Here is a 57,671-nt window from a genome sequence, read left to right as displayed (position 1 = left end):
CGTACGCGAGGCAAGGTTGAGGTTGCCGCTGGCAATTTCCGCAGCGCCTTGTCGCACGGAATCACTGGCGTCTTTGATCTGTCCGACCACCTGACGCAACTGTGATTGCATCGTATTCAGCGCGAAGAACAGGCTGCTGCGATCGTTGTCTTTCACGTCAATCACATTACTCAGCCGCCCTTCGGCAACAGACAGCGCGATGGTTGCAGCTTCAAGCGGCTCGCCGCCAATAGGTTTAAGCACTTTACGGCTGAACACCCAGCCCAGCAGCGCGCTCACCAACAGAATGCTGATCACCATCATGATGACGGCATTGATCAACTGACGCTCAGATGCGGCCATCACTTGACTCACTGGCGCCACAATCCCGAGATACCATTTTTCCGTGCTGTTGCCGATGGTGACCGGCTGCCAGGTAACCAGCGCTTGTTCGCCCAGAATCGCATCGTCGTGCTGTACCACGGAAGACGTGAAATTGTCTGTCGGGCCTTGCCAGGCTTTGCTCGTCTGAGATTTCTCAGGATAAGAGATGACTTTACCGGCGCTGGATAACAGCATTGCGTAACCACCGCCTTCCCAAGGTTTAATCTGGTTAACTTTTTGTTGCAATGATGCAAGAGAAATGTCTGACGTGACGACGCCCCACAACTTCCCCTGACTGACAATCGGTGCGGCAACTGACGTCAGCAGCGTTGGAACGCCGTTGTAAGCATAGGTGTAGGGTTCGATAAGCGTATCTTTCTGGCTCTTTTGCGGCAGCAGGTAGTAATCGCCTTGGCCGGGTGTCAGATAAGAAAGCAGAGGATGCATGGTGTAATTGCCAGCCTGATCGCGGTCAACAAACCAGGCGTAGCGGCCTTTCGGTGCCTGACCTGGTTGATCGGCAAATTCGGCATCACGTCCGTCAAACACATTCTCTTCAAAAATGACTGAAATCGAGAGGTATTCTGGGTTGTCCCGCAGAGCATATTCCATCATTTTATCGACCACTGCGCGGTCTTTAATGCCTGCGGATGGCAAAGCAGCCAGCCCTTGCCCAAGGTTATGCGCCACATCACGGGCGTAGTTAAGTTCCTGCTGAATTCTCAGGGCTTCGCTTTGGGCGATTTGCTGTAAATAGCGCTCGGCCAAAGACTTTTGTTCACTACTGGACTGCCAACTGAGTACGCCGATGGTGACAGCGAAACCGAGTGCGATGGTGAATGCGCCAGTTAACAATACCTGGGCGCGGGTGCTCATTGTCTTTTTTTGTATTAATTGTTTGGCCATTATGGCTCTCCTGGTGTTGACCCTTATCGTAATCAACATTCCCTTGCAATGAGTTCCCTGCTACTTGTCTATCGGCGTTTTTTTTTTGAACTTTAGCGTAGCAGGAATGAACAAGAGATAAGGGCTGGAGGCCAATGGTCGTCGGAGATCGTTTTTTTACGTCATAGACTTAGCCGCAGTCTGATGATGAGCCCGATTCCAGACTTTTGTGCATGTTAAAACCAGTAATCTGGAATCCCTGTTTTTCATATAACGCCTTGGCGACTGAGTTACCCGTAGCCACTCTCAGTCCGACTTCGTTGATGCCTAACGCGGCAACCACCACGTCCATCGCTGCCAGTGACGCTTTACCGAAGCCGCGGCCACGCCAGGCTGGCAGAAGGCAAAAATCAGATATCCAAGCAGAGTTTCCGTTCAGAATCACCCACAAATAGCCGATGATTATGCCTTCGCCGTCTAAAGAATGAATACACCATAATTTATTGGCTGGCGTATGGATGCCTTGCGGCAGCGCAATATCGATGGATTGCGTGGCGATCGCCCTCGCCTTTTCCGCGCCATACCCTCGGGACTCTTGTAAATCCTGAGCATATTCAAGAATAAAGAACTGACGATAGTCGGGATAATCCGACTCGGTCATATCCGTTAAATTTACCATTGTATTCACTTTACCCAACCCGAGTGACGGCCAGCCTCACGGCTGTTATTCAGCAGTTTCAGCCATCACGTAATTTATTTTCAACATAATCAATATAATGACACAATCAGCGCGGTTCCGATAATACGAAACGAAACCGCGCAGAAACGTCAGGATGCGGTTTCAGATGCCGTTCTGGCCGCCCGGTCGCGAGCGGAAGAAGAACAAATAAAGGCCAGAATCACCATGACAAGCACCGGCAGCATGGCGATGCGTAACCCCGCCACCTCGCCAAGAAAGCCCAATGCAGGCGGACCCACGAGAAACGCAAAGTAGCCCAACGTTGCGGCAATAGTGACGCGAACAGCGCTGTTCTCTCCACTTCCTGCGGCAGAAATCGTGAGCGGAAACCCCAAAGATGCGCCAATCCCCCAGAAGATAACCGCAGCGGCGGCCAGCAGTGGCGTGTCGGAGAAGATGACCAGCGTCAGCCCCAGTGCGGCGGAAGCGGCACTGAATCGGAGAACATTGACCTTACCGAAGCGATCGACAAAATATCCTCCAGCAAAACGGCCCAGCGTCATACCCGCCGTAAACCCGACATACACTAGCGTCCCCGTCGTGTGGCCGAAGTTATGACCATCAATCATCAGTAACGGCAGCCAGTCGTTGGCAGAGCCTTCCGCAAGCGCCATCGCAAGAATAACCACACCCAGAATCAACAGCCGACTGTCTTTAAGTTCGTTGAAAACCTGAGTCTTGTAGTTCCCTTTTTCCTCTTGCCCGGAACTGGCCAAATCACTCAACCACGGCATTTGGCGCATCAGCAAAATAGCGGCGAGTATCGACAGCGCAACCACGACAACAAAATGCAGTGTCGTATTGATGCCAAAAGCCGTCATTGCCATCCCTGCCAGTGCACCAACCAGTGTTCCCAGGCTGAAGAATCCATGCAGTGTTGTCATCAGACTTTTATTCAGGTGTTGTTCAAACGCCGCACCTTCAATGTTGATGGCGATATCAACCAAGCCGACACCCGCACCGAAAATCAATAGCCCCATAAAGGCACTGGGCGTGCTCCGAATCGAAAGTGAAACGGCAAGCACAAGTAACCCAAGCAGAAGCAGCAGAAATCCACTGGCCATGGTTTTACGAATGCCGAGGACGTTAATGACTTTACCCGCAGCCAGTACCCCTAGCATGGAACCACATGAAAAACCGAACAGGATCATGCCCATTGTTTCCGTTGAAGCGTTTAGAACATCGCGCATCACAGGGGTTCGAGTCACCCAGGTTGCCCACGTAAAACCGGGGATGAACATCAGCCCGAACAGGGCGAATTTATTGATAGCGGGTTTTGTGGTCATAGCTCTCATCGTCTTTATTTAAAAGCATTCGTACATACGTACGAATAACTATCGCACGAATATGCACCGCTTTGCACCTGTTTCATTACGTTCTTTTCCACGGGAAGACGCCCGGCAAGATCGCGCCAGACGATATCAGGATGTCAGTTTTATCACCGTATTGAGAATGTCTTCACGGCTAACTGCGTCATCATTGAGATAGTTATGGATCGTATATCCTTCAATCATCGCATCCAGTGAGCACGCGGTTGCAATGTTGAAATGAAGGTGAAGTGACTTTCTGCTGCGTGTCATCCACTCCTGCAATATCAGCCGATATTCTTCTTTACGTGATGCCAGCGCATACAGCTCAAAGCTTAATGTCAGATGACGTGGCGTCGCCCAGATATCGCCACAGATCAGATCAACCACCGCTTCACGCGCGCTGTCGATATCCTTTGCCTGTTTGAGACGGACACGGAATGCCTGTGAGATACCATCAACCATATAGACGAACGCGTTGTTGAGCAGCAATTCAATGCTGCTATAGCGATAGGTCAGCGTCCCCGGAGAAAGCCCGGCCTGTTGCGCAATTTTTCGGTAGGTTGCCCCTCGCACGCCATGATCCAGTATGACTTCCAGCGCGGCCTCAAGAATTCTGTGTTGTGTATCTTTGCCATCATGCGCTGCATCGTGTGATGGTGACATCATTCTGTTCCCCCTTAACTGGCAATCCTGACTATCGTAACCTTTATAACAAAAAAAGCCGCCAGTGGTTCGATTCCCACTGGCGGCTTATGGTAAACGAAAAGCGGTTTAGCCTCTCAATTTACTGTGGTATTCACCTTTCAACGTATTGATTTCTGCTAATGCGGCTTTGGCTTCGCTCACTTTACCGGCATCCACCAGAGCCTGCGCGCTGTCGACTTTTTGCAAAATCTTATCCAAACCTTCCACATAGGCTTTTCTATCTGGGCCATCTGCAGGTTGCTTGGCGAAATCAGGCGGCACTTGCGTTTTAGCATGCTCGACGTGTTCGCGGAATGTGCTCAGCGCAGTTTTCAACGTTGCAGCATCATCCGCTTTCGTCGCCGCGGTATAACTTTTTTGCATACCGCGCATGTCTTCCGACACGGTTGCATTCGCTAAAACCGGTGTCAGTAAACTCCCGGCCAGCAGTACAGAAAAACAGATCTTGGTCATTCTATTCATCTTGAATTCTCGCTTGTGTTCCATAGCACGACATACTCGGAGAATCTGACCATCACACGCCGGCCAGCCCAATATTGATCTTGTTATATTGCGTCCTACGCCATTGCCCACATCACGGAGCGATGACTATGCTAAGTTTATGGTTATTACGGTAAAGATGTTAAATTATTTTTAATCGTTTCGTTATTTTTAATTATATAAATGTAAAAAAGCTCACCAGAGCCACTCTGGTGAGCTTTTTATCAGCACTAATTTTATTGGTAAAATAGATGAACAGTGTTAGTTCAACTGATAATCCAGCGTAATTTCAGCCTTCAGCACTTTTGACACTGGGCAGCCTGCCTTCGCTTTTTGGATAATCTTATCGAACGTAGCTTCATCAATCCCCGGAAGTTTCACCGTGCTATGAAGGGCGATCTTGGTGATCGCGAATCCACCATCGACTTTATCCAGTGAGACATCCGCAGTCGTATCAATTGACTCGGGTTTATGGCCTTCCTCGCCTAACATCAGTGAAAGCGCCATAGAGAAACAGGCCGCATGCGCCGCACCAATCAACTCTTCTGGATTCGTACCGGGTTTGCCCTCAAAACGGGTATTAAAGCCGTAAGGTTGCTGCTGCAATGCCCCGCTTTCCGTTGAGACGGTGCCCTTTCCCTGCTTGATATCACCTTCCCAATGCGCTTGCCCTTTTTTATGGATGGTCATGTAATCTCCTCATTATAGATTAGCCATTGGCAGCTATTCGCGTTGGCGCGAAATTATGCTGTCGTCATACCCTTTAAACCGTAGAACACATTCGGCATAAATCCAAATCGATTACTTCATATCTATAATAATTTCATGCTATAGAAATAAACTCAGTGATATATTTAGTGCTTTATTATTTTAAGATAAAACCGATTTACCTATTTATACAAAACTCGGATTATCGATGGGCCAAAGCAATAGGTTTTCAGAAAATGGAATTCTGTTTTGGCATATTTATTTTTACAACTCACCTATGTTATTAATCTTGAATCATATTGGATGTGAAACATGAATAAAATAACCTCATTAGCGTTATCCGCATTATGCGTCATTCCCTTAATTAATACCGCCCACGCCCAGTGGGAACTAGACGATATCTGTTACGGCTACGCTACCGCAACCGGCTCTGGGTATCAGGGTGGCGCGCTCTTATTGGACCCTATTCCACCGAACATGGAGATCACCGCGTTAAACCGTAGCCAACTGGATTATCGCGGCGTAAAGGCATCTCTGGCTGGGGCTTACCTGAAAGTGAATGGCCCAAAAGGCAGCACGGTGGTTTATGTCACGGATCTTTATCCTGAAGGTGGAGATTGCGCGTTAGATTTATCGTTTAACGCTTTCGAGAAAATAGGCGATCTGCGGGATGGGAAAATTAATATAGACTGGACGCTCATCGAAGCGCCGGTAAATGGCAACGTTATTTATCGTATAAAGGAAGGTTCAAACCCTTATTGGGCTGCGGTACAATTTAGGAATGTAAAATATCCGGTTATTGAGATGAAATATATGCGCGATAACCAGTGGGTTGCTGCACAAAAAACCGATTATAACCACTTTATTGTTGAGCACGTCGGAATGAACGATATTCCTATTGAATTTACCGATGTAAAAGGTAACGTTCTCAGCGACACGCTACCGCCAATGTCACAAAGTACCTCATCCGCTTACCTGATCACGGGCAAGGTCCAACTGTAGTCGCCCACAGCTTGAGGGACGCTGACACCGTGCTGCGTCCCTCGTTTCTGCCAAATTACGATTAATCAAAGCCCACGCCATTTTTACCTAATAAGCATCGAGATACACGGGGGTGAGGCGTCCCTGCGGGAACCTCCCCCTGTGTTTCCCCTAATAACGGACTTAAATGAATGGCACTACGCCACTTTCCCCAGCGTTTTCATCATATTACCTGGACATCGTCTTTAACTCGGGCGTACACGTTCCGTTTCCCACTTTTTCTATTGCCCAAATATTTGTTAGTTTTATCACTTCTTTAAGCGTTTGATTCGCCATCATTCGCACTACAGTATACCCTGTCGCAGATTACATTTTATTTTCTGCTTTAGGCATCATTACAAAAGGTCTCTTTTGCGTGGCAAAATTATTTTTACGTAGTGGAAGTTTGGATGATTTTCTGGCGCTGGGTGAAAACGGGCAGCCAGTTTATGCATCGGCACTTCAATTGCGGGAAACGTTACGTCTCAGAAAACAGCAGCAGATTGCCGATTGTCTGGCGATCCCCCAACCCAACGAGCATGGCGACCGCATTGACTGGTATTCGCCGGTTGACGGTAAAGTCACCTCTTGGATTGCCGCTAGTGAAGAAGAACGAGAAACGGCGCTGTCGTTACTGGAAACCTATCAAACCGCAGTTGCCGACATTAGCCAGCGTGCGCAAAATGCAGAAAAAGCGGGGCAGAAGCTTTTCGGTGTCCTGCTGGCAAAAGCGATACAGTTCCCAGGGGCGAACCACGTCTATCTGGTTGATGGTAAGCCCGTCTTAACATTCTGGGGCTTCGTCAATCTTGATAAGAAATCCCGCCTTGATGCATTGGACTGCCTGCGACCTATCATCAAGGAAGCAGAGCCGCTTTTTGTTGCCCCCGTCCCTGCCGCAAGCGCACCAACGCCGCCGTTGGTCGACCCTGTACCGGAGCCAGAACCACAGCCTGTCGTTCAACCCGAAGCCATCGAACCAACGCCTGCGCCTGCCGCTACAGCAGTAGCTTTGCCTACTCGTCCGCCGTTCTTCCGCCTGTGGTGGCTGTTACCTGCCGCCGCGCTGTTAGCGATTTTGTCATTGCAGATACGCGGCTGCGTGTCAGAACAAGAAAAACCGACATCCGAACAGGCCGCGACGGTCAAGCCAGAAAAACGCGCGTTGTCTTCTTCCACGCCAACTGAACCAACGCCGCCACCAGTTCCGCCGGTCGCAGAGAAAGAGATCGTGAAAGCGGCTGAGCCCCCTATTCCAGCTCCACCTGTTGTTTCTGCTGCGCCGACCGTAGAAGCGGCCAAACCAGAAGCGCCTGCTGCCGTTGAACCAAAAGAGCCGGTTGAACCCGTTGTCGAGCAAGTGCCAGCACTTCCTGCGGGCAAAGATGATTTAGTTATGCCAGCCGATGCTGTGAAAATTGGCTCCATCAAGTTCCTGAACGGCAACTGGCGCGTCATTGTTGATAGTAAAGCGCCGATTACCGGCAGACCACCTAGCCTGCGTTACCAGATTCAAAATGGCAAAGGAACGGCACGTATCACTCATGGTGACGGTGTCACGTGTCGCGCCAACGTTGAGGCTGGCTTAATGGGTTCTGGCAATCTGATCATCAACAGCCGTTCTGGTGCGCGCTGTTCCGATAATTCCCGTTTCCAGATGCCGGAACTGGTTTGTAAACAAGGTGCGTCTGGCACCGCTGCGGAGTGTATCGGTCGTTATGACGCAGACACCGTTTTCCCGATGACGATAAAGCGCGAGAGTAAATAATCATGCTGGCGACGATTACCGATTATAAACAACGCATTACGTTGATTCAGGACAGCGGGATTCAGTTTTTGGATTTTGCGTTAAAGCCACAGTTTTCGGCGGAACAGCCTAACCGCTATGTGCGTAAAAGTGCCAACGGCCCCTTATTGCACCTGCTTTACGATGAACATACGGACAAATACCTGCTGCCTTCTGCAACGGGTATGCCGCCGGAAGTGGTCAAGCCTGAGTTAAGTGCTTCACTTGATCAATCATTGAAGCTGCTGGAGAACATCTGGCTGCCGTTGCCCTTCTTCCGCTTCAATCCGCCGCGTACCTTTATGGGCGGGCCGGATAACTGGGCGCGGATGCGGATCCTGGCTTTGGATACGCCCGATCAGGACGGCAATACGCACCGCATTTGTCTGGCATTCGATACCAAAACCTACCCTGAAGGTCACGAGTTCGAGTCGCTGGCGCCTAATGCTAATGACATCAAAACTGGCGGGAGTTTCGCGCTGGCTTATCACAGCGACGAGCTAGGTGAATTCCTCGATGCAACCTGGGTCGACGGCTGGCTGCGGGAAGTCTTTAGTCAGCAGGTTAAGACGCAGGAAAAACGTGACAGCCATGATGTGAAAGTGGCGCTCAGGGGATTCGAATATCAGGCGCATTACCTGAATGTGTTGGATATGCTGGGCAACCAGCTTGAGATACCGGAAATTCGTATCAACACCAGCACGTTGCAGGAGCCTGCCGTCAACGTTGATCTGATTCTGGACGTCGGTAATTCGCACACCTGCGGCATTCTGGTAGAAGACCATGCAGATGAAAGCAACGGCCTGAAGCAGACCTATGAACTGCAACTGCGCGATCTGAATGAGCCACATTATCTGTATAACGAACTGTTTGAGAGCCGCGTTGAGTTTTCACAGGCGAAGTTCGGCAAGGAAAACTTCTCCGTAGAAAGCGGTCGTGATGACGCCTTCATCTGGCCGTCAATCACTCGCGTCGGACGTGAAGCTAGCCACATGGCGTTGCTGCGTCAGGGAACGGAAGGATCGAGCGGTATTTCCAGCCCGCGCCGTTACCTGTGGGATGAAGAAAGCTATGCACCCGGCTGGCGTTTTAGCCAGACGGACGCACATTCACAAGCCGAACCATTAGCCACTGCCATGCCGCTGACCATCATGCTGAATGATGAGGGGCAACCGCTCTACAACCAGCCGCTGGATGAGCGTTTACCGGTATTTTCGCCGCATTACAGCCGTAGTTCGATCATGACCTTCATGCTTTCAGAACTGCTGGCACAGGCGCTCATGCAGATGAACAGCGCCGCCCAACGCTTGAAGATGATCCACAGCAGCGCACCGCGCCAATTGCGTAACATCATTCTGACGTTGCCTTCCGCGATGCCGAAACCTGAGCGTGAGATTTTCCGCCGCCGCATGCATGAAGCCATTGCGCTGGTCTGGAAAGCGATGGACTGGCACCCGATGGACGAAGACTTCACCACGCTGGCCGACAAGCAGCAGAGCCGGGTTCCAGTGCCTGAAGTACAAATCGAATGGGATGAAGCAACATGCGGGCAGATGGTTTATCTGTATAACGAAGCACAGGTGAACTTTGGTGGCCGTGCTGAAGACTTCTTCGCCAGCATGGCTCGCCCAGATAAAGAACTCGACGAGGGCGAACCCGCAGGCAAAACGTTGCGCATTGCCTCAATCGACATCGGCGGTGGTACCACGGACCTCGCCATTACGCAATATCTGCTTGATGACGGCGTCGGTAACAACGTTAAAATTATTCCACGCCTGCTGTTCCGCGAAGGCTTTAAGGTTGCAGGTGACGATATCCTGCTGGATGTAATTCAGCTTTATATCCTCCCCGCACTACAGGCTGCGCTGAAAACCGCAGGAATGGCTAGCCCAGATGCGCTGATGGCGAAGCTGTTTGGCAATGAAGGCCGTATGGATGCACAGCTTACGCTGCGTCAACAGGTAACGTTGCAGGTCTTCATTCCAATCGGTCGCGCGATTCTGGAAGCTTACGAGCGCTTTGATCCGCTGGACACCAGCGCCGAGATTGAATCCACCTTCGGTGAATTGCTGGAACAGGCACCGACGGAAAAAGTGTTGGAATACATCAATACAGAAGTGCAGCGTGAGTTACCAGTTAGCGATATCGTATTCGATATTTTACAGGTGCCGCTCATCCTCAAACTGAACAAGCTGCATGGCGAATTCCTATCGAACAAAATGAACATCACGCAGAATCTGCGCCTGATGTCTGAAGTCGTGTCGCTGTATTCATGCGATGTGCTGCTGCTTACCGGACGCCCTTCGCGCTTCCCGGGGATTCAGGCGCTGTTCCGCCACCTGCAACCGCTGCCGATCAACCGGATGCTGTCGCTGGATGGCTATCACACCAATGACTGGTATCCGTTTAACAAGCGTGGACGCATCGATAACCCGAAATCCACCGCTGCCGTCGGCGCGATGCTGTGCCTGTTAGCTCTAGACCTGCGTCTGCCGGGCTTTTACTTTAAGGTCGGTGATTTCCAGCCTTATTCCACGGTGCGTTACCTCGGCATGATGGACAGCAACAATGCGCTGACGCTGGATAATGTGTATTACAGCGATATCGATCTGGATGAACCTGATTTTGTGCTGGATCCTAAACACAGCTTCCAGGTGCGTGGTTCGCTCTGCCTCGGATTCCGTCAGTTGGACAACGAGCGCTGGCCCGCCTCCTCACTCTATATGTTATCGATTGTCGATCAGGATTTAGCCCGTAAGGTCGTTGGCGACAGCAAGCTGCGCGTCCGACTGGCTGTAACGAAAGGCGACGATCAAGACAGCCCCGAGCGCTTTGAGATTGCCGACGCGGTATTAGAAGACGGTACCCGCGTTCCACCTCATCATTTACGACTTAAGTTGAACACATTATCCGCTAACGGCTCAGGAGCGACCCATTATTGGATCGATAGTGGGAGTGTATTTAAAAAATGAAACGATTAACGCCTAAACAGCTTTCCACCCGACTTCACGGCCAGCTACAGGCCGTCGCACAAGGTGTTGAACAGGCCATCGACTGGGTTGAAACCACTCGTCAGAACGCCCCACGTCTGGATATTGAAGCCGACCGTCTGATCGTCAAACTGCGTCGTAACCACAATAAAGCGCAGCATCTATCCGATGTGGCGCAGAAAGAGATTGCCATCGGCTTTTTTGGCCTGTCTCAGGCTGGGAAAAGCTATCTTATCTCGTCGCTGGCTGGGGGAGAAAACGGCAAACTGGAAACCTCATTTGAGGGGCAGCAGCTGGATTTTGTCGATCACATTAACCCATCTGATCGAGCCACCGCGCTTGTTACGCGCTTTAGCCGGCAGTCCGGTGTGAAGAACAAATCGTTTCCCGTTCAGTTGCAGCTCCTCAGCGAACTGGATATTGGCAAGATCATGGCCAACGCGTTTTTGAACGATCTCAACCAAGAGACAACGTTTGAGGAGCTGGATGAGCGCCATATCGCCGAGCACATTAAAACGCTGTTGATGCACCGCCAGCCAGAACCCGTCGAAGGGATGAGCCGCGATGAAGTCGTCGAACTCTGGGACTATCTCGTGCGCCACGACGTTAAACGGCAAAAACAGCTGGAAGCGCACTTCTGGCCCGTTGCGGTTGAATTAGCACCTTATCTTACCGTTGATGACCGTGCTCAGCTCTTCTCCGTACTCTGGGGAGAGTTGAATTCGCTGACTTCCGCGTATCGTCATTTCAACCATACGCTGCAACATCTGTCTGGTGCGAGTAAGTTATTAGCACCGTTACGGACACTGGTGGATGATGAGTTAAATCCCGCAGACGGCCTGATCGACGGTTCCGCGCTGGAGCGACTGCACAGTACCGACGATCCCAGCGTGCTGGTACGCCCAGTTCAAAACGGCCGCGCGGGGAAAACGGCAGAACTCTCGCTGGCAGAGTTAACAATGCTGACGGCAGAGTTACTTATCCCGTTACAGTCGCCCCCTAAAGAAGCGCTGTTCGAGCAGGTCGATGTACTGGATTTCCCCGGCTTTGGTGAAATTCGCGAGACGCGCACCGCGCCACCAGCAAAAGGTCAAAACACGCTGTATCCGCTGGCGCACACGTTATTGCGTGCGAAACGCGCCTATCTGCTGGAGCGCTATACCGACAATCAGGAAATGAACGTACTGATGGTATGCAGCGCCGCAGGCGATCGTGCCGACGTTAAAGTGGTTGGTAAAGCGCTGGAGCATTGGGTCAAACAGACTCAAGGTGAAAATGCGCAGGTTCGTAGCAACCGTAAACCGGGGCTGATTTGGGCGGTTACCCGTCACGACCGTCGTATTACGCACGGGCAAAACTACGATGCCGCGGTACAGCGCTATGTCGGTAATCCCGGCGACGCCTGGGGAACGATGCTGGCTATGGATAAACGTGGTGTAACACGGATGGCAACCTGGCTGGGGACCGAAGTTAACCGAGAAGTGAAGCTGGGGCGCATCAGCGAACAGCTTAACGAAATCCAACGTGAACTCAGTGATAACCTGTTAGGTAATTGGTATCTGCCCGTTGATGTTGACGATCCAGCAGAAAAACAGCGCATCGCCGAAACCTTGCTTAAATCGCTCCAGACCCGCACCGGCGTGCACGGCGAACTGCTGGAACGGCTTCTGCCTTCGCGTGATGAGCTGCGCCGTCTGTATCTGCAACAGAAAGGGGCAAACTACGGCGGTTTCCACTCAGATGCCGAAGATCTCTCCACTCCCTTAGCCAATAGCGATCCGTTTGGCGTCGGGATCGAAATCGATCTGTTTGCCGATGAGCCGATCGCTATCGATCAACCTGTCATGCCAGTTCTGACGATCGATCATGGTTATGAGGCGGACTATGCGCACGGTGTGTATCGTTATTGGATTAACTATCTACGCGGCCTGCCGGAAAATGCCCCGCTCCTCGATCTGCTGAACGTGCCGAAATCAACGATCGAAATGCTGGTCGAAGAATTGATTACCGGCAGCATCCGTTTACGGATCGAGGAAGCGCTGGTCGATATGTTGGTCGATGGTGAACAGTTGGGCATCAATCGTGAGAATAAAGCCGACCGTCAGGTTTCACGCGTGCTAACCATTCTCGGCGACTTTGTCGCCTGGCTTGGCTTCCAGCAGCTTGATGAATCCCTGCGCCCTGTCAGCCGTATTAATCGCGGCCATAAAATTTTCGCTAAGCCGGAAAAACAAGCTGTCAGCTTTGGGGCCTCACAGCGTTTAACCAAGCTGTCGCTCACGCCTACCAACAATACGGCGTTTTATATTTATGATTGGCTGGTTGGTCTAAACGAGATGATTATCCAGAATGCGGGCTACTCCGCTGCGCGAGAAGTCAGCGCTGAACAGCGCGAGCAACTCGGCACAATTTTGGCGCTGATTAAACCCGCTGAGAAATAACGTTCAGCTTACCGTTTTTGATATAGGAAACGTGGCGTGACATTGTCACTAATATTCACGTCATGTTTCCTTTTTTCTGCCACATCCTCCTCCCTAATGTGTTTATCGTCTCTCCTCGCTCCTCAAAATCTTATTTGACGAACCGTGGATTCAATCTATACCTAAGTTGATGACTTTCAATTAATAAGCGTTGAGTTCCTCTATCTGTTAGCCATTTTCACCGAGTGGAAATGGGTGACCTTAACAGGAGTGGTTATGACGATAGAAAAAGCGCGCGAGGAAAACGATATCTCGCTAGAAAACGGCGAGTACGAACCTATTTTGCTAAAAATAAGGGCATTCTATCGAGAGCTGACAGCTGAGGGGTTAGCGGAACTGGATGAGATTTATCATCGAGATATTCATTTTATCGATCCCGTTTCTAGCCATCATGGGCTGAGTGCTTTACACCGTTACTTTTCCCATTCACTCGACAATCTGAGCTATTGCCGGTTCGATATCTCTGATATTCATACTTTTCGCGGCGGTGCGACGATGTTCTGGACGATGCACTATGCGCATCCGTCCTTAAAGCGTAATGCGCCGCTGACGCTCGCGGGCTGTAGCCACCTGCTCTTTGCCGACAATAAAGTTATCTACCACCGTGATTATTACGACATGGGTGCGATGCTTTATCAGCATATTCCCCTGCTTGGTCCGTTAATCAACTATCTGAAGTCGAGACTTCAGTCATGAAGCGCGTGTTGATTACCGGCGCCAGTTCTGGAATCGGTCAACAGTTGGCGCTGGATTATGCCAGAGAAGGCTGGGACGTCCTCGCCTGCGGGCGCGATGAGCAACGGCTTCACGCATTGACTCTCGCCTTCCCAACCCTTCGTACAGCGGCATTTGACATGACGGATTTAGACGACACGCGTCAGGCGTTGGAAGGCGTGACGGCCGATCTAGTCATTCTCTGTGCGGGAACCTGTGAATATCTGGACAACGGCGTCGTTGAGGCAGAAAAAATCAGCCGGGTACTGACAACCAACGTAATTGGCCCAGTAAATTGTCTGTCGGTGCTATTGCCACAGCTTGCCAGCCATAGCCATCTGGCGTTGGTGGGTTCGACCGCCAGCCTCGTTCCCCTGCCGCGTGCGGAAGCCTATGGTGCCTCAAAGGCGGCGCTGGCCTATTTCGCCCGCAGCCTGTCGCTGGATTTGCAGGCACGCAATATCACCGTGTCGCTGATTCTGCCCGGCTTTGTGGAGACCCCACTGACAGCACGTAATGATTTCCCCATGCCGATGTTGATTTCCGTGTCCCACGCTTCTGAGGCTATTCGGCGTGGGCTAGCAAAGAAGAAACGTGAAATCGCCTTCCCTCTACGCTTTGCGCTATTACTCAAATTAATTTCTGTGCTCCCACAGTCATGGCAACGTCTGCTGGCAAGCCGCTTAGTAAGGTAAAAAGTATGAAGATTGCCATTATTGGTAGCGGTATTTCTGGCTTAACCTGTGCACTCAGGTTATCCGATCGCTTTCAGGTCTCAGTATTTGAAGCGAACGATTATCTGGGCGGGCATACGGCAACGGTCGATGTGGTTCAGGATGGCACGTCCTACGCCATTGATACGGGTTTTATTGTCTATAACGAGCGGACCTATCCCAACTTTATTGCTCTGCTGGATGAGCTGGGATTAACCGGTCAGCCCACCGAAATGAGTTTCTCGGTCAGTAATCCGGTTTCCGGGCTGGAATATAACGGGCATACCTTAAACACGCTGTTTGCCCAACGCAGCAACCTGTTCCGCCCCACCTTCTATCGCTTCGTTGCGGAAATCGTGCGTTTTAACCGCGTGTGTAAGCGGTATCTGACTGACGATAATTATCAGGGGCTGACGCTAAGCCATTTATTGCAGCAGGAAAAATTCTCTCCGTTCTTTGCTCAGCACTATCTTTTGCCTATGGGCGCGGCAATCTGGTCGTCGTCACTTGAAGATATGCGGCTTTTCCCTCTGTCGCTTTTCCTGACTTTCTTCAACCATCATGGACTGTTAGATTTGGTCAATCGCCCGCAGTGGATGGTGGTGCCCGGAGGTTCGCGGGAATATGTGCGACGCATTGCCGAGCGTGTCCGCGATCGGGCGACGATCCACCTCCAAACGCCTGTCAGCCAGGTAGTACGTGATGACACAGGCGTTACGGTGCATACCGCCGAACAGACACATCGGTTCGATCAGGTTATTTTTGCCTGTCATTCCGATCAAGCGCTGGCGCTGCTGGAAACGCGTACACCCGATGAGCAGCATATTCTCGGTGGCATACGTTATCAGCCTAACCATGTGATTTTGCATACCGACACCCGACTTTTACCGCATAGCCGACGGGCATGGGCGAGTTGGAATTACCGTTTACCGGTCGATCAGGCGCTTAGCCGTTCGCGCGCGTCCGTCACCTATAACATGAATATCCTGCAAGGTATTCGTTCCTCCACCACCTTCTGTGTTTCGTTGAACCCTCAGCAAGATATCGACCCGAGTAAAATATTACATCGCGCGGTTTATCATCACCCCGTCTTTACGCAACAGACGACGGAATATCAACAACAGCGCGAACGCATTAATGGACACAACTGCAGCTGGTTTTGTGGGGCTTATTGGTACAACGGCTTTCACGAGGACGGTGTAAAAAGCGCGCTGGATGTCGTCAGCCAACTCCACCAGAGTGTGCAACATGAATAGCGCATTGTATGTGGGTAACGTTCGTCATCGACGTTTCACACCCGTCACGCATCGTTTTGACTATGCATTATTCATGGCGTTAATCGATTTAGATGAAATCCCCGCCTTGCCGCACGTCGGTATTGCGTTGGAACGTTTTGCTCCTGCATCATTCTATCGCGGTGATTACCTCGGTGGCGGCGATATCAAAACCAAAGCTCAGGATCGAATTGCGGAACTGACTGGGGAACGCCTTACGGGGAAGGTATTGCTGCTTTGTCAGCTACGCTATCTGGGCTGCTCTTTCAACCCAGTCAATTTCTATTATTTGTACGATGAGCATAACCAGCTACGCTGGTTATTGGCAGAGGTGCGTAATACGCCCTGGAACGAACGCCATACTTATGCCGTCGTCCCCGATGGTTCTACGCCCGTTACCAAGGCGTTTCACGTATCGCCTTTTAACCCGATGGATATGGTCTATCGCTGGCGACTCACGCCGCCCGTCGAGCGTTTGCGGATCCACATCGAGAATCACAGGCAAGGACGCGAATTTGATGCGACGCTGTTGCTGCATCGTCAGCCGCTCACTCGCGCCGCCCTGCGTAACCAGCTTTGGTCACTGCCGTTAATGACGATGAAGATCGCCTGCACCATATATTGGCAGGCTTTGAAACTGTGGATTAAACGCTCACCCGTTTATCCCCATCCGCAGTCTGGAAAGAAGGATAACTCATGAGTTCAACGGAAACACAGCTGGTGCGTCACCCAAACGATACCGCTCGCTATACCCGAGCCAGAAAAGTGGTATTTGCCCTGCTTGGACGGATAGAAAATGGAAGTGTGCGCCTTCGCGAACCAGGAGGTAATGAAACGTTCTTCGGGGATCAACACGCAACGCTGCAAGGCGAAATCACGATACATCATCCTCGCGTTTATCGCCGAGTCTTGTTGGGGGGAAGTATCGCCGCCGGAGAAAGCTATATTGATGGCGACTGGAGTTCAACAAACCTCACGCTCGTTCTTCAGCTATTGGCGCAGAATCAGGCACTAATCGATACGCTTGAAACGCGTTTTGGCTGGTTCACGGGGCTATTTCATCGGTTTATCCACTGGTGCCGTCGCAATCGCCCACAACAGGCGCAGAAAAACATCGCCGCCCACTACGATCTGGGCAACCATTTTTACCGCAGCTTTCTCGATAGCGAGATGCTCTATTCCAGCGCCTGGTATCAGCAACCCGACATGACGTTGGAAGAGGCTCAGCGCGCCAAGCTGCACCGTCTCTGTGAACAGTTAGCACTATGTGAAACCGATCATTTGCTGGAAATTGGCACTGGCTGGGGAGGCCTCGCCGAACTGGCCGCCCGTGAATATGGCTGTCACGTCACCACGACCACGCTGTCACAGCAGCAATATGACTACGCGGTTGAACGTATTCAGCAAGCCGGACTGAGTCATAAAGTGACGGTACTGCTACAGGATTACCGCGCATTGACCGGGCAGTATGACAAGCTGGTATCGGTCGAAATGATCGAAGCCGTCGGAAAAGCTTATCTGCCCACTTTCTTCAAACGCTGTCAGCAACTGCTGCGACCACAAGGGCGCATGGTGCTTCAGGCGATTACCATTGCTGACCAGCGCTATAGTCATTACAGCCGTAATGTGGACTTTATCCAACGCTACATTTTCCCTGGCGGTTTTCTACCCTCAATTACCGCGATGACGACTACCATGACGCGGCATACCGACTTTATCACCCGCGATCTGTTTGATATCGGTCAGGACTATGCCCGTACTCTCAGCGAGTGGCGTCAACGTTTTTATCAGCAGTGGCATATGCTGAATGCGCAAGGCTTTGATGAGTCTTTTCAACGCCTGTGGGTATTTTACCTTTGCTACTGCGAAGCGGGTTTTCGCGCACGCACCATCAGCACCGTACAGCTCACGGCGGAAAGGCCATAAGCCAGAAACATAGCGATTGATTTTTTTCACTCAAACCAGAAGGGGCAAAAGACAATGAAACTGAAGGCATTTATCCTGACAGGCGTGCTCTTTTCCTGTTCCACCTTCGCCGCAAGTACCACCGTTACGCTGAATGAAGCGCTGCCAACGGGCGCAGGTAGCAGTATCGGTGAAGTCGCCATTACGGAAACACCGTACGGCCTGCTTTTCACGCCGAACCTGAAGGGATTGGAAGCGGGTATTCACGGGTTTCACGTACATGAAAATGCCAGTTGTGAACCGGCCGAGCAAGACGGTAAATCGGTTCCTGCGCTGGCAGCAGGCAGCCACCTCGATCCGAAAAAAACCGGTAAACACCTTGGACCCTATAACGACCAAGGGCATTTGGGTGATTTACCTGGATTGGTGGCTAATGCCGATGGTACGGCAACCTATCCGATTCTAGCTCCCCGGATAAAATCACTGTCTGAGGTAAAAAATCACGCGTTGATGGTACATGTCGGCGGAGATAACTATGCGGATATGCCAGCAAAACTGGGTGGCGGTGGTGCTCGCATGGCGTGTGGCGTGATTAAGTAAACAAGAAGGAAAAACAACGATGCCATATCGCGAAGGATATGGCATCGCACGTTAACAATCGTTGGTTATCGAATGGCGCGTTTTAATATACGGTTAGCGCCACTGAGGAAATCATCAGCAACCTTATTCACTTCACCATTGCCGTAGTCCAGTTTTTGCAGGCTCGTCGTCCACAATTGCACCAGTTCCTGGTTTTCCATAAACGGTGACACAGGAACCTTCGATTCAGGCTGTGCCGCGGCTGCCCGATAGGCATTGGCTAATAGGTTACCAGGGTTGATCACGCCGATATCTTCCAGCAATTTTTGCGCTTTCGGATTAGCTGGCATCCCGTTTTGCAGTCCAAGTGCCTTCACGCCTTCTGGGTTACTCAGCATGAAATTCATCAACATCGCCGCTTCTTTTGGGTGCTTACTGTTCTTGCTGATTGCAAACAGTGAGGAAGGTTTGCTTGTGAGCCCCGAGTCTTTAGCGTCCAGCATCGTGATAAACGGCCCAGTTTCTAATACGGCATCTTTCGGCATATTGCTCGAATAGGTATAGATGGCAGAATCCCACAGATACATGCCCGCTAATTCGCCGTTAATCCACGGACGAATCTCATAGACGTTGGTGCGCCCGAATGAGGAGAAATAACGCTGATCGGGTATCACATGGGAATCAACCAATTTTTTATAAAAACCGAAGAGTTCCCGTACCTGATCGCGGCTATAGGCAATGCTTTGTTTCTTCTCATCGATCATATCGATGCCGTATTTCTGCGCCATATAGCTACGACCGAGCGTGAGAATATCCAACACATCGCTTGCTCCTTGGGCGACACCGAGCGGATAGTAACCGTCACCCAGCTTTTGTTTAAACACAGGGCCTGCGGCAAACAGCTCATCCCAGGTTTTCGGGTAAGCCACGCCCGCATTGTCCCAAGTGGTTTTATTGTAAATAATACTACGGGACGTCATCGAAATCGGGAGACCTTGCAGTTTCCCTTTTACATCCGCCGTTTTCAGAGCGTTAGGCGGAAAATCTCCTAGCCCCAAAATGTCTTTTTGTTTATTCAAATCATAAAAACCGTCGCCATTGCGGGAAAACTGCGGCAGCCAGTTCCAGTCAATACGAATAACATCAGGCTCTTCCCCCCCTGCCATCTGGGTTGACAGACGGGAAAGATAACCGTCCCAGCCAGCATATTCAGCTTTGACCGTGATCGTAGGGTTGGCTTTTTGAAACGCGTTAATCGCAGCCAGTGTGGCCTCATGTCGCTGATTGCCGCCCCACCAAGAGATGCGGATCTCGGCAGCGTCAGCAGAGTGAGAAAATGCCGCTCCCAAGGGAAGCGCAGCACAGAGCAGGAGTAGGTGAGATAATGTGTTCCGTGTTTTCGCCATAATAGAACCCTTATAATTGTATTCGGAGGTTTCCACCCGCTGCCCTTTTAGGGTCAGACAGGTACTACGGATGCGGAAGCTTTTTCTGCCGAAATGGCAGAGACTCAGATTAATTTCCTCTTTTCAGATTAACGGCCAGATCGCTTATTTTCACTGGCAGTTCGGTGCGTAATGACCGATTGGCGGCAATACCGGTTAAAATAGACATTGCCCCATCTCGGTAATCCGCTGCACGATGTAATGGATCGGGTTCCGGTGTACCAAACAGATCGTTTAACATGACCTGATCGCCGCCGCCGTGTCCGCCCGATTTAAATTCAACCGGTACGACATAAGGCTCGTCAAACATCGGATAGATCTTTATTTCACATTCATTCAGCGCACCTTCATCTTCTTTTTGTCCGCCTCCGTTTACGTAAGATTTTTCTACCAGTTTCATTTCTAACCGACCCTTGCTGCCATTAAACACCACATTCAGCCCTTCCCAAGGCAAATACGCGTTTAATGAATATGTCATGATGGCTTTGCTCTTATAGCGCACCATCACGCCCAGCACGTCTTCAATATTAATACCGTCATCGAAGACACTTTTATCGCGGTAATAACCATCTTCGTGTTCAGCATCTAAATATAAAGCCGTCAGCTGTTCGCTTTGATTCATATGCAACGCAAACGGATCGCTTTCCGCCGCCGCGCTATTATGTGAACGTGAATAGAATTCTGTGACACCACGCGCTTCAGCATTCGCTTTGCCATAAAAACGCAGATCGCCTTGCGCATAGACCGTTTCAGGTTCGCTGTTTAGCCAGAAATTGACCAGGTCGAAATGGTGCGTGGATTTGTGCACCAACAGCCCGCCGCTATTGCGCTTGTCACGGTGCCAGCGGCGGAAATAATCTGCCCCGTGCTCGGTATTCAACAGCCACTCAAAATGAACGGAATAGACTTCACCAATCACCCCTGCCGCAATTAATTCACGAACTTTACTGTGATGCGGTGCGTAGCGGTAATTAAAGGTCACCCGTAATTTACGTCCGGTACGATTAATCGCATCAATAATGGCCTGACATTTTTCTTCATCAATCGTCATCGGTTTTTCACTGATGACATCACAGCCTAATTCCATTGCCCGGATAATGTAATGATGATGCGTTCGGTCTATAGATGTCACAATAACAATATCGGGCTTGGTTTCCGTGATCATCTGCTCAAACCGATCGGCGTGATACGTTGCCACATTATCGTGTCCAAATTTATGGACAATACGGTTGGCGTAATCCATTCGCGTCTGATTTGTATCGCAAAAAGCAACAAATTGTCCCTGATCCTGATAATCTCTGGCGATCGACTCCAGATAAAGGCCCGCGCGGCCCCCCGTTCCCACTACGGCATATTTCTTTTTCATTCTGTGTATTTCCTCCAAATAACGTAGGGCACATAGCTACACTCTTATACCTTTGCCATAAAAAATAGAGCATACCGACATACTTCACCTTCACATTATTGCCATGTGATGATGTTATCTGGCAGTAGGATAAAGATTGGCATGATCCATCTCGCATAAATATAAATTAGAGCATTTCCATTTTAGTGATTGATTTTATTGAAAATATAAAGCGATATATCTCTCTGCATCCCTAGTATTGAATGTGCGCTGGCTTGCGTAAGTGTCACCCGTCAACGGGATTCGCTCTAACACGCGCAGCTTGTTACATAAAAACCAACCAGCTATGTTTTCTACCCAAATCTCAGCCCTTCTCTCTTGTCAGGGTGAAAGCCACCCTTAGCTATAATCGCGATAGTTTTCTCTTTTTCCACTTTACCGCATGACATATCTCGCATTTTATTTTCAATCCTACGGCTGATGCCGGATAATCAATACGTAACTAATGAGAGATGCAGGAAAGCGACAAGCGCGTAAGGAATCACTATGCAGATTTTTTTCCAGGACACTATGGCAACTCCGCTTGGGGAGTTATTGATTATTGCTGATGAAAATAATCATTTACGTGCCGTCGAATGGCGCGAGTATGAAGACGATTTATTTCGCTCACTCAATCGCAGTTATCGAAATGATCCTTTTTCGTTACAACCGCGTCATAATCCCGGTGGCCTGACAGACAGTCTGCAGCGCTATTTTGATGGCGAATTAGCGATTATTGATACCCTGCCTGTCGCTTCCGTAGGAACGGAATTTCAACAGCAAGTTTGGCGGGAATTACGTCGAATCCCCTGCGGAGAAATTACTACGTACGGTGAGCTCGCCACACTGTTGGGACGCACTGGTGCAGCGCGTGCAGTCGGCATGGCAAACGGCTCAAACCCTGTCAGCATCGTGGTTCCGTGCCATCGCGTCATCGGTACTGGCGGTGCACTGACGGGTTATGCGGGAGGGATTCATCGTAAACAGTGGCTGTTAGCTCATGAGGGCTACTTACCGCATCAAAATAGTTTACCGTTATAATTATAACGCCGCGACACGCAAAATTTTTTAACCAAATTGCTTATCGCCGTAAGTGATTTGGATTAATCAACGTGTTAACCGTTCGATAACGCAATAGACGAAAATATTATCGCCACGCAACACTTATATATCGAAATATTTTCCAGAAAAATCGAAAAATTATAGTTAGTTCACTATTTATTGGTCTATTCCGGTGATTGTCGGTCTTATCACGGCCGATAAAAGCTGTTAAAATTGACCAATATCAATTATTGCCTGAGCAAAGCCTATGATCCCGGAAAAGCGAATTATCCGACGCATCCAGTCTGGCGGTTGTGCAATCCACTGTCAGGATTGCAGTATCAGTCAGCTATGCATCCCTTTCACCCTGAATGAACACGAGCTCGATCAGCTCGACAACATCATTGAAAGGAAGAAGCCTATCCAGAAGGGACAAGCGCTGTTTAAAGCGGGTGATGAGCTGAGATCGCTGTACGCGATCCGCTCCGGTACGATAAAAAGCTACACTATCACCGAGCAAGGTGACGAGCAGATCACGGGCTTTCATCTGGCGGGCGATTTGGTTGGCTTTGATGCTATCGGTACCGCTCAGCACCCAAGTTTCGCCCAGGCGCTGGAAACCTCAATGGTTTGTGAAATTCCTTTCGAGACGCTGGACGATCTGTCAGGGAAAATGCCTAACCTACGCCAGCAGATGATGCGCCTGATGAGCGGTGAAATCCGTGGCGATCAGGACATGATCCTGCTGCTGTCGAAGAAGAATGCTGAAGAGCGTCTGGCAGCGTTTGTCTACAACCTCTCCCGCCGTTTCGCTCAGCGTGGTTTCTCGCCACGTGAATTTCGTCTGACCATGACGCGCGGTGATATCGGTAACTATCTGGGCCTGACCGTTGAAACTATCAGCCGTCTGCTGGGGCGTTTCCAGAAGAGTGGTACGCTGGCAGTAAAAGGGAAATACATCACGATCGAAAATATTGATGCGCTTTCCGAATTAGCTGGGTCTTCACGTAAATAATATTTACAGCCTAACTATTTGACGTTGCCACTATTTTTACTGTGGTAACGTCAACGTTCTATCCTCCCTTTCCTCGTCGTTCGTGATATTTCTTATTTTGTTATTCTGCGGCTTATCTCTGTTGTCCAAAGCGATTCCATTGCGGTACTCTTGATTTACAGGCTGTGGAGTAACAGCTGTTTGGAGGAGCTATGGCAAAGTATCAGAATTTACTGGTAGCTATTGACCCAAATCAGGATGACCAACCAGCGCTGCGTCGGGCGGTTTACCTGGTTCAGCGACTTGGCGGCCGTATCAAGGCATTTCTGCCGATTTATGATTTCTCTTATGAAATGACCACCCTGCTTTCCCCCGATGAAAGAGTGGAGATGCGTCAGGGCGTTATTCAACAGCGAACCGAGTGGATTGAGGAGCAGTGTAAACACTACCTTGAAGCAGGCGTTTCGATAGAAATTAAAGTGGTTTGGCACAATAAGCCATTTGAAGCCATTATTCGGGAAGTGATTGCCGGGCGACATGACCTGCTGCTGAAAATGGCGCATCAGCACGATCGGCTGGAAGCGGTTATCTTTACGCCAACAGACTGGCAGTTACTGCGCAAATGCCCTTGCCCCGTGTGGATGGTAAAAGATCAGCCATGGCCGACCGAGGGCCGTGCATTGGTTGCGGTCAATCTGGCCAGTGAAGACCCTTATCACGATCCCCTCAATATCAAATTAGTATCAGAAACGCTGGAACTGGCTAAGCAGGTTGACCAAACCGAGGTTCACTTGGTTGGCGCCTACCCGGTTACTCCTATCAATATCGCCATTGAATTGCCTGATTTCGATCCTAGCGTCTATAACGATGCGATTCGAGGGCAGCACCTGATTGCCATGAAATCGCTACGCCAGAAATTCAGTTTGGATGAGCGCGTGACGCACGTAGAAAAAGGGCTGCCAGAAGAAGTGATTCCCGATCTGGCGGAGCATTTACAGGCAGGCGTTGTGGTATTAGGGTCGCTGGGGCGAACCGGCCTTTCCGCCGCCTTTATCGGCAACACCGTCGAACACGTTATCGATCATTTGAAGTGCGACCTGCTGGCGATCAAACCCGATGACTTCGTTTCACCGATTACACAGGAAGATGGCAACAACAGCTGACTCCATGTTTCATCACGTTCGAATCAAATAATGCCAGCCTCAACGCTGGCATTATTTTTGGCAATACGATGCGACGCACATACAACGTAAAGCATGGCGACTAAAGCTTACTTAAGATGTAAAAAGAGATATAAAAAAGGGGCGATATTCGCCCCTTTCGTTTTCTACTTTGTCACGTCACGCTTACAGCGCTTTCAGAATCGCCTCAACGCTGTCTTTGGCATCGCCAAACAGCATCTGCGTGTTCTCTTTAAAGAACAGCGGGTTCTGTACGCCAGCGTAGCCAGTATTCATAGAACGCTTAAACACGATAACATTCTGCGCTTTCCACACTTCCAGCACTGGCATGCCAGCAATTGGGCTATGCGGATCTTCTTGCGCCGCTGGGTTAACGGTATCATTCGCGCCAATGACCAGTACGGTGTCGGTGTCGGTGAAATCATCATTAATTTCATCCATTTCCAGCACGATGTCGTAAGGCACTTTCGCTTCCGCTAACAACACGTTCATATGTCCAGGCAAACGCCCAGCAACCGGGTGAATACCAAAGCGGACCTTGATGCCACGCGCACGCAGTTTTGCGGTGATGTCATGCACTGGGTATTGCGCCTGTGCAACGGCCATACCGTATCCCGGAGTGATAATGACCGAGGTTGAGTTCTTGAGCAAATCAGCCACATCTTCCGCTGAAGCCTCACGATATTCTCCGACCTCTTCGCTCTCACTCGAGGAAACGCCATCGGTACCAAAACCACCGGCAATCACGCTGATAAAGGAGCGGTTCATCGCCTTACACATGATGTAAGACAGAATCGCACCAGAAGAACCTACCAGAGCACCCGTCACGATCAACAGGTCATTGCTCAGCATGAAGCCCGCTGCCGCTGCCGCCCAACCAGAGTAGGAGTTCAGCATAGAAACGACTACTGGCATGTCTGCACCGCCGATCGATGCAACCAGATGCCAGCCAAATACCAGTGCAATCGCCGTCATCAGAATCAGCGCCAGTACCTGCAACGCTACGCTGCCTGTGTTGACGAAGACCAACAACAGCAGGAAGGATACAACCAACGCCGCCAGATTCATTTTATGGCGATGAGGCAGCATCAACGGCTTAGAAGAGATATTGCCGCGCAATTTACCAAACGCGATAATCGAGCCCGTGAAGGTCACCGCACCGATGAAGATCCCCAGGAAGACTTCCGTCAAATGGATATTGACCATCACCGGATCGGTGATTTCACCGTGGTCGAGGAAGCTGTTAAAGCCCACCAGTACCGCAGCCAAGCCGACAAAGCTGTGAAGAACTGCGACCAGCTCTGGCATTTCGGTCATTTCAACCTTACGCGCCAGATAAATACCGATTGATCCACCGATCGCCATAGCGACGATGATCCAACCAACGTTGCCAGAATCAGGCCCCAGAATCGTCGCGATCAGCGCAAGTGCCATACCGCTGATACCAAAGATGTTCCCTTGTTGCGACGTTTCGTGCTTGGACAACCCAGCCAAACTGAAAATAAAGAGAATTGCGGCAACAATGTATGCAGCAGTTACTAATCCACCAGACATGTGTTACCCCTTAGTTTTTACGGAACATTTTCAGCATGCGCTGAGTCACGGTGAAACCACCGAAAATATTGATGCTGGCAATCAATACGGCAATGAATGAGAAGAATGACACCCATCCGCCATGACCGATTTGCAACAATGCTCCGACAACGATAATGCCTGATATCGCGTTAGTGACTGACATCAATGGTGTGTGCAACGCGTGGCTGACATTCCAGACAACGTAATAGCCCACCACGCAGGACAGCGCAAAAACAGTAAAGTGAGACAGGAACTCTTTAGGTGCGACATTAGCCAGCCAGCCAAACAGCAGAATAGCGATCACGAGGAATGCATATTTCTTCCACGGTGATGTTGGCTTAGCTTCAACTTTCACAGCCGCAGCAGCAGGTTTCGCCTGCTGTGGCTGGGCAGAAACCTGAATCGGTGGAGCCGGCCAGGTGATTTCACCTTCTTTAACAACGGTCACACCGCGAATCACGGTGTCGTCAAAATCAACGTTAATTTCGCCGTTTTTCTCTTTGCAGAGTAACTTCAGCAGGTTAACCAGGTTCGTGCCGTAAAGCTGTGAGGATTGTGTCGGCAGACGGCTAGGTAAATCGGTGTAACCGATAATTTTGACGCCGTTTTCCGTCACGGTCACGCGGTCGGCAACGGTCAATTCGCAGTTTCCGCCCGTTTGCGCGGCTAAATCGACGATCACACTGCCGGACTTCATGCTCAGCACCATTTCTTTGGTGATCAGACGTGGAGCCGGTTTCCCAGGGATCAGTGCGGTAGTGACGATAATGTCGACGTCTTTCGCCTGTGCAGCAAACAGTTCCATTTCCGCTTTGATAAAGGCTTCAGACATGACTTTGGCATAGCCGTCGCCGCTGCCAGCTTCTTCTTCAAAGTCGAGTTCGAGGAACTCGGCCCCCATGCTCTTAACCTGCTCTTTTACTTCAGGGCGGGTGTCAAAAGCACGAACGATAGCACCCAGGCTGCCCGCAGCACCGATCGCGGCCAAACCTGCCACACCCGCGCCGATAATCATGACTTTGGCAGGCGGAACCTTACCTGCTGCGGTAATTTGCCCAGTAAAGAAGCGGCCAAATTCGTGGGCAGCCTCAACGATAGCGCGATAGCCTGCGATGTTAGCCATCGAGCTGAGCGCATCCAGTGACTGCGCGCGCGAAATACGTGGCACGGAATCCATTGCCATTACCGTCACTTGACGGGCGGCCAGCTTCTCCAGCAGTTCTGGGTTTTGTGCTGGCCAGATAAAGCTGACAACCGTACTGCCCGCACGGGTCAGTTCGATTTCATCATCCTGCGGCGCATTGACCTTCAGGACGATATCAGATTGCCAGACTTCCGAACTGTCAACAATTGACGCACCGACTTCTTCATATGCCGCATCGTCAAAACTTGCCAGTTTTCCCGCTTCACGTTCTATCAAGACCGTAAAGCCCAGTTTCAGCAGTTGTTCAACCGTTTTCGGCGTCGCTGCAACACGGGCTTCATTGGCCAACCGCTCTCTTGGTACACCAATACGCATGCTGATACCCTTTTCGCTTATTTTTAACGAAGGTTATTATTCTCACCCTACTCTGTTATACGAATTCGCCGAGACCTGCTGCACCCTATATCCCCGCATTCACACGGTAGGAAGAGGGTCTTATCCTCTTCTTGCCACTCGCTTTTTTGGGGCGTCTCACTGTAGCGAACTCATTTATAACGTACTGAAAATGTGATCGATGATCCATAAATAAAATGAATTTCACAGAAAAGCCGAGTTATTACAGGTTCTGTTAGCCTTTCTTGGTCGAAAATCATGCTCTTCTCAGCCTTTTGTAGCATTATTACAGAAGTATTTGTCTGTGCTGTTTCACAAAAACGGTGTGTTACAAGGTTGTTAATGTGATAAATCACATAAATATCCCTTATGATGTCAAAACAATCATTAACCGTTATTATTAGCACTTTTCTTGTTCCCAGCCGAAGTATCACGGCTTTTTAGCTCCGCTGAAAATGCTAAAGCACAAGAATTTATTCCGTGCGATAATCAGCCCTATTCCGTTACAGGTTGATTGCTATACCTTAAATAATTCGAGTTGCAGGAAGGCGAAAGGATTTTTTATGAAGCTGAAGACTACTGTTATTGCATCCACATTATTGTTATCACTCTCGGCATTTTCAGCGCAGGCGGCACAGGAACTGACACCTGAGCAGGCAGGATCCCTGCAACCTTTTGAGCGAATTACGTTTAAAGGACGTTTTAACGCAATCAATGAAGCGGTTGCCGCAGCATCAAAACGCGCCGACAAAGCGGGCGCCGCGTCGTTTTATGTGCAATCCATGACAGATGCTAATACAAGCGACTCTTGGAATGTTACTGTCGATCTGTACCGCAAAGATGCGCCCAAAGCGAAACAAGATGTGCAATATCGCACCATCTACGGCGTAAAAGAACTGCCGAAAGATGCGGCTTATTTGCTGGAACCTTATGACACGGTCACGGTGAGCGGTTTATTCAGCACTCAACCTGATCTAATCGATGCGATAGCGAAAGCGGCAAAAGAGAAAAATGCCGATTCGTTTTACATCGTGCGTCAAGTTGATGTGAACTCGAATAGTGCGAATCAAAGAGCTACTGCATTTATCTATAAAGCCGATGCGCCAAAGCGCCAGCTTCAGCGTACTGATGCGATCCCTGCCGATTCTGACGCAGGTCGCGCCGCACTTGCTGCCGGTGGTGCAGAGGCGGCTAAAGTAGAAATCCCTGGCGTTGCTTACTCTGATAGCCCTAGCCGCAGTGTGGGTAACTTCTTTGAAACGCAGTCATCAAAAGGTGGACGTTACACTGTAACGTTGTCTGATGGCACACAAATTCAGGAATTGAACAATGCCACTGCAGCGCAGATGGTGCCTTTCGACTCCATTCAGTTCCGTGGCAGCTATACCAATATTACACAGGTGTCTGAAGCCGTAGCCAAACGTGCAGGCGACAAAGGGGCTAAGTACTACCACATCACCAGGCAGTGGGAAGGCAAAGGCAACAATCTCACGATCAGCGCCGATCTCTATAAATAACAGCAGTCGTATAGTGTTGTAGAGAACAGCGAAGCTGTATAAAACACAAAAACCCGCGATATCGCGGGTTTTTTATGGCGAGTTTCCTGCCCGCCACCCTGCGGGCCGTCGCAAGCGACGTTGAAAAACGTTCCCTACGTTTTTTTATGTCAGTAATCAACCGACGGTGAGTAAGATTACTTGCTGGTATCCAGTTCTGGGAAGCTTTTCACCAGATCGTCAATCGCTTTGATCTGTTGCAAGAACGGCTCCAGTTTATCCAGCGGCAGCGCGGATGGACCATCACACTTCGCGTTAGCCGGATCGGGATGAGCTTCAATGAATAGCCCCGCCAGACCGACAGCCATACCAGCACGCGCCAGCTCAGTTACCTGTCCGCGACGGCCACCGGACGCTGCACCGAACGGGTCACGGCACTGTAGCGCATGCGTAACGTCAAAAATCACAGGTGAACCATTGGAAGCGTGCTTCATGACATTGAAGCCCAGCATATCCACAACCAGATTGTCGTAGCCGAAGTTGCTGCCGCGATCGCACAGAATCACCTGATCGTTGCCACCTTCGATAAACTTATCGACAATGTTTCCCATCTGACCTGGGCTGACGAACTGCGGTTTTTTAACGTTGATCACTGCGCCGGTTTTCGCCATCGCTTCTACCAGATCGGTTTGGCGTGCTAAAAATGCAGGAAGTTGGATCACATCAACGACATCGGCAACGGACTGCGCCTGATGTGATTCATGTACATCAGTGATAATTTTTACGCCAAAGGTCTGTTTCAGCTCCTGGAAGATTTTCATCCCTTCTTCCAAGCCGGGACCACGGTAAGAGTGAATCGAAGAACGGTTAGCCTTATCGAATGACGCCTTGAACACGTAAGGAATACCCAACTTCTGCGTGACCGTGACGTAATGCTCACAAATGCGCATCGCCAGATCGCGTGATTCAAGAACATTCATGCCGCCAAACAGCACAAAAGGCAAATCGTTGGCAACGGGGATATCCCCTATCTTGACCACTTTATTCGTCATACTTTTACCTTCATGTAGGAAAATAAATTAACGCTGCATTACTGCAAAACGGTTTCTTACTGTAAGACTGTTTTTTTAATGCAAGACAATCTGTTTTTGCTCTATCGAGTGAATCTGTACTTTTATCATTTCACTCACAGGATCTTCCGGACACTGTTCAACGAAATAGTTGAGGTCGGACAGTGCAATATGGTCGCAATCCAGTTGAGCATAAATCAGGCCACGATCGCGGATTTCATACGGATCGTCTGGGTCAAATTGCAGTACCGCTTCACTGGCTCTCAATGCCAGTTCCATCTGTTTCTCTTCCATCAGAGCGACTTTCAGCGTATCGAGCATTTTACGCACGATCAGGACGTTTTCCGCTTCATCCAAATCTTCATCCAGCAAGCGAGTTGACGGGCCGATGTTACCTTTAAGCCAAACCTCCAGCACATGCTCGCTCAGCGTATCGCCATTGAGCGGATTGATCAGCCACATCTCTTCGTCGAGCCAGTCGGCACGCAGAATCAACTGCGTCGGGAAAATCACCGGCATCAGCGGCAGGCCGAGTTCGTTTGCGATATGCAGGAAGATGATGCCAAGTGACACGGGCATGCCCTGACGAGATTCCAGCACCTGATCCAGCCACAGTGCATCAGATAGGCGATAAACACCGCCAGCACCGCCGAATCCCCAGGTGTGATAAAACAGCTCAATCAGTTTTTCAAGCTGAAGGTCTTGCTCAAGGCCGTCAGGAATAGCGGCTCGGGCGCTCTCAACCAGCTGTTGCAGATTTTGCCGCACATCCTGAGCGGGAAAGTCGCGGCGAATAGCCTGTGAAACCAACACGACACCATCACTTAGCAGTGACTGGTTGAATTCAAAATCAGCAATAGCACTCATAATTATTCCATCAGCAACGGTGACTGGGTCAATGCCAGCAGCACGACCACACCAAAGCATATTAAAGCAGATACAAACGCCAGCCAGCGAACGTTCTGGCTACGGGGGCGTTTCCCCAAGGCGATAGCGCCAAGAAGGATATAAATGATAACGCCAAACAATTTTTCCGTCAGCCAGCTTTGCTCGGGCGTAAACGGATAAGTGTGACTCAGAATGATTAAACCAATACCGCTGATCAATAACAAGGTATCGTTAATATGTGGCAGAATTTTAACCCAGCGCTGTTGCAGTAAAGCCGATTTCTGACACTGCCAGAAAAAACGGATGACAAACAGGGAAATACTGATGCCAACCGTTGCCAAATGAAGATATATCGTGGCTGGGTAAAGAGTTATCACGTCCATTGCTCCTAATAATTGATGGTATCCAACCAGCGCCCTAACGACACGCGGTCATTGCCACCATAGTCCTGACAAGTTTCTATTTGTGTAAATCCTTGCGCCTGCAACAGTTGGCGCACAGCATCACCTTGCTGCCAGCCGTGCTCCAATAGTAGCCAACCGCCGGCGTCTAAATAATGCGGAGCGGATTCAATAATAGTGCGTAAATCCGCCAATCCGTTGTCGGCAGCAATCAGTGCGCTGGCAGGTTCAAAGCGAACATCCCCCTGTGACAGATGCACATCATCAACATCGATATACGGAGGATTACTGACGATAAGCGCAAAGCGCATGTGATCGAGCGGTGAATACCAGCTTCCAGATAAGAAATGGACGTTATCGAGCCCCAATTGCTGGGCATTTTTTGTCGCTAACGTAACGGCATCCGGTTGGATGTCGACGCCAATTACCCGACAATCACGTCGCTCGCAGGCCAACGCCAGTGCGATAGCGCCGGTTCCAGTGCCCAAATCCAGCACGGTGCACGGCGTTTGAGGCAGACGCAACAATGCTTGTTCGACCAGGCATTCTGTATCGGGACGGGGAATCAACGTGGCAGGTGAGACGGCCAGCGGCAGCGACCAGAACTCACGCACACCGATCAAATAGGCGATGGGTTCTCCCTGCTCCCGACGCGCCAGCAGTTCAGTTAACCGCTGCTGTTCAGTTGCGCTCAGTTCGGTTTCACCAAACGCTAGCAAGAACGTGCGCGACTTGCTGGTCACAAAGCCCAGTAGAATTTCTGCATCTCGCTTCGGGCTTTCACCCGCTGCGAGTTGCGCTGTTGCAGAGGTTAACCAATCCTGATACGTCATTATTCCTGCTCGGACAACGCAGCAAGCTGATCGGCCTGGTATTCCTGCACCACAGGCTGAATCAGCGTGTCCAGTTTCCCTTCCATGACTTCATCCAGTCTGTAAAGCGTCAGGTTAATACGGTGATCGGTCACCCTTCCCTGTGGGAAGTTGTAGGTACGGATACGGTCAGAGCGATCGCCAGTGCCGAGCAGATTACGGCGCGTTGATGCTTCTTCCTGATGACGTTTCTGCATTTCTGCCGCACGAATACGCGCGCCCAACACTGACAACGCTTTAGCTTTATTCTTGTGCTGTGAACGTTCGTCCTGGCATTCCACAACAATACCGGTTGGCAAGTGGGTAATACGGATAGCGGAATCGGTGGTGTTAACGTGCTGACCGCCTGCGCCAGAAGAGCGGAAGGTATCGATACGTAAATCCGAAGGGTTGATGTCTGGCATCTCAGCTTCTGGCACTTCCGCCATGACGGCGACCGTACAGGCCGACGTATGAATGCGCCCCTGAGATTCAGTCGCAGGAACACGCTGCACGCGATGACCGCCAGATTCAAACTTAAGCTGGCCGTACACGCCATCGCCGGAAATTTTGGCAATGACCTCTTTGTAGCCGCCATGTTCACCATCGCTGGCGCTCACAACCTCCACGCGCCAGCGGCGTGATTCGGCATAACGGCTGTACATACGGAACAGGTCACCAGCAAAGATCGCCGCTTCGTCACCACCGGTCCCCGCGCGCACTTCAAGAAAACAGCCGCGCTCGTCATCGGGGTCTTTCGGCAACAACAGCACTTGAAGCTCCTGCTCCAGTGCTTCAATCGTTGCTTTACCCTCTTTCAATTCTTCCTGCGCCATATCGCGCATTTCGGGATCGTCCAGCATCATTTCTGCGGTCTGCTGATCCTCTTGCGCCTGCTGCCATTGCTGGAAGCAGCGGGTAATATCCGTAAGCTGTGCATATTCTCGCGACAACGCGCGAAAGCGATCCATATCAGCGATGACGCTGGGCTCACCGAGTAACGCCTGGACTTCTTCGTGGCGTTCTTGTAACGCTTCCAGTTTAGCAACAATAGAAGGCTTCATGCGGGCGGTTAAATCCTGTAATAGAGATGAATGCTAGTCCAGCCCAAGGCTGTCACGTAAAATTTGTAACCGGTTTTGGTCGCCGTCACGAGCGGCTTGCTGAAGGGATTTGGTCGGAGCGTGAATCAGACGATTGGTTAAACGGTGTGTCAGTTCCTGAATCACCGCTTCAACATCATTGCCTTGTTGGATGGCAGCCAGCGCCTTGGCCGTCATTTCCGCACGCAACTCATCGGCTTGAGCGCGATAATCGCGAATCGTTTCCACCGCGGACTGCGCACGCAACCACGCCATGAAATCAGAGCTTTCCTGCTGCACGATAGATTCAGCCTGCACCGCCGCGGCTTTGCGCTGCGCAAGATTATGCTGAATAATCGCATGTAGATCGTCCACACTGTAGAGATAAACGTTCGGTAGCTTGCCAACTTCCGGCTCAATATCACGTGGAACTGCAATATCTACCATCAGCATAGGCTGATTCCGTCTCGCCTTCAGCGTCCGTTCCATCATCCCTTTTCCGATAATCGGCAGTGTACTTGCCGTTGAACTGATCACGATATCGGCATGAACGAGCTGTTCGTCCAGCTCTGCCAAGGTGATGACGTCTGCGCCCACTTCTGTTGCCAATGCCTGTGCACGTTCACGGGTGCGGTTCGCGATCACCATTTTCTGAACGTTGTGATCTCGAAGATAGCGAGCGACCAGTTCAATGGTTTCTCCGGCACCGACCAGTAGCACCGTAACATCGGCCAGTGATTCAAAAATTTGTCGAGCCAGCGTACAGGCAGCAAACGCCACCGACACCGCGCTGGCACCGATATCCGTTTCTGTACGAACACGCTTGGCGACGGTAAAGGACTTCTGGAACAGCCGCTCCAGCTCGCTGGATAGGGAATGACCTCGCTGTGATTCGGCAAACGCCTTCTTCACCTGCCCTAAAATCTGCGGTTCGCCTAATACAAGGGAATCGAGGCCGCTGGCAACACGCATCAAATGGCTAACCGCGGCATTACCCTGATGCCAGTACAGGCTGCCGTTGACTTCTTCTGGGCGCAATTGATGATACTCGCACAACCAGCGAATCAACTGCTCACGCTGGTTTTCCTGTTCGTCAACGCTAAGGTAGAGCTCCGTGCGATTGCAGGTAGACAGCACAACGCCGCCCTGCACCAGCGGTTGCTGTAACAGACTATCGAGGGCCACCCCGAGTTTATCTTGTGAGAACACAACGCGTTCACGCAGAGAAACGGGTGCGGTTTTGTGATTAATACCAAGCGCAAGCAGGGTCATTAGGCTGTTTCTGAGTAATACCGATCTTAGTATGGATTTCGTTTGAGTCGCATTCTACTTGATGCAGGAGTGCAAGAAAAGCGACAGCACGCGATACACCTCGTCTGAGGTATACGCTTTTTGACAAAAAACAATAAACGCCATTAACGAATAACAACCATTGACGCTGAGCGGTAAGCCCGTTAGCGTGACGTATTTCACGGACTTCTTCATTTACAGGATACGACCGACATGCCAACCAAAACCGTCCGATGCCTGCGTTTACTGCCTTTAGCCAGCCTATTGCTAGCCGCCTGTAGCGTTAATCAACCGACTCAAACGGGTAAAAGCCCAACCTCACCAGAGTGGCAACAACATCAGCAAAAAGTACAGCAGCTCAGTCAATATCAGACGCGCGGCGCTTTTGCCTATATCTCCGATAGCAAAAAAGTATCAGCCAATTTTTTCTGGCAGGACACGCCGCCACAGCGTTATAGATTGCTGCTGACCAACCCGCTCGGCAGCACCGAATTAGAATTGCGTGCCCAGCCTGATGGCGTGCAAATCACCGATAATCAGGGCAAACGTTACGTAGGTAAGGATGCCGAATATATGATTCAGCAACTGACCGGTATGGCGATCCCACTGAATAATCTGCGTCAATGGATCCTTGGCATACCGGGTGATGCAGCTGAATTCACGTTAGATGAACGTTATCTGCTGAAAACCATCACCTATCGCCAGGGCAGCCAAAATTGGAATGTCAGCTATCAGAGCTACAACACCGAGCTGACGCCTCCGCTCCCAACCAGCCTGGAATTAGTTCAGGGTGAACAGCGTATCAAGCTGAAGATGAATAACTGGATGGTTAAATAAGCGATGCAACCGACGGTTACCGAGACCTGGCCTGCCCCCGCCAAACTGAATCTGTTTCTTTATATTACTGGCCAAAGGCAGGACGGGTATCACTTGCTGCAAACGCTCTTTCAGTTTCTGGATTATGGCGACACGCTGACGATACGACCGCGTAATGACGACCAGATTAACCTGCTTACCCCCGTAGACGGTGTGGAGAACGAGCAAAACTTGATCGTCCGTGCCGCACGCTTATTACAGCAGCACTGCGAACGCCACAATATTCGCCCTGCGCAGTTTGGCGCCGACATCAGTATCGATAAGTGCCTGCCGATGGGCGGAGGGTTAGGCGGTGGTTCATCCAATGCGGCCACGGTGTTAGTCGCCCTTAATCATGTGTGGCAAAGTGGGCTAAACATTGATACGTTGGCCGAATTGGGGCTGCAACTGGGGGCGGATGTTCCCGTGTTTGTCCGTGGGTATGCCGCCTTCGCCGAAGGCATTGGCGAACAGCTAACACCAGCGAATCCACCAGAAAAATGGTATCTGGTTGCACACCCTGGCGTTAGTATTGCTACACCGTTGATTTTCGGCGATCCTGAGTTGACGCGTAATTCGCCAGTTCGTGATTTAGAAACTTTATTAAACCAGACCTTCGTCAATGATTGTGAAGCTATCGCAAGAAAACGTTTTCGTGAGGTTGAACAGCTACTTTCATGGCTGCTAGAATATGCCCCGGCGCGCCTGACTGGAACGGGGGCTTGTGTGTTTGCAGAGTTTGACACCGAGTTCGCAGCCCGTCAGGTGCTTGACCAGGCCCCGGAATGGTTAAACGGTTTCGTAGCACGAGGCGTTAACGTCTCTCCGCTACAACGTAAGCTTTCTGGGCAACTTTAGGTTTTGCTACACACCGGCTGCCGTGCGGCCAGTCTGTAGCAAACTTAATTCATACACCCGTATGCATATTGTACCTGTTGCTCTTCGCTGCTTGGCAGGTACAATATTTCTCTGGACGCAAGCCTGAGGTTCTTCTCGTGCCTGATATGAAGCTTTTTGCTGGTAACGCCATCCCGGAACTAGCACAACGTATTGCCAACCGTTTGTACACTAGCCTTGGCGACGCCGCTGTCGGTCGTTTTAGCGATGGCGAAGTCAGCGTGCAAATCAATGAAAATGTACGCGGTGGTGATATTTTCATCATCCAGTCCACCTGTGCACCCACCAATGACAACCTGATGGAACTGGTTGTGATGGTCGATGCTCTGCGTCGCGCTTCTGCGGGACGTATTACCGCTGTTATCCCCTACTTCGGCTATGCCCGTCAGGATCGACGCGTGCGTTCCGCACGTGTGCCAATCACCGCGAAAGTCGTTGCTGACTTCCTGTCCAGCGTGGGTGTTGACCGTGTTCTGACCGTTGATCTGCACGCTGAGCAGATTCAGGGTTTCTTCGATGTGCCGGTAGATAACGTATTCGGTAGCCCGATCCTGCTGGAAGATATGTTGCAACAGAATCTGGAAAACCCAATCGTGGTTTCTCCTGATATCGGTGGCGTTGTGCGTGCTCGCGCAATCGCTAAACTGTTGAACGATACCGACATGGCGATCATCGACAAACGCCGTCCACGCGCCAACGTTTCTCAGGTGATGCACATCATCGGTGACGTCGCTGGCCGTGACTGTGTACTGGTTGACGATATGATCGACACTGGCGGTACGCTGTGCAAAGCGGCGGAAGCGCTGAAAGAGCGTGGTGCTAAACGTGTATTCGCTTATGCCACACACCCGATCTTCTCAGGCAATGCTTACGAGAACATCAAGAACTCTGTAATTGATGAAGTGATTGTCTGCGATACCATCCCGCTGGCGGAAAACATTCGTTCACTGCCGAATGTTCGTACGTTGACGCTGTCAGGTATGTTGGCCGAAGCGATTCGTCGTATCAGCAACGAAGAATCTATTTCTGCGATGTTTGAACATTAATCGCTTCTGACTGGGTAACCGCTCACAAACGATAATGATGGAGCCACCTGTAACAAGGTGGCTTTCTTATTTCTACCGTTGTATGTCGCTATAAAAAACAAAAAGCCACCATAGCGAGGCTACAGCGGCTTTACTGTTCAATGTGATCCGTCCTGAATAGCGTTGACACGTCCCTGACTTAAATACGGAGAACGTGATGATGACTGAGTTCAAACGTACCCAACGTGATTATCCTCTATCCTTTAAAATAGCCGTCGTTGAACAGGTCGAAAAAGGCGAGATGACCTATAAACAGGCCCAGCAGCGATATGGCATTCAGGGGCGCTCCACCGTTCTTGTCTGGCTGCGTAAATATGGCCAGCTTGACTGGAGTCCCGGACTTCCTGACCTGATGAAAAGGAAACTGCTTGTGGCTCAGACAAATACCCCACTTACACCCGAGCAAAGAATCAAAGAACTTGAAGAGCAGCTTAAGCTGGCGAATCAGAAAGCTGAGTTTTTTGAATCTGTTATCAACGTCCTGAAAAATGATTACGGGGTAAGTGTCGTAAAAAAGCGGCCCGGCAAGTCCTTGCGCAGAGTCAGGCCCCAAAAGTCACCGTGACACGCGCATGCCAGCTCCTGGGGCACAGCAGACAGGCATGGTACCAGCATAATGCAAGGTGCAATAAACGACATGAACACAATAGTCAGGTTCTTGATTTTATTGCCCGAGTTCGGTGCCGTCAGCCACGTATAGGCACACGCAAACTCCACTCTCTGTTGAACCGTCAGGCAGGTGAAACACTCAATATCGGGCGTGACCGCCTGTTTAGCCTACTGGGTAAACACCGGCTTCTGGTACCCGTAAAGCGGGCATACCACAAAACGACCAACAGCCATCATCGTTTTTACCGGCATCCGAACTTGCTGAAGTCTGGCCCCGAACAGGTTACTGTCCTTCAGCCGGAGCAAGTCTGGGTCGCCGATATTACTTATCTACCAGTACGCAGTGGCACGGTCTATCTGAGTTTGGTCACGGATGCCTGTTCCAGAAAAATCATGGGTTACCATGTAGGGGATAATCTGCAAACTGAAAATGTGGTAAAAGCCTTCAAACGTGCGTTACGACAAAGAAAAACAAAAGGGCCGTTGATACACCACTCTGACAGAGGGCTACAATACTGTTCAGCGCTTTACCAGTCGGTACATGAGAGAAATGGGATAACCTGTTCAATGACAGATGGTTATGACTGCTATCAGAATGCGCTGGCTGAACGGATAAACGGCATCCTGAAAAATGAGTTTTTACTCTCTCGCCCAGCTAATCTGGCACAAGCGAGGAAAATGGTAAAAGAATCTGTGGCGATTTATAACCATGAGCGGCCACATCAGGCCCTGAAATACAAAACGCCCGATGAGGTTCATCAGGCGTTTTACAGGCAGAAAACTGTCAACCCATATCAGGACTAGTCAATGTTCATTCGACTTCATTAACGCTTATGGATGACGCTGGCGGCGGCAACGCTTATCAAAGTGTTTAACCCACCAATAACGGTCTGCGACTTCTTCACGCCCGCTAATACGCGCCCCCACCAACCAAAATATTGCACCAGAAAAAATGCCGACCAGATCAATGTAAGTCATATACTCAGGGACATTTAGTTTAGGAAACTGACTGGCGATGGAGAAGCCAATACCACCAATCATCAGAATCATACCAAGCCCCATCAACACATTACCCAATGCTGCCACGTTCTTGCGTTTCATCTGCCACCTCCAGATTAATTCAGTGGATGAATCGGAGTGCCATTACAGGTTACTTCCTTATATTGATGTAATTATAGACAATAACGTGATCGTATGATTGCGGGAGGGATCACAGATAAAGGGAATGATTAATATTTTTTTACGTTTAAACAAATAAATAGACAAAAATACGAATAATCACATCACTAAACAAATAACAATGTATTCACCTTTCAGTGCCGCGATTTGGCTATCCCCCACTCGGTGTGTAAACTAGCGTTCTCATAGTCACGCTACCCTGCGTAAGTTTAAGCACGTAATCTGGAATATACCGTGAGCAGCATTAAATTAATTGTCGGCCTGGCTAATCCTGGCGCGGAATATGCCGCCACTCGTCATAATGCGGGTGCCTGGTTTGTTGATCGTCTGGCTGAGTCTTATCGCCAGTCGTTAAAAGAAGAAAGCAAATTTTTCGGTTACACCTCCCGTCTAAATCTGGCTGGGCAAGATGTGCGCCTGCTGGTTCCCACTACGTTCATGAACCTGAGCGGAAAAGCCGTTGCGGCAATGGCCACTTTCTACCGCATTCAGCCCGATGAAATTTTGGTTGCACACGATGAGCTGGATTTATTACCGGGGATTGCCAAACTTAAACTGGGTGGTGGGCACGGCGGTCACAATGGACTGAAAGACATCATCAGTAAATTGGGTAATAACCCTAACTTCCATCGTTTACGCATTGGTATCGGCCATCCGGGTGATAAAAGCAAGGTGACCGGTTTTGTGTTGGGTAAGCCGCCGATGAGTGAGCAAACGTTGATCGACGATGCCATTGACGAAGCCGTGCGCTGCACAGAAATTCTGATGAAAGAAGACATGATAAAAGCGATGAACCGCTTGCATGCCTTCAAAGCGGCATAATCTGGTCAGAATACGGATGGTAGATCGAGATAAATCGCCATTCCGTGTATAATCGGCCGAAATATTTCCATTCTGACAGGCAAGATAAAGTAATTGCCTGATTAATAAGTTATTTAAGGTGATATAAACATGGGATTCAAATGCGGTATCGTTGGGCTGCCTAACGTCGGTAAATCCACTCTGTTCAATGCGTTGACCAAAGCCGGTATCGAAGCGGCCAACTTCCCGTTTTGTACCATCGAGCCGAACACTGGCGTAGTGCCGATGCCCGATCCACGTTTGGACAAGCTGGCTGAAATCGTTAAGCCGCAGCGTATCCTTCCTACCACGATGGAATTTGTTGATATCGCGGGTCTGGTAAAAGGCGCATCCAAAGGTGAAGGTTTAGGTAACCAATTCCTGACCAACATCCGTGAAACGGAAGCCATTGGCCACGTTGTACGCTGCTTCGAGAACGACAACATCATACACGTCAATAATAAAGTTGATCCGGCTGATGACATCGAAGTCATCAATACTGAGCTGGCGTTGTCTGACCTCGATACCTGCGAACGCGCCATTCATCGCGTGCAGAAGAGAGCTAAAGGCGGCGATAAAGATGCTAAAGCTGAGCTGGCTGCACTGGAAAAATGCTTACCGCAGTTGGAAAACGCTGGCATGCTGCGCTCGCTGGATTTAAGCGATGATGATAAAGCAGCTATCCGCTACCTGAGCTTCCTGACGCTGAAGCCAACGATGTACATCGCCAACGTCAACGAAGACGGTTTCGAGAATAACCCTTACCTCGATAAAGTGCGTGAAATCGCTGCGGCTGAAGGTTCTGTCGTCGTAGCCGTCTGTGCCGCTGTTGAATCAGACATTGCGGAAATGGACGATGCCGACCGTGAAGAATTTATGACTGAATTAGGTCTGGAAGAGCCGGGGCTGAACCGCGTTATCCGCGCCGGTTATGAACTGCTGAATCTGCAAACCTACTTCACCGCTGGTGTGAAAGAAGTTCGCGCATGGACAATCCCTGTCGGCGCCACCGCACCACAGGCCGCAGGTAAAATTCACACCGACTTCGAAAAAGGCTTCATCCGTGCACAGACTATCGCCTATGAAGATTTCATCACCTACAAAGGTGAACAAGGCGCGAAAGAAGCCGGAAAAATGCGCTCAGAAGGTAAGGATTACATCGTAAAAGATGGCGACGTAATGAATTTCCTGTTTAACGTCTAATTTACTTCTGTTGTCTCATGAGGTTTCAGTAAATCTCGTAAAGACTGATAAAATCCACGCAATTGCGTGGATTTTATCATTTTATAGCGTCTCATAGCAGCGCAGTCAAAAAATGAGTAGGTAGATAGGTAAGCACAATCAACTTCTGAACCGCAGCGGGTAAGCACGCACCTTGCTTTCGGTATTTCCACACCGTTCAACCAAAAATTTTAGTCAGCAATACGTCATCAACCGTTCGTCGCATAATGCCAAGTAAGTGCTCATCATCAGCATCGTGCAGGGTCACAAAAGCTATAAAATCCGCATGTTGAGCAAACTGCTCAAGCGTCGTCTGGGCGCGCATAATTACCCCAGCAGCACATGATACGATCTCTTTTTCGACCACGGATTGATAATATTGCTGATAAAACTCGGCACCTTTTTCATCATATAATGCGCCTAATTGATCCATGATTTCGCTAAGAACCTGACTGGATCGATCATCTTCGAGATCCAGCTCATCCAGATGGTACGAAAAATCACCCGGATTATATTTAATGCCACTGACTCCATCTATATCAAGTGCACTATGGCGCTGATTCTTCCGCTGGAGATACCCAGCCAGTGTAGTATCGAAAGCTCCCAAGGTATTCCAGGAGACTCGAAACCCACCATTTTCAATATCCAAATCCAGGCAGAAGGCATAAACCTCACTGTTTTCCTCGCGCGAGGAGAATACCGACGCAGCGCGTTCAATTTGGCGAAAAAAATATGACTCCATCTGGTCAATATTTAAATTAATCATTCAGCTCCCACCATTATCCATCACAAATCAAATCATCAGAAATCGGCTAAATCAATTTCTTATCGCAGAATGATGATGACATCCTCAGTTAACGGCAACAATCATATATTCTCCCACATAATCACTGCAGACAATGCGACCAGCAGTGCAACGCCCTTTTCATTCGCATTCTGTACTATCGTGGGTCGTTGTCCGATTACGCCTGCAGTCTGGTACTTCCCGCCGCTCACGCAGCAAAACGAATACCGCGCAGGCCGCCAGTGTGGCAATTCCCGCTAATACGTACATGACGATAGTGAAGGACTCCGCATAGCGCTGTAATAGCAAAGCTCCATGTTCAGGCAGGATCGATACAGCGGCATGCAGTTCTCCTAACGCGGTGCGGCTGGAAGCTTCCAGAAGTGCAGCCGATGAAATTGATGCCCCTATCTCCAACTCCATGCCATTCTGAATTAAGGTGGCGAGAAACGCGCTAATCATGGCGATAGCAACACCATCTGCGGAGACGCGTACGGTATTGAAAATCCCCGTCGCCATACCGACGCGTTCTGGCGTCACCACGCTGACAGCCAACGCGTCCATCAGCCCCCACGGCAGGCCGATACCTATACCAATCAGCAACAGCGGTAAATACAACGCTGCTCCTCCTTGGGCAAACCCATACGCCAATCCGATCAGTCCACACGCCACGAGCAGCAGTCCGCCGCTGCACAGCAAACCGGGAGTGAACCAGCGTGTCAGCAACGCCGCCAAAAATGGCACTACAAGCAGTGGCGCTGCCAGCCACACCATCATCTGCCCTGCCTGCAATGCGCTGTAGCCGTCAATGCCGATGAAACGCCCCGGCAGCATCACAATCAGTACGATAAAAAGGAAGGCGGGCGAGGCGGCCAGCACCTGTACACCAATAAATCGGGGAGAACGAAAGAAATCTAAATCCAGCATCGGTCGCGAAACCCGCCGTTCGATGACGATAAAACCAGCAAACACGACAGCTGAGACGAGTAACAAAGCGATAACCGTGGTATTACGCCATCCTAGTTCGGGTATCAGCAGCATGCCGTAGGTAAAGAGTCCCAGAGCCAGCGTAAAGCTAATCATTCCCGGCCAGTCCATTGTGCCTGAAATCGGTTTGCGCACCTGTTGAGTGCTTATCGCGACCAGACCCCAACCGAGCAGGCCAACGATACCCGTAGCATAGAAGACACCCTGCCAACTGCTGGCCTCAACCATCCACCCAGATATCAGCGGACCGAAAGCCAAGCCGAGGCCAAAGGTAGTGCCCAATAAGCTGAAAGCACGCACTCTAGCCCGTCCTTCAAAAAGCGGAGCCAGCGATGACATTGCCGCGGCAAACGCCGCCGCGCCGCCCAGCCCCTGTAATAATCTAAGCAGATCGATCCACAGTACGCTGGGGGAAAACGGAATCGCGAAGGTAAAAGCACAAAACCAGGCCAATCCAATCAGCCAAATGCGTCTGCGCCCGTAGATGTCGGTCAGGCTGCCCGACACCATCATCGCACCGCCATAGCTGAGGATGTAAGCATTCATAATCCAGCTAAGTTGCGCCGGACTGCCGCCCAGTTCCTGGCTAATAGCCGGTAGCACGACCGCCGGACCAGTGAAGCACAGCGGAATCAATAAACCAGTGAGGCAGGCGGCCAGCAGTTGAAGCCAAATTCGGGCGGAAGGAAAAGAAAATAAAGTCATCGTTCTCGTCTGCAATAACGTGATGCCCAGATACACCGACATGCGATGTAACCAAGCGTTTTATGCAGCTTAAGTCAAAGCCATAACGAGAAAAATAGGATAAGGTTATCAACACTTCGGACAAAAATGTCTTAAATAGGCGATTATGATGATGGACAAACTGGGCAGTATCGGCATTTTTGTGCGTGTGGCTGAACGGCTTGGGTTCTCCTCGGTATCGCGTGAGTTAGGAGTGTCGCCCTCTTCCGTCGGCAAGGCGGTTGCGCGGCTGGAAGCACGTTTGGGCGTGCGGCTTTTTCATCGCAGCACACGAACGCTGGCGTTAACTGCCGAAGGTGAGAAATTTCTTGAACGCTGCCGCCGTATCCTGAGTGAGGTCGAAGCCGCTGAACTGGAAATGACGCAGGCCAGCGAAACGCCATACGGTAAATTGCACGTCAGCCTGCCCAGACATAGCAGCCTGTTCGAGCCTGTCATCGCAGAGTTCATGCGGCGCTACCCTGCGGTAGAGCTGGATCTGGATTTCTCCGACCGTTTAGTGGATGTCATCGGTGATGGTTTTGATGCCGCGATACGCACTGGAACGTTGGCGGACTCAGGACTCAAACGTCGTCAGTTGGGATCTTTCCGTCGCGTTCTGGTCGGCGCACCGGAATACGTTGAAGTGCACGGGCAGCCGCAACACCCAGTCGATCTTCAGAGGCATACCTGCCTGCATTACCGTTTTCCCAGCTCCGGTCGCCTCGAACAATGGCCGCTCCCGCCAACGACTGACGAAAACGCCTACGACCTTCCACTCTCGCTAGTCTGCAACAGTATAGAAATGCGTATCCATCTGGCTCGACAAGCTCAAGGCATTGCCTGTCTGCCAGATTTCAGCGTGGCGAAATATCTACGCGATGGCCGATTACAAACCATCCTTGATGATTTCACTCACAATAGCAGCCCAATGTGGATTCTATGGCCCGCCAGTCGTGACCTGTCCCCCAAACTTCGGGCATTCATTGACTGCCTGAGCGAGAAAACGTTTAGCTGATGGAGAACACCCTACCCATTCACCCCGCGACAGAAATGTTGATAAACGTGCTTAACTCTCGTTCCACCCGTTACCACCACTGACTAAACGTCTGCTGTGGGTTATCAACCTGAATGCGTTCACCAATACGCGGCGTCATTAATCGCCAATCCTGATTTTCGCTGGCTTGAGAAATGCGCTCCAGCGGATCGTTCCAGCGGTGGTGCGCCAGCTTAAATTTGCTGTTGTGGCTCGGTAACACCGCCTTGGCCTGCAAGTCACTCGCCGCCTGCGCGCTCTCTTCCGGCGTCATGTGAACGTAGGGCCAATCACTGTCGTATTGGCCGCATTCCAGTATCGCGATATCGAACCCACCCAGCCGTTCGGCGATCTCTTTGTAGTGCACGCCATAGCCACTGTCTCCACCGAGATACAGTCGATGCTGCGCTGTTATCAGCGCAAACGATCCCCACAGAGTTTGGTTATGCTTGAGTAGCCGACCGGAAAAATGCTGCGTCGGGAGCACGTGGATTTCCACCCCGTTCTCTTTCAGGCTGCTGAACCAGTCGCCTTCCGTAATGGCTTTCTGGGGGAAGCCCCATTTTACAAAGTAGGAACCCACGCCGGTCGGTGTAACAATACGGCGAATTTTTCCACGTAGCGCGTTCAGCGTAGGGTAATCCAAATGATCCCAGTGATCGTGAGTGATCAACAGGTAGTCGATCTCTGGAACGTCTTCTGGTGAATACACATTGCTGCCTTTGAAGGCGATATTAGTACGTGGCACCGGCGAGGCGTTGTCGCTAAATACCGGGTCCAGCAGGAAGGTTTTTCCTTCCAATTGAATAAAGTAGCTGGAATGCCCCATCCAGATGATGACGTTATCCGTTTTACTTAACTGATGCAGATTGGTCTTTTCCGAAGGCAGGCGAGTCTCTGGTAATGCGCCCACATCTTTACCGAAAAGAAAGCGATACAGCAGTGCGATTCGATTTTGGCTACCGACCGTCGGGCGAGCAACCGGGTTATGAAACGCCCCATCGCGAAAGAGTGGGTTTTCCGGTTGAGGTTTTACCTCTGGTGAAACGTATTGCGGCTGCTTTAACCAGCCGTAAACGGCTACTGCAATCACAGCCAAAACGAGTAACAAAAGCATAGAGTTTATCCGGTATCGTTTCGTGATGAATATTGTTTTGTAATGAGTACGGTTTCGTAATGATAATTTCAGGCATCGCCTCTCTGGCTCCGGCAGTTATGCACGAACGCTGAGAATCTGGCAAGGGAGAAACGAAGGGTTTTTGGTGCAAAAAAAGCGAAGGCACTCACCTTCGCTCTGGGTTTTGGTGGGGAATTATAGTGGCCTTTCACCAATGACGTTCATCACCCGCATGCTATTTCTTAAGCGCCAGAAGCGTTTTTCCCATTCCGATAACGAATTCGTTCTGTTGTCCGATGACTTTATTTAGCCCTGCTTCATCCTGAATATTGTCGATCGTATTGATCGCCTGAACTTCCAGTACGCGCCCTTTAATCAGCGTCGAGCAAAGAGAATGCAGAACCTTGTTATTCAGAATCGTTTGTAAGCACCGAAAAGGCGTCGCATCATCAATTTGTCCCGCACGCTGATCGGGTTTGATACGCTGACGTAGCATCTCTTTTTCCGTACTGGCGATCACCGCATCCAGATCGCTAGGCTTGGAAGCTATCGGGACGTTGCCCTCTCTATCTGGCGGCAACATAAACAGAGAAACCAACGCCTTATTGCCTGTCGTCGGGTCAACATACTCGGTCTGGACCATATGGTTTGCCGCATCGACCACTTTTTCTCGCTGAATCATGCCCAACAATTGCGCAGGCAATGCATCGGTGAGATCCTGCGTGGTATAACCAACAAACAGGTCTGGATCCTTTGTCTCGGCAAATCCGTGCAGCGGCAGCATCAATAACAGACCCGCAATCCCTTTCTTTATCACACTGATTTTCATTATATTCCCCTACTCTTCATTGTGTGCATCCCTCTACCTCACCACTCGCTATTCTTGTCACGCTGACTTTGATAGCCTTTGCTTTTTTATCACATTTAAACGCAACAACGCATTCTACAACTACAGGAAAGAATAGCATTTTTCATACAAAAACTTGTTGTCGAAGGGTTCCTTCGCTAGAATCGCGCCGTTTACTCACCCCCAATGTGTCATTTGGAGCCCTAAAGTGCCCTGTACGTCAGCCCCCCACTAACCGCCGACGACTGCATTAAGCAGCCTCGATTCGGCGCAGTCTGCGCCAGCGTTGGCTGCGGTACTGGTTCCCTTCTCTTTCTCGCCATCGCGCGGAACAGAGAATGAATCTCCCGCTTCCTCCCCCGCGACTCTGACCTCTGGAATGCCAGTGGGCAGCCTATTGACTCGCGCCCGAACACGTTCGTCGGCCCTCTTTTTTACCGTAGATGGGCCTGGCTGCGCCAATAACGCAGCAGGCGAAAAACATGTATTTACATTCAATACCGTTATTAAAGTATCCGCGTACGCCTCATTTGGAAGGCTCATGCTTACAGCCCGGCGATAATGCGTCGGACCAAATTGCACTGAAAGCGTTGGCAGGCCGCTACGTCGTGATCGAAGAAAAGATCGACGGCGCGAACAGCGGTGTATCGTTTAATGAAACGGCAGAACTTTTGCTCCAATCACGCGGCCACTATCTGGCTGGCGGCTCGCGGGAACGACAGTTTAACCAGTTCAAACTGTGGGCCACTGCGCACGAAATGCGTTTTCTTGAACTGCTGGAAGACCGTTTCGTGATGTACGGCGAATGGGCCTACAGCAAGCATTCCGTGTTTTATGACCGTTTGCCGCACTACTTTCACGAATTTGATCTTTACGATCGTCGTGACGGCATTTTTTTATCGACGGCGCGCCGACATGCCATGCTGGCTGGCTCGCCCGTGTTGTCCGTTCCGGTGCTGTACGCCGGAGAGATGCCAACGAATCCGGCGTTGCTGTGGAAGCTGGTGTTTCGTTCTCTGGCGAAGAGCCAGAACTGGAAAACCGCGTTTGAATCCACCGTCCAGCGTGAAGGTTTGCCACTTGCGCTATGCTGGCAACAAACCGATAAATCGGATCGTTCGGAAGGACTTTATCTAAAGGTTGAAGATGATGAACAGGTACTGGCGCGTTACAAGCTGGTACGCCATGACTTCATTCAGACCATTTTGGATAGCGGCTCGCATCATTCCCGACGCCCTATCTTGCCGAATCAACTGGCTGAAGGCGTTGACCTGTATGCGCCTTGTCCACCGGTATCCTGGGAAATGCTGGGGCTGAATACGCTGCGTTCTTTGGACGCACTCGCCGCCGCAATGTCCAATAAGTAAGGAAGATGACTATTATGGATTGGAATACCATTAGGGGGCTGGTCCCCGCCTCTGGCGCACAGCCAGATTTTGCGAATTGTCTGGACGCATTTCCGGTACTTAAACGCGCCAAAGAGACGCCGCAAGAGCCACGCTATCACGGTGAAGGTGATGTCTGGACGCACACCATGATGGTGATCGAGTCGCTATTACAGCTTCCCGATTACCAAACAGCCACGCGCGAACAGCAGGAGATCTTGTTTTTTGCCGCGTTGCTGCATGACGTCGCGAAATATCGAACGACGGTGATTGACCCGGTGACGGGTCAGATTGGTCAACCTGGACATTCGCGCAAAGGTGCCATCGACGCTCGGGTATTGCTGTGGGATGCAGATATCCCGTTTGCGATTCGTGAGGCGATTTGCCGATTAATAGCGGTGCATCAGGTGCCGTTTTACTGCCTTGAAGATGAACGCCGTCGAGTATCGCCGATCTTTACGATTCGCGAACTCTCTTGGCAGTTGAGCATTCCGCTGCTGGCTACGCTGGCGGAAGCCGATATGCGCGGACGAATCTGTCAGGATCAAGCGCGCGTACTCGACAGCATTGAGTTGTTTCGCGAGTTAGCACGGGAAGAAGGCTGTTACGGTCAACCGAGAGCATTTGCCGATGCCCACACGCGCCTGAGTTATTTTCGCGGTGCCGATGTCCATCCAGACTATCCGCTGTTTCAGGAACCAGGCTCGAAAGTCACGGTGATGTGCGGTTTGCCTGCTTCAGGAAAAGACACCTGGGTACGAACGCATCGACGTGACTTACCGGTAGTCTCTTTCGACGATGCGCGCACAGAACTGGGGCTGAAACATGGCGAAAATGAAGGGAAAGCGGTGCATTGGGCGACCGATAAAGCGCGTTCACTGCTGCGAACCCATGAACCATTCGTGTGGAACGCCACGCATCTGAGCCAGCAAATGCGCACCCGCACGTTGGATCTGTGCTATGCCTACGGCGCAGAAGTGGAGATCGTTTATCTGGAGCGTCCGCGTCAGGAACTGCTGCGCCGCAACGGTAAACGGGACACCACATTGAGCAATAAAACGCTGCAAGGTATGCTGACGAAATGGGAGCTTCCCGCACCGACGGAAGCGCATGTTGTTCGTTATGAAAGCTAAACGATTAATGTAACGAGCTAAAAATGACACGTGATTCGGGCAGAGAAAGCGGTATCGCCACCCCTTTCACTGCCCGACATCACGACATATATCGTATTTACCACGCGGCGCATCAGCTAACTCATGCTGGTTCCCGCCGCCATCACGATTAATATTTATGCGTCACTTAGTTTGACCAGCGAAGCGGCTTTCAGGTAATCCTTTGAATTTATCTGACTTAACTTCAAACAATGCGCCGTCATCTTTTTTAGGCGATGACAGACCAATCCGTGCGCTGGTGCAATAAAGCGTGTCATATTCATCTCCCCCCATAACAGGACAGGTAGTCTGCACCGCAGGCACGGTTAATACGCTATCCACTACCCCATCTGGGTTGTACCGAACGACTCTGCTACCACCCCATTCCGCATTCCACAAGAAGCCCATAGCATCGATACAGGAACCATCAGGCGCGCCCTCACCGGACACCTCAGCGAATATTCTCTGATTATCGAGGGAAGGATAATCGCAGCAGAGAATGCGCTTTTGCAGCGAATCGCAATAATACATCGTGCCGCCATCGGGACTAAAGCAGAGGCTATTCGCGATCGCTACGCTTGGGAGCGCCAGACGTTCAACATCTAACGTTGCGGCATTGAACCGATAGAACGCACCAACGGATTGAGGAGGTTCGCCTTCGTGCATCGTGCCAAACACGTAGTTACCGTCACGATCGCAGCGCCCATCGTTAATACGGGTTTCCGAGGATCCAGGCGACAGCACGATATTGGACAAGGCTTCGGTCTGTAAATTAAAAAATGCCAGACGGGATTCCAGGCCAAGTAATAAGATATCTTCTGTTTGAGTCATACCAAACGATCCAAGTCGTTCAGGCATAGTCCAGCGCTGAGTAGCACCAGATTCTGGATGATATGCCAGCAATTCTTTGCCTACGATATTGGTCCAAAAAAGGCGGCGTGTGTGTTCGCACCATAGTGGACATTCACCCAGTAGATTCTTAGCATCAACGGTAATTTTAAACACCACGATTCCTTAGATTATAGAAATACGCTTGTAGCCAGACAGCTCGCTTAGCGGAATATCATCCTCGACCAGCGATCGCCAAAGAGGGAGATCGCCAAACCAAGCAACATCAGAGTCGCACCGCTAAACTTGATCACCGAGACTGGCCGCGCATTGACTCCCAACAAAGCAAAGTGATCAATGACTAACGAAGATATCAACTGTCCAGCAATGACCAATCCCAACAGTGCGGCCAGGCCAATCCGTGGCACAAGCACCACGTTACACAGAAGCGCGCTGGCTCCGAGGAGTCCTCCCATCAGGCACCATAGCGGCTGAGCGGGTATGGCACCCAGCGACGCCACAATTCCTCCTCGGGCTGATGCCACTACGGTAAGAAAAAGCATGCCGATGGCAAAGGAGAACAGCGCCGCCGCAACGGAGTCGCCGCCAATACCTTTAGAAAGTTGACCGTTTAATGTGGTTTGTAGGGTCACGGCCATTCCAGCACCGAAGGCCATCATGAAGTACACTGCGCTCATGTTTGTGTCTTATCCCTGACCCAGCGGAACTAATACCTCAGCAAAAAGGTCTGGCTCGTATCCGGCAGCAGCAAAAAGATGTTCACGCGACGCGTCGATAGCCGCGCGTAATCTCACGCTATCAACGCCTAATACCTCACCGCCACGTTTGACTACACGGCCACCGATGAGAACGGTGTCAATGTTGCTACGTTCAGCCGCGTGCACCACTGTGCCAAAAGCATTATTAGATGGATAAAGGTTGATATCATCGGTACGGATAAGTATCAGATCTGCCTGCTTACCCGGCGTCAGGCTACCGACTTTATCCTCTAGGCCCGCACACGCGGCACCGTCCATTGTTGCAGCCTCTAACAGCCGGTGGGCATCAACCCTTTTGGATGAATGATGAGAACCGCCCCAGTGCTTGCTGTTCTGACCAATAACACGTTGCAGATAGAAGGCGACCCGCATCTCCATAAACATGTCACCGCTGTAAGATGTCTCATTATCAACACTCAGTCCGGGACGGATGCCGTGTCGCTGAGCGGCTTGCAGCGCAAACATGCCATCTTCAATTCCGTAATGCGCGTCCGATCGAGGGCAAACGTTGACGCGTACGCCCGCTTTTCGCAGAATTTCCCAACCCGCATCGGGAAGGCTTGTACAATGGTTAAAGATATTATCTGGACCCAACAATTCCTCCTGATACAGAGCGTTGAGATGGGCTGCCATTCCCCCTCCAAAGAACTCAGTCACGATGGGTAAGCCAAGTTTTCGGGCTTCAGCCCATAACTCGGGTTCAAGTTGTGCCATTGCCGCCAATGTCACAAGGCTATCGGAATCTGTTCTGAAGTACTTATCTTGCAGACGAGCAAGATTGCCCGGCCAGTGGGCTCGATCCCAATCTCCAGAGACCGGCGCACCGGACGCATGTATGGCACGGATCCCAGTATCAAGCAGTGCTTCCACAGCGGCATCTGAATGTTCACCCGTACGGCTGTTATGGGAGTTATCAATGACGGTGGTAATGCCAGCATCTATACATCCCAACGCGGTAAGGAGATTGCCAATATACATATCGGATGGGCGATAATGCTTGGCAAATGAAAAGTGAGTGGCATTGCAATAATCTTCCAGTGTTTCAGCATTTGGATTGATTCGGCGCAGTTGACCTTCCCAAGAATGACGATGCGTATCGACCATACCCGGCATAGCGATCATATTTTCTGCATTGATGACCACCGCATCATCTGCGCTTAAGTTCTCACCAACAGCAGCAATGGTATTACCAATTATCAGAATATCCCCGCAAGGCAGATTGCCGACCTCTGCATCCATACTGATGATCGTGGCTCCGCGAATGAGTGTTTTGGCAGCCACCGATGCCAGCGGTGACAATATGTCTCTCTTGTAGTCGGTCATTTGTTCGTATCCCAAATTCATCTGTGTGCGGCAATGTATAAAACAATGATTAGCTGAAAAAGCACCCATACGTGTTTTGATTATTCAGAAATCACGAAGAATCTGGAATTCTGGGATATAGTTGACGTAATAAGAAAGCTATTGCGGGATGAGAATGGATCGTTTGCAGGCTATGCAGGTATTTCTGCGCATTGTCGAGACCAAGAGTTTTGTGCGTGCAGCGGATACGCTCTCTTTACCCGCCTCCACCGTTACCAGCACGATAAAAAATCTGGAAATGCACCTACAAGTACGTCTGTTGAACCGGACCACCAGAAGAGTCAGCCTGACCCCAGAAGGCGAACTGTACGTCATGCAATGCCGTGAAATTCTTGATCTGATAGAACACACCGAGACCAGCCTACATAACTTCAAACAGCATCCACAGGGCCGCCTTCGGGTCGATATGCCGAGTGGCATAGCGCATTCCCTGATTTTGCCGAATTTGGTGGATTTTTATAGGCGATACCCCGATATCTATCTGATGATCGGCGTGAATGATCGTCAGGTTGACGTGATTCAGGAGGGCGTGGATTGTGTCATCAGAACAGGTAAACTCAGCGATTCGACTCTCGTCGCCCGTCCTCTGGGACGGCTCAATTGGCTGACCTGCGCCTCGCCTTCATATTTAGCCGAGCATGGTGTGCCTCTATCATTAGAAGATTTATCCCACCATCGAGCCATACACTATTTTTCTAACAGTGCCAGACATGCTAGCGACATGCGTTTTGCAAAGAATAATGAAAATGTGACTATACCGATGACGGGCACGATTGCGGTCAATGAGACAGAGCTCTATATAAAAATGTGTATAGAAGGCTATGGATTAGCGCAGTTAGCGGGGACATTAATTTCAGAACATCTCAGGGCGGGACGTTTGATAGAAGTGCTTGCCGATTGGCGCCCACCTGCCGTGCAGATTTCGCTGCTCTACCCACACCAACGTTTTCTTTCTCCCGCCGTTCGTGCCTTCTCTGACTGGGTAAGCGAGCTATTCAATGACAGAATGGTAGAGTAGGAACCGTAACTTACCAACGGAAGCGCATGCGGTTAGCGATGAAAGCTAACGCAGCCGTAGCGCACGCCAGCGTGGAAGATCGGTAAATCTGATTTCATATTCCGTGCTACCGTGTCTTTCCGCACCAAAATACTGTTTTTCATAGATCAACTTATCGTCCTCAAAACGCACGGGGACGATAAATCCCCCCGCAGCCTGAGAAACCTGGCATTGCCTTTCTTCGAGCACATCAATACACAGCAAAGCCGTTTGCGGACCGTCGCGTTCGGCCGTAGAGAGCCACTCTTGTACCACAAGGTAACGAGAATCCGGCGACCACAGCATGTCCTTGCCGAAAACACGATTTTCCAATGCGTTGCCATCGATCGATAGCGAAAAATAAGGCGGGCCAAACCGAATTTCACCAGCGCAAATCAGCATCGCGCTATGTTGTCGATCGAATGAAGGCAGTTTGTGCAGCATACAAAAAGGTTCCCGAGCTAGTCTGATGTTATCTCGATCAGATTACCATCAGGGTCGCTGACGATCGCTTCATAAAAACCGTCCCCTGTCATACGAGGTGAGGCAACCAGAATGCCGCGTTCCGCTGCTTTGCTGGCTAACGCTTCCACATCCGCTTTACTGCCAACCGAAATCGCGACGTGTGCCCAGCCGCAGCCTTCTTTATTGGTGAACGCTTCTGCCAGCACCGGCAGCGTCATCAGCTCAATGGATGCCCCTTCACTCAGTTGAACGAAATGCGATTCAAACCCAGGGCGATTCCGACTCACATATTTTTCCCCTACCTGAGCAGCGAAGAACTCTTGCCAAAATGCCGCCTGTGCGACCAGATCGGCTGTCCATAATGCAACATGTGCCACTTTCATCATGATTCCTTCTTAATCGTTGTCTTTCACATCGCCATGGTCTGTTATACAAATCAGCGGCGATTACCGCGATCCGTTGAGAATCGCTAGAACCTGCGGATGCAGATCTGGACTACCGGTCGCGACCACGGTGCCACCAGCTTCCGCTCGCTGCCCGTTGAGATCGGTGATGATGCCGCCCGCCTGCTCAATAATCGGAATCAACGCGACAATATCGTAGGGCTGCAATGCAAATTCCACGCAGATATCTATCTGGCCTGCCGCCAGCATCGCCAGCGCGTAGCACTCACCGCCGTAACGCGTCATCAGTGTGCTTTCGGTGAGCTCTGCGAAGCGAACGGTCGGATGCATGCTCAGCGCTTCCGGCGCGGTGGTGTGAAGAATCGCCTGTTCGAGTGACACGCCTTTACGCGTACTTAAGCGTGTTTCTCCCTGCCGATCGCTACGCCAGGCCTGTGAACCATCGGCCCAGAAACACTCTCCGGTAAACGGCTGGCTCATCATTCCCATCACCGCACGTTCATGATGCAACAAACCGATGAGTGTTCCCCACACGGGTAGCCCACACAAGAAAGGCCGGGTTCCATCAACCGGATCCAAAACCCAGCGCACTGGCCCTTCACCGCTCAGACCAAATTCCTCTCCCATAATCGCGTGCTCGGGATAATGGCGCGTGATGTGTTCACGTATCACACGTTCGGCTTCCCGATCGGCTTCCGTAACTGGATCAAAGCGAAAACCCTCTTTTGGCTTCGTTTCAATTTGGTTGGCTTTAAGGGAACGAAAACGCGGCAACGTTTCTTGACTGGCTAACGTGGCAAGCTCATGAAAAAAAGCAATATCGGGAAGCGGCTGACTCATGGTGTTTTACCCTCCTATCGCGTTTGCGCGATCGTATCACTGAGAATTAGGCTGATAGATAGCAATGCTCGATTCAGTTAAATTACACACAAATGAGCATAATAATACGCTCGATTATGAGTGAAAAAACAAGCACCGACAACCTCACTTTCACCTCCGGATAAAAAAATAGCCCCCAAACGCTACCGTCAGGGGGTTATAACAAGAATAGCTAAACTGAATTATTCAGCTCAGGTCAGCGCCGTTGCTGGCGATCACCTTTTTATACCAGTAGAACGATTTCTTTTTCTTTCTGGCTAATGTCCCCTCGCCTCGGTCGTCGCGATCAACATAGATGAAGCCATAGCGCTTGCTCATCTCGCCGGTGGATGCGGCAACCAGATCGATACAGCCCCATGAGGTGTAGCCGATAACCGGAATACCGTCGCCGATGGCATCCGCCATCGCGCTGATGTGCTCACGCAGATAGCTGATGCGGTAGTCATCATCGATGTCGCCCTGCTCGTTAATCTCGTCCTTCGCCCCTAGTCCGTTCTCCACCAAAAACAGCGGTTTCTGATAGCGGTCATACATCATGTTCATCGTGATGCGCAGGCCCAGTGGATCAATCCCCCAGCCCCATTCACTCGCCTTGATATGCGGGTTCTTCAACGATTTCACGATGTTCGCGGCGCTGCTGTTGTGCTCATTCATATCTGCCGACGCACAACGGGAGGCGTAATAGCTGAAGGAAACAAAATCTACCGTGTTCTTGAGAATTTCGTCATCGCCCGGCTCAGAAGCAATCGTGATGCCCTTCTCTTTAAACAATCGTCCGGTATACGCCGGATAGGTGCCGCGCGCCTGCACATCGATAAAGAACAGGTTTTCACGATCTTTATTCAGCGCCGCCCAGACATCTTCCGGTTTACACGACCACGGATAGAAGTTACCGCCAGCCAGCATACAGCCGACCTGATTTTCCGGGTTAACCTCATGCGCAATCTTCGTCGCCAGCGCGCTTGCCACCAGTTCATGGTGTGCGGCCTGATATTTTACCTGCTCCTGATTTTCCCCTTCGGCAAACACCAGTCCCGCGCCGGAAAACGGGCTGTGCAGTAAAATATTAATTTCGTTGAACGTCAGCCAATATTTCACCAGCCCGTCAAAGGCTTCAAAGCAGGTTCGAGCGTAACGCGTGAAGAATTCCACCATTTTCCGGTTACGCCATGAACCGTATTCGGTGACCAAATGCATTGGCACATCGAAATGGCACAGTGTTACCAGCGGTTCCATGTTGTACTTATTGCACTCGGCGAACACATCACGATAAAACGCGATGCCATCCGCGTTGGGCGTCAGCTCATCCCCGTTTGGATAGAGGCGGCTCCAAGCGATGGAGGTACGGAACACCGTAAACCCCATTTCCGCCATCAGCGCGATATCTTCCTTATAGCGATGGTAGAAATCGATCGCCTGATGGCTGGGATAAAACTCATCCTCACGCAGCGCAAAACGCGGTTCTTGCCCCAGTTTCACCGGCAGACGATTCACGCCGTGGGGAATCATATCCACCGTCGTCAGCCCTTTACCGCCTTCAAGGTACGCGCCTTCTGCCTGATTGGCCGCAATCGCGCCCCCCCATAAGAACCCATTGGGAAATGTTGATGCAGACATACGCTCTTTCTCCTTCGTATTTAGTGCTTCATTTAATTCGTGTTCGCTGCGTGCTGCGGCGCGGAAACCTCGTCGCTCTGTACGCGCTTCTCTTCTGGTTTTTCTTCTACTGGGATGTCTTCAAAGCCCAGCAGCAAGGTCACAAAGAAGGAAATCACGACGGACAGAATCATGACGCCGAATACCCAGGCAATGCTCATCGGATTGGCAGGATCGAAGAACTGTACGCTAGTGAATAGCCCCGGCGATGCCATTGAATGGCTCGCCAACCCGCCGATACCGGCGACGGCACCACAGATAAACCCGGTGATTAAACAGGCGATCAGCGGACGTTTCAGACGTAAAGCGACGCCGTACAATGCAGGCTCAGAGATCCCGGCAACAATGGCCGATGCCGCAGCCGCCAGCGCCGTCTGGCGCAGTTCCGGGTTTTTGGTGCGCCAGGCGACGGCCAGTGATGAGCCGCCCAGTGACAGGTTCGCACCAATTTCAGACGGCATAACCATGCCTTCTTTGCCGGTTTCGGCAATGGTTTGAATAATGGTCGGCGTAAACACACGGTGCATACCGGTCATCACCAGTAGCGGCCAGATAGCGCCCATGATGGCAACAGACAACCAGCCCAGATAGTCATGCACGGTGTACACCACCGCAGAAATACCGCTACCGATCCAAATCCCAATCGGCCCGATAAGCATG

General features: G+C 50.6%; 53 protein-coding genes (2 of these 53 only partly in view). 24 read left to right on the top strand and 29 right to left on the bottom strand.

Going from position 1 to position 57,671, the window contains the following annotated elements:
- From DUT67_RS10670 to DUT67_RS10645, 6 genes are all read right to left on the bottom strand, one after another.
- Positions 1 to 1,269, bottom strand: the 5' portion of a protein-coding gene (locus DUT67_RS10670) for a methyl-accepting chemotaxis protein (RefSeq protein WP_113632000.1). The gene continues 705 nt to the left of window position 1, outside the view; 1,269 of the gene's 1,974 nt are visible here — the first part of the coding sequence; the start codon lies at positions 1,267 to 1,269; the stop codon falls past the left edge of the window.
- Between the two features lie 169 nt (positions 1,270 to 1,438).
- Positions 1,439 to 1,927: a GNAT family N-acetyltransferase gene (locus tag DUT67_RS10665; RefSeq protein WP_113632001.1), complete on the bottom strand. Its 489-nt coding sequence runs from the start codon at positions 1,925 to 1,927 to the stop codon at positions 1,439 to 1,441.
- 149 nt (positions 1,928 to 2,076) lie between these two features.
- Positions 2,077 to 3,273: an MFS transporter gene (locus tag DUT67_RS10660; protein WP_113632002.1), complete on the bottom strand. Its 1,197-nt coding sequence runs from the start codon at positions 3,271 to 3,273 to the stop codon at positions 2,077 to 2,079.
- Between the two features lie 135 nt (positions 3,274 to 3,408).
- Positions 3,409 to 3,963 carry a TetR/AcrR family transcriptional regulator gene (locus tag DUT67_RS10655; protein WP_011093780.1) on the bottom strand — a complete coding sequence of 185 codons (555 nt, stop codon included), beginning with the start codon at positions 3,961 to 3,963 and terminating at the stop codon, positions 3,409 to 3,411.
- 105 nt (positions 3,964 to 4,068) lie between these two features.
- On the bottom strand, positions 4,069 to 4,455 hold the full coding sequence (locus DUT67_RS10650) for a cytochrome b562 (protein ID WP_011093779.1): 387 nt from the start codon (positions 4,453 to 4,455) through the stop codon (positions 4,069 to 4,071).
- A gap of 288 nt (positions 4,456 to 4,743) precedes the next feature.
- Positions 4,744 to 5,172 carry an OsmC family protein gene (locus DUT67_RS10645; protein ID WP_039291849.1) on the bottom strand — a complete coding sequence of 143 codons (429 nt, stop codon included), beginning with the start codon at positions 5,170 to 5,172 and terminating at the stop codon, positions 4,744 to 4,746.
- 330 nt (positions 5,173 to 5,502) lie between these two features.
- On the opposite strand from DUT67_RS10645, the gene DUT67_RS10640 reads away from it, so the two are divergent.
- From DUT67_RS10640 to sodC, 10 genes are all read left to right on the top strand, one after another.
- Complete coding sequence (locus DUT67_RS10640) at positions 5,503 to 6,192, top strand: expansin EXLX1 family cellulose-binding protein (protein ID WP_113627469.1); 690 nt, start codon at positions 5,503 to 5,505, stop codon at positions 6,190 to 6,192.
- A 394-nt stretch (positions 6,193 to 6,586) separates the two neighbouring features.
- Positions 6,587 to 7,978, top strand: coding sequence for an SrfA family protein (locus DUT67_RS10635; protein WP_113627468.1), 1,392 nt, complete (start codon positions 6,587 to 6,589; stop codon positions 7,976 to 7,978).
- A gap of 2 nt (positions 7,979 to 7,980) precedes the next feature.
- Complete coding sequence (locus tag DUT67_RS10630) at positions 7,981 to 10,968, top strand: virulence factor SrfB (protein WP_113627467.1); 2,988 nt, start codon at positions 7,981 to 7,983, stop codon at positions 10,966 to 10,968.
- On the top strand, positions 10,965 to 13,427 hold the full coding sequence (locus DUT67_RS10625) for a putative virulence factor (protein ID WP_113627466.1): 2,463 nt from the start codon (positions 10,965 to 10,967) through the stop codon (positions 13,425 to 13,427). The genes DUT67_RS10630 and DUT67_RS10625 overlap by 4 nt, the downstream gene beginning before the upstream one ends.
- A gap of 255 nt (positions 13,428 to 13,682) precedes the next feature.
- Positions 13,683 to 14,162, top strand: coding sequence for a nuclear transport factor 2 family protein (locus tag DUT67_RS10620; protein ID WP_113627465.1), 480 nt, complete (start codon positions 13,683 to 13,685; stop codon positions 14,160 to 14,162).
- Complete coding sequence (locus DUT67_RS10615; RefSeq protein ID WP_113627464.1) at positions 14,159 to 14,875, top strand: SDR family NAD(P)-dependent oxidoreductase; 717 nt, start codon at positions 14,159 to 14,161, stop codon at positions 14,873 to 14,875. Before DUT67_RS10620 ends, DUT67_RS10615 begins: the two co-directional genes overlap by 4 nt.
- A gap of 5 nt (positions 14,876 to 14,880) precedes the next feature.
- Positions 14,881 to 16,149, top strand: coding sequence for an NAD(P)/FAD-dependent oxidoreductase (locus DUT67_RS10610; protein ID WP_113627463.1), 1,269 nt, complete (start codon positions 14,881 to 14,883; stop codon positions 16,147 to 16,149).
- A complete protein-coding gene (locus DUT67_RS10605) occupies positions 16,142 to 16,867 on the top strand; it encodes a DUF1365 domain-containing protein (protein WP_101781733.1) in 726 nt (241 codons plus the stop codon). The genes DUT67_RS10610 and DUT67_RS10605 overlap by 8 nt, the downstream gene beginning before the upstream one ends.
- On the top strand, positions 16,864 to 18,093 hold the full coding sequence (locus DUT67_RS10600) for a cyclopropane-fatty-acyl-phospholipid synthase family protein (RefSeq protein WP_113627462.1): 1,230 nt from the start codon (positions 16,864 to 16,866) through the stop codon (positions 18,091 to 18,093). Before DUT67_RS10605 ends, DUT67_RS10600 begins: the two co-directional genes overlap by 4 nt.
- A gap of 54 nt (positions 18,094 to 18,147) precedes the next feature.
- Complete coding sequence (sodC, locus tag DUT67_RS10595) at positions 18,148 to 18,672, top strand: superoxide dismutase family protein (protein WP_113627461.1); 525 nt, start codon at positions 18,148 to 18,150, stop codon at positions 18,670 to 18,672.
- A gap of 65 nt (positions 18,673 to 18,737) precedes the next feature.
- Here the strand turns inward: sodC and DUT67_RS10590 are convergent, their stop codons facing one another.
- Positions 18,738 to 20,057, bottom strand: coding sequence for an ABC transporter substrate-binding protein (locus DUT67_RS10590; protein ID WP_113627460.1), 1,320 nt, complete (start codon positions 20,055 to 20,057; stop codon positions 18,738 to 18,740).
- A 109-nt stretch (positions 20,058 to 20,166) separates the two neighbouring features.
- Positions 20,167 to 21,462, bottom strand: a complete 1,296-nt coding sequence (locus DUT67_RS10585; protein WP_113627459.1) for a Gfo/Idh/MocA family oxidoreductase — start codon at positions 21,460 to 21,462, stop codon at positions 20,167 to 20,169.
- 525 nt (positions 21,463 to 21,987) lie between these two features.
- On the opposite strand from DUT67_RS10585, the gene ogt reads away from it, so the two are divergent.
- The 3 genes from ogt (at position 21,988) to uspE (ending at position 24,678) form a co-directional block, all read left to right on the top strand.
- Positions 21,988 to 22,521, top strand: coding sequence for a methylated-DNA--[protein]-cysteine S-methyltransferase (gene ogt / locus DUT67_RS10580; RefSeq protein ID WP_048260055.1), 534 nt, complete (start codon positions 21,988 to 21,990; stop codon positions 22,519 to 22,521).
- Positions 22,522 to 22,789: 268 nt separating this feature from the next.
- Positions 22,790 to 23,536, top strand: coding sequence for a fumarate/nitrate reduction transcriptional regulator Fnr (gene fnr, locus DUT67_RS10575; RefSeq protein ID WP_005968491.1), 747 nt, complete (start codon positions 22,790 to 22,792; stop codon positions 23,534 to 23,536).
- Between the two features lie 191 nt (positions 23,537 to 23,727).
- Positions 23,728 to 24,678: a universal stress protein UspE gene (gene uspE, locus DUT67_RS10570; RefSeq protein ID WP_113627458.1), complete on the top strand. Its 951-nt coding sequence runs from the start codon at positions 23,728 to 23,730 to the stop codon at positions 24,676 to 24,678.
- Between the two features lie 183 nt (positions 24,679 to 24,861).
- Here the strand turns inward: uspE and pntB are convergent, their stop codons facing one another.
- Positions 24,862 to 26,250, bottom strand: a complete 1,389-nt coding sequence (pntB, locus tag DUT67_RS10565; RefSeq protein WP_048260053.1) for a Re/Si-specific NAD(P)(+) transhydrogenase subunit beta — start codon at positions 26,248 to 26,250, stop codon at positions 24,862 to 24,864.
- 10 nt (positions 26,251 to 26,260) lie between these two features.
- Positions 26,261 to 27,790, bottom strand: coding sequence for a Re/Si-specific NAD(P)(+) transhydrogenase subunit alpha (pntA, locus tag DUT67_RS10560; RefSeq protein ID WP_113627457.1), 1,530 nt, complete (start codon positions 27,788 to 27,790; stop codon positions 26,261 to 26,263).
- A gap of 581 nt (positions 27,791 to 28,371) precedes the next feature.
- On the opposite strand from pntA, the gene ydgH reads away from it, so the two are divergent.
- Positions 28,372 to 29,325, top strand: coding sequence for a DUF1471 family protein YdgH (gene ydgH / locus DUT67_RS10555; protein WP_113627456.1), 954 nt, complete (start codon positions 28,372 to 28,374; stop codon positions 29,323 to 29,325).
- 176 nt (positions 29,326 to 29,501) lie between these two features.
- Here the strand turns inward: ydgH and kdsA are convergent, their stop codons facing one another.
- The 6 genes from kdsA to hemA all read right to left on the bottom strand — a co-directional run bounded on the left by kdsA (position 29,502) and on the right by hemA (position 34,868).
- The gene (gene kdsA, locus DUT67_RS10550) at positions 29,502 to 30,356 is read right to left on the bottom strand and encodes a 3-deoxy-8-phosphooctulonate synthase (RefSeq protein WP_113627455.1); all 855 of its coding nucleotides are present in this window, start codon (positions 30,354 to 30,356) and stop codon (positions 29,502 to 29,504) included.
- Positions 30,357 to 30,431: 75 nt separating this feature from the next.
- Positions 30,432 to 31,241: an invasion regulator SirB1 gene (sirB1, locus tag DUT67_RS10545; RefSeq protein WP_048260049.1), complete on the bottom strand. Its 810-nt coding sequence runs from the start codon at positions 31,239 to 31,241 to the stop codon at positions 30,432 to 30,434.
- Between the two features lie 2 nt (positions 31,242 to 31,243).
- Complete coding sequence (locus tag DUT67_RS10540) at positions 31,244 to 31,645, bottom strand: SirB2 family protein (RefSeq protein ID WP_113627454.1); 402 nt, start codon at positions 31,643 to 31,645, stop codon at positions 31,244 to 31,246.
- A 5-nt stretch (positions 31,646 to 31,650) separates the two neighbouring features.
- Positions 31,651 to 32,496 carry a peptide chain release factor N(5)-glutamine methyltransferase gene (gene prmC / locus DUT67_RS10535; RefSeq protein ID WP_113627453.1) on the bottom strand — a complete coding sequence of 282 codons (846 nt, stop codon included), beginning with the start codon at positions 32,494 to 32,496 and terminating at the stop codon, positions 31,651 to 31,653.
- Positions 32,496 to 33,578: a peptide chain release factor 1 gene (gene prfA / locus DUT67_RS10530; protein WP_113627452.1), complete on the bottom strand. Its 1,083-nt coding sequence runs from the start codon at positions 33,576 to 33,578 to the stop codon at positions 32,496 to 32,498. The genes prmC and prfA overlap by 1 nt, the downstream gene beginning before the upstream one ends.
- 33 nt (positions 33,579 to 33,611) lie before the next feature.
- On the bottom strand, positions 33,612 to 34,868 hold the full coding sequence (gene hemA, locus DUT67_RS10525) for a glutamyl-tRNA reductase (protein ID WP_113627451.1): 1,257 nt from the start codon (positions 34,866 to 34,868) through the stop codon (positions 33,612 to 33,614).
- Positions 34,869 to 35,099: 231 nt separating this feature from the next.
- Between hemA and lolB the strand changes: the two genes are divergently transcribed.
- The 4 genes from lolB (at position 35,100) to DUT67_RS10505 (ending at position 39,136) form a co-directional block, all read left to right on the top strand.
- A complete protein-coding gene (gene lolB, locus DUT67_RS10520; protein ID WP_113627450.1) occupies positions 35,100 to 35,723 on the top strand; it encodes a lipoprotein insertase outer membrane protein LolB in 624 nt (207 codons plus the stop codon).
- A 3-nt stretch (positions 35,724 to 35,726) separates the two neighbouring features.
- The gene (gene ispE, locus DUT67_RS10515; protein ID WP_113627449.1) at positions 35,727 to 36,599 is read left to right on the top strand and encodes a 4-(cytidine 5'-diphospho)-2-C-methyl-D-erythritol kinase; all 873 of its coding nucleotides are present in this window, start codon (positions 35,727 to 35,729) and stop codon (positions 36,597 to 36,599) included.
- A 137-nt stretch (positions 36,600 to 36,736) separates the two neighbouring features.
- On the top strand, positions 36,737 to 37,684 hold the full coding sequence (prs, locus tag DUT67_RS10510) for a ribose-phosphate diphosphokinase (protein WP_010274915.1): 948 nt from the start codon (positions 36,737 to 36,739) through the stop codon (positions 37,682 to 37,684).
- A gap of 196 nt (positions 37,685 to 37,880) precedes the next feature.
- Positions 37,881 to 39,136, top strand: a protein-coding gene (locus DUT67_RS10505; protein ID WP_113628139.1) for an IS3 family transposase whose coding sequence is annotated in 2 segments (ribosomal slippage) — positions 37,881 to 38,232 and positions 38,232 to 39,136 — 1,257 coding nt in all. Because the reading frame shifts where the segments join, the coding sequence is not laid out codon by codon here.
- A 27-nt stretch (positions 39,137 to 39,163) separates the two neighbouring features.
- Here the strand turns inward: DUT67_RS10505 and ychH are convergent.
- The gene (gene ychH / locus DUT67_RS10500; RefSeq protein WP_011093745.1) at positions 39,164 to 39,433 is read right to left on the bottom strand and encodes a stress-induced protein YchH; all 270 of its coding nucleotides are present in this window, start codon (positions 39,431 to 39,433) and stop codon (positions 39,164 to 39,166) included.
- A gap of 312 nt (positions 39,434 to 39,745) precedes the next feature.
- Between ychH and pth the strand changes: the two genes are divergently transcribed.
- Both pth and ychF read left to right on the top strand, forming a co-directional pair.
- A complete protein-coding gene (gene pth / locus DUT67_RS10495) occupies positions 39,746 to 40,333 on the top strand; it encodes an aminoacyl-tRNA hydrolase (RefSeq protein ID WP_113628107.1) in 588 nt (195 codons plus the stop codon).
- A gap of 129 nt (positions 40,334 to 40,462) precedes the next feature.
- The gene (ychF, locus tag DUT67_RS10490) at positions 40,463 to 41,554 is read left to right on the top strand and encodes a redox-regulated ATPase YchF (protein ID WP_048260041.1); all 1,092 of its coding nucleotides are present in this window, start codon (positions 40,463 to 40,465) and stop codon (positions 41,552 to 41,554) included.
- A gap of 196 nt (positions 41,555 to 41,750) precedes the next feature.
- Here ychF and DUT67_RS10485 read toward each other — a convergent pair whose 3' ends face one another.
- Positions 41,751 to 42,338, bottom strand: coding sequence for a DUF4303 domain-containing protein (locus DUT67_RS10485; RefSeq protein ID WP_113632976.1), 588 nt, complete (start codon positions 42,336 to 42,338; stop codon positions 41,751 to 41,753).
- Between the two features lie 159 nt (positions 42,339 to 42,497).
- Entirely contained in the window at positions 42,498 to 44,048 is a 1,551-nt protein-coding gene (locus tag DUT67_RS10480) for an MFS transporter (protein WP_113632978.1), read from the bottom strand.
- 148 nt (positions 44,049 to 44,196) lie between these two features.
- On the opposite strand from DUT67_RS10480, the gene DUT67_RS10475 reads away from it, so the two are divergent.
- The gene (locus tag DUT67_RS10475; protein ID WP_113632975.1) at positions 44,197 to 45,084 is read left to right on the top strand and encodes a LysR family transcriptional regulator; all 888 of its coding nucleotides are present in this window, start codon (positions 44,197 to 44,199) and stop codon (positions 45,082 to 45,084) included.
- A gap of 70 nt (positions 45,085 to 45,154) precedes the next feature.
- Here DUT67_RS10475 and DUT67_RS10470 read toward each other — a convergent pair whose 3' ends face one another.
- Both DUT67_RS10470 and DUT67_RS10465 read right to left on the bottom strand, forming a co-directional pair.
- The gene (locus DUT67_RS10470) at positions 45,155 to 46,219 is read right to left on the bottom strand and encodes an MBL fold metallo-hydrolase (RefSeq protein ID WP_113632974.1); all 1,065 of its coding nucleotides are present in this window, start codon (positions 46,217 to 46,219) and stop codon (positions 45,155 to 45,157) included.
- A gap of 235 nt (positions 46,220 to 46,454) precedes the next feature.
- Entirely contained in the window at positions 46,455 to 47,048 is a 594-nt protein-coding gene (locus tag DUT67_RS10465; protein ID WP_113632973.1) for a hypothetical protein, read from the bottom strand.
- 500 nt (positions 47,049 to 47,548) lie between these two features.
- Between DUT67_RS10465 and DUT67_RS10460 the strand changes: the two genes are divergently transcribed.
- Positions 47,549 to 48,433 (top strand): RNA ligase family protein, encoded by an 885-nt coding sequence (locus DUT67_RS10460; RefSeq protein ID WP_113632977.1) that lies wholly within the window; start codon positions 47,549 to 47,551, stop codon positions 48,431 to 48,433.
- 5 nt (positions 48,434 to 48,438) lie between these two features.
- Entirely contained in the window at positions 48,439 to 49,584 is a 1,146-nt protein-coding gene (locus DUT67_RS10455) for an AAA family ATPase (RefSeq protein WP_113632972.1), read from the top strand.
- Positions 49,585 to 49,746: 162 nt separating this feature from the next.
- On the opposite strand, the gene DUT67_RS10450 is transcribed toward DUT67_RS10455, so the two are convergent.
- From DUT67_RS10450 to DUT67_RS10440, 3 genes are read right to left on the bottom strand one after another with little or no spacing between them, the layout of a single operon-like run.
- The gene (locus DUT67_RS10450; RefSeq protein WP_113632971.1) at positions 49,747 to 50,607 is read right to left on the bottom strand and encodes an SMP-30/gluconolactonase/LRE family protein; all 861 of its coding nucleotides are present in this window, start codon (positions 50,605 to 50,607) and stop codon (positions 49,747 to 49,749) included.
- Between the two features lie 47 nt (positions 50,608 to 50,654).
- Positions 50,655 to 51,128, bottom strand: a complete 474-nt coding sequence (locus DUT67_RS10445; protein ID WP_113632970.1) for a DMT family transporter — start codon at positions 51,126 to 51,128, stop codon at positions 50,655 to 50,657.
- A 9-nt stretch (positions 51,129 to 51,137) separates the two neighbouring features.
- Positions 51,138 to 52,532 carry an amidohydrolase family protein gene (locus DUT67_RS10440; protein WP_113632969.1) on the bottom strand — a complete coding sequence of 465 codons (1,395 nt, stop codon included), beginning with the start codon at positions 52,530 to 52,532 and terminating at the stop codon, positions 51,138 to 51,140.
- A 154-nt stretch (positions 52,533 to 52,686) separates the two neighbouring features.
- On the opposite strand from DUT67_RS10440, the gene DUT67_RS10435 reads away from it, so the two are divergent.
- Complete coding sequence (locus tag DUT67_RS10435) at positions 52,687 to 53,589, top strand: LysR family transcriptional regulator (RefSeq protein ID WP_113632968.1); 903 nt, start codon at positions 52,687 to 52,689, stop codon at positions 53,587 to 53,589.
- Between the two features lie 45 nt (positions 53,590 to 53,634).
- Here DUT67_RS10435 and DUT67_RS10430 read toward each other — a convergent pair whose 3' ends face one another.
- The 5 genes from DUT67_RS10430 to ascF all read right to left on the bottom strand — a co-directional run.
- The gene (locus tag DUT67_RS10430; protein WP_113632967.1) at positions 53,635 to 54,051 is read right to left on the bottom strand and encodes a hypothetical protein; all 417 of its coding nucleotides are present in this window, start codon (positions 54,049 to 54,051) and stop codon (positions 53,635 to 53,637) included.
- Between the two features lie 17 nt (positions 54,052 to 54,068).
- Entirely contained in the window at positions 54,069 to 54,455 is a 387-nt protein-coding gene (locus tag DUT67_RS10425; protein ID WP_113632966.1) for a VOC family protein, read from the bottom strand.
- A 63-nt stretch (positions 54,456 to 54,518) separates the two neighbouring features.
- Positions 54,519 to 55,316 carry a histidinol-phosphatase gene (gene hisN, locus DUT67_RS10420; RefSeq protein ID WP_113632965.1) on the bottom strand — a complete coding sequence of 266 codons (798 nt, stop codon included), beginning with the start codon at positions 55,314 to 55,316 and terminating at the stop codon, positions 54,519 to 54,521.
- A 225-nt stretch (positions 55,317 to 55,541) separates the two neighbouring features.
- The gene (locus DUT67_RS10415) at positions 55,542 to 56,972 is read right to left on the bottom strand and encodes a 6-phospho-beta-glucosidase (protein ID WP_113632964.1); all 1,431 of its coding nucleotides are present in this window, start codon (positions 56,970 to 56,972) and stop codon (positions 55,542 to 55,544) included.
- A gap of 32 nt (positions 56,973 to 57,004) precedes the next feature.
- Positions 57,005 to 57,671: the 3' end of a PTS cellobiose/arbutin/salicin transporter subunit IIBC gene (gene ascF, locus DUT67_RS10410; RefSeq protein WP_048260028.1), read on the bottom strand. It continues 794 nt past the right edge of the window; the window shows 667 of its 1,461 coding nt (coding positions 795-1,461); its start codon lies off the right edge, out of view — the gene reads right to left on this strand; its stop codon occupies positions 57,005 to 57,007.

The organism is Pectobacterium peruviense (assembly GCF_003312355.2).
Classification (GTDB): Bacteria; Pseudomonadota; Gammaproteobacteria; order Enterobacterales; family Enterobacteriaceae; genus Pectobacterium; species Pectobacterium peruviense.
Note: the sequence above shows the minus strand (reverse complement) of the source record. Positions and strands in the feature narration are given on the sequence as shown.

What these genes read in the sequence shown, in the direction of transcription:
- fnr (WP_005968491.1), top strand. Translation starts at nt 22,790, where the DNA reads ATGATCCCGGAAAAGCGAATTATCCGACGCATCCAGTCTGGCGGTTGT.
- DUT67_RS10660 (WP_113632002.1), bottom strand. Translation starts at nt 3,273, where the DNA reads ATGACCACAAAACCCGCTATCAATAAATTCGCCCTGTTCGGGCTGATG.
- DUT67_RS10665 (WP_113632001.1), bottom strand. Translation starts at nt 1,927, where the DNA reads ATGGTAAATTTAACGGATATGACCGAGTCGGATTATCCCGACTATCGT.
- hemA (WP_113627451.1), bottom strand. Translation starts at nt 34,868, where the DNA reads ATGACCCTGCTTGCGCTTGGTATTAATCACAAAACCGCACCCGTTTCT.
- ispE (WP_113627449.1), top strand. Translation starts at nt 35,727, where the DNA reads ATGCAACCGACGGTTACCGAGACCTGGCCTGCCCCCGCCAAACTGAAT.
- DUT67_RS10435 (WP_113632968.1), top strand. Translation starts at nt 52,687, where the DNA reads ATGGATCGTTTGCAGGCTATGCAGGTATTTCTGCGCATTGTCGAGACC.
- DUT67_RS10475 (WP_113632975.1), top strand. Translation starts at nt 44,197, where the DNA reads ATGATGGACAAACTGGGCAGTATCGGCATTTTTGTGCGTGTGGCTGAA.
- sirB1 (WP_048260049.1), bottom strand. Translation starts at nt 31,241, where the DNA reads ATGAGTGCTATTGCTGATTTTGAATTCAACCAGTCACTGCTAAGTGAT.
- DUT67_RS10585 (WP_113627459.1), bottom strand. Translation starts at nt 21,462, where the DNA reads ATGAAAAAGAAATATGCCGTAGTGGGAACGGGGGGCCGCGCGGGCCTT.
- DUT67_RS10430 (WP_113632967.1), bottom strand. Translation starts at nt 54,051, where the DNA reads ATGCTGCACAAACTGCCTTCATTCGATCGACAACATAGCGCGATGCTG.
- pntB (WP_048260053.1), bottom strand. Translation starts at nt 26,250, where the DNA reads ATGTCTGGTGGATTAGTAACTGCTGCATACATTGTTGCCGCAATTCTC.
- ogt (WP_048260055.1), top strand. Translation starts at nt 21,988, where the DNA reads ATGCAGATTTTTTTCCAGGACACTATGGCAACTCCGCTTGGGGAGTTA.
- prmC (WP_113627453.1), bottom strand. Translation starts at nt 32,496, where the DNA reads ATGACGTATCAGGATTGGTTAACCTCTGCAACAGCGCAACTCGCAGCG.
- DUT67_RS10415 (WP_113632964.1), bottom strand. Translation starts at nt 56,972, where the DNA reads ATGTCTGCATCAACATTTCCCAATGGGTTCTTATGGGGGGGCGCGATT.
- DUT67_RS10425 (WP_113632966.1), bottom strand. Translation starts at nt 54,455, where the DNA reads ATGAAAGTGGCACATGTTGCATTATGGACAGCCGATCTGGTCGCACAG.
- DUT67_RS10640 (WP_113627469.1), top strand. Translation starts at nt 5,503, where the DNA reads ATGAATAAAATAACCTCATTAGCGTTATCCGCATTATGCGTCATTCCC.
- DUT67_RS10480 (WP_113632978.1), bottom strand. Translation starts at nt 44,048, where the DNA reads ATGACTTTATTTTCTTTTCCTTCCGCCCGAATTTGGCTTCAACTGCTG.
- prfA (WP_113627452.1), bottom strand. Translation starts at nt 33,578, where the DNA reads ATGAAGCCTTCTATTGTTGCTAAACTGGAAGCGTTACAAGAACGCCAC.
- DUT67_RS10540 (WP_113627454.1), bottom strand. Translation starts at nt 31,645, where the DNA reads ATGGACGTGATAACTCTTTACCCAGCCACGATATATCTTCATTTGGCA.
- DUT67_RS10465 (WP_113632973.1), bottom strand. Translation starts at nt 47,048, where the DNA reads ATGAAAATCAGTGTGATAAAGAAAGGGATTGCGGGTCTGTTATTGATG.
- DUT67_RS10600 (WP_113627462.1), top strand. Translation starts at nt 16,864, where the DNA reads ATGAGTTCAACGGAAACACAGCTGGTGCGTCACCCAAACGATACCGCT.
- DUT67_RS10470 (WP_113632974.1), bottom strand. Translation starts at nt 46,219, where the DNA reads ATGCTTTTGTTACTCGTTTTGGCTGTGATTGCAGTAGCCGTTTACGGC.
- DUT67_RS10455 (WP_113632972.1), top strand. Translation starts at nt 48,439, where the DNA reads ATGACTATTATGGATTGGAATACCATTAGGGGGCTGGTCCCCGCCTCT.
- kdsA (WP_113627455.1), bottom strand. Translation starts at nt 30,356, where the DNA reads ATGACGAATAAAGTGGTCAAGATAGGGGATATCCCCGTTGCCAACGAT.
- ydgH (WP_113627456.1), top strand. Translation starts at nt 28,372, where the DNA reads ATGAAGCTGAAGACTACTGTTATTGCATCCACATTATTGTTATCACTC.
- uspE (WP_113627458.1), top strand. Translation starts at nt 23,728, where the DNA reads ATGGCAAAGTATCAGAATTTACTGGTAGCTATTGACCCAAATCAGGAT.
- DUT67_RS10610 (WP_113627463.1), top strand. Translation starts at nt 14,881, where the DNA reads ATGAAGATTGCCATTATTGGTAGCGGTATTTCTGGCTTAACCTGTGCA.
- sodC (WP_113627461.1), top strand. Translation starts at nt 18,148, where the DNA reads ATGAAACTGAAGGCATTTATCCTGACAGGCGTGCTCTTTTCCTGTTCC.
- DUT67_RS10605 (WP_101781733.1), top strand. Translation starts at nt 16,142, where the DNA reads ATGAATAGCGCATTGTATGTGGGTAACGTTCGTCATCGACGTTTCACA.
- DUT67_RS10620 (WP_113627465.1), top strand. Translation starts at nt 13,683, where the DNA reads ATGACGATAGAAAAAGCGCGCGAGGAAAACGATATCTCGCTAGAAAAC.
- pntA (WP_113627457.1), bottom strand. Translation starts at nt 27,790, where the DNA reads ATGCGTATTGGTGTACCAAGAGAGCGGTTGGCCAATGAAGCCCGTGTT.
- DUT67_RS10445 (WP_113632970.1), bottom strand. Translation starts at nt 51,128, where the DNA reads ATGAGCGCAGTGTACTTCATGATGGCCTTCGGTGCTGGAATGGCCGTG.
- lolB (WP_113627450.1), top strand. Translation starts at nt 35,100, where the DNA reads ATGCCAACCAAAACCGTCCGATGCCTGCGTTTACTGCCTTTAGCCAGC.
- DUT67_RS10650 (WP_011093779.1), bottom strand. Translation starts at nt 4,455, where the DNA reads ATGACCAAGATCTGTTTTTCTGTACTGCTGGCCGGGAGTTTACTGACA.
- DUT67_RS10655 (WP_011093780.1), bottom strand. Translation starts at nt 3,963, where the DNA reads ATGATGTCACCATCACACGATGCAGCGCATGATGGCAAAGATACACAA.
- DUT67_RS10590 (WP_113627460.1), bottom strand. Translation starts at nt 20,057, where the DNA reads ATGGCGAAAACACGGAACACATTATCTCACCTACTCCTGCTCTGTGCT.
- DUT67_RS10615 (WP_113627464.1), top strand. Translation starts at nt 14,159, where the DNA reads ATGAAGCGCGTGTTGATTACCGGCGCCAGTTCTGGAATCGGTCAACAG.
- DUT67_RS10440 (WP_113632969.1), bottom strand. Translation starts at nt 52,532, where the DNA reads ATGACCGACTACAAGAGAGACATATTGTCACCGCTGGCATCGGTGGCT.
- ychF (WP_048260041.1), top strand. Translation starts at nt 40,463, where the DNA reads ATGGGATTCAAATGCGGTATCGTTGGGCTGCCTAACGTCGGTAAATCC.
- DUT67_RS10485 (WP_113632976.1), bottom strand. Translation starts at nt 42,338, where the DNA reads ATGATTAATTTAAATATTGACCAGATGGAGTCATATTTTTTTCGCCAA.
- DUT67_RS10645 (WP_039291849.1), bottom strand. Translation starts at nt 5,172, where the DNA reads ATGACCATCCATAAAAAAGGGCAAGCGCATTGGGAAGGTGATATCAAG.
- DUT67_RS10625 (WP_113627466.1), top strand. Translation starts at nt 10,965, where the DNA reads ATGAAACGATTAACGCCTAAACAGCTTTCCACCCGACTTCACGGCCAG.
- ychH (WP_011093745.1), bottom strand. Translation starts at nt 39,433, where the DNA reads ATGAAACGCAAGAACGTGGCAGCATTGGGTAATGTGTTGATGGGGCTT.
- DUT67_RS10630 (WP_113627467.1), top strand. Translation starts at nt 7,981, where the DNA reads ATGCTGGCGACGATTACCGATTATAAACAACGCATTACGTTGATTCAG.
- DUT67_RS10460 (WP_113632977.1), top strand. Translation starts at nt 47,549, where the DNA reads ATGTATTTACATTCAATACCGTTATTAAAGTATCCGCGTACGCCTCAT.
- hisN (WP_113632965.1), bottom strand. Translation starts at nt 55,316, where the DNA reads ATGAGTCAGCCGCTTCCCGATATTGCTTTTTTTCATGAGCTTGCCACG.